Origin of the sequence: Roseburia sp. 1XD42-69 (genome assembly GCF_003612565.1) — a bacterium.
Classification (GTDB): Bacteria; Bacillota; Clostridia; order Lachnospirales; family Lachnospiraceae; genus Roseburia_B.
In genome coordinates, this window is sequence record NZ_RAZG01000011.1 from 1 (window position 1) to 57,671 (window position 57,671).

Annotated in this window: 49 protein-coding genes and 1 other annotated feature (1 of these 50 running past the window's edge); of the genes, 7 read left to right on the forward strand and 42 right to left on the reverse strand. The window is 39.8% G+C overall.

Annotated features, from left to right (window positions below):
- Positions 1–74 precede the first annotated feature (74 nt).
- Entirely contained in the window at positions 75–269 is a 195-nt protein-coding gene (locus tag D7Y06_RS07480; protein WP_016284770.1) for an HTH domain-containing protein, read from the reverse strand.
- Between the two features lie 246 nt (positions 270–515).
- On the opposite strand from D7Y06_RS07480, the gene D7Y06_RS07485 reads away from it, so the two are divergent.
- Positions 516–998 (forward strand): helix-turn-helix domain-containing protein, encoded by a 483-nt coding sequence (locus tag D7Y06_RS07485; protein ID WP_016306478.1) that lies wholly within the window; start codon positions 516–518, stop codon positions 996–998.
- A 455-nt stretch (positions 999–1,453) separates the two neighbouring features.
- Here D7Y06_RS07485 and D7Y06_RS07490 read toward each other — a convergent pair whose 3' ends face one another.
- From D7Y06_RS07490 to D7Y06_RS07515, 6 genes are all read right to left on the reverse strand, one after another.
- On the reverse strand, positions 1,454–1,831 hold the full coding sequence (locus D7Y06_RS07490) for an SdpI family protein (RefSeq protein WP_120407189.1): 378 nt from the start codon (positions 1,829–1,831) through the stop codon (positions 1,454–1,456).
- Positions 1,832–1,936: 105 nt separating this feature from the next.
- On the reverse strand, positions 1,937–2,251 hold the full coding sequence (locus D7Y06_RS07495; protein WP_199714663.1) for a hypothetical protein: 315 nt from the start codon (positions 2,249–2,251) through the stop codon (positions 1,937–1,939).
- 22 nt (positions 2,252–2,273) lie between these two features.
- The gene (locus tag D7Y06_RS07500; protein WP_120407190.1) at positions 2,274–3,623 is read right to left on the reverse strand and encodes a plasmid recombination protein; all 1,350 of its coding nucleotides are present in this window, start codon (positions 3,621–3,623) and stop codon (positions 2,274–2,276) included.
- A gap of 271 nt (positions 3,624–3,894) precedes the next feature.
- A complete protein-coding gene (locus tag D7Y06_RS07505; RefSeq protein WP_120407191.1) occupies positions 3,895–4,863 on the reverse strand; it encodes an AAA family ATPase in 969 nt (322 codons plus the stop codon).
- A 109-nt stretch (positions 4,864–4,972) separates the two neighbouring features.
- A complete protein-coding gene (locus tag D7Y06_RS07510) occupies positions 4,973–6,046 on the reverse strand; it encodes a site-specific integrase (protein WP_120407192.1) in 1,074 nt (357 codons plus the stop codon).
- Positions 6,047–6,060: 14 nt separating this feature from the next.
- Positions 6,061–6,261: a helix-turn-helix domain-containing protein gene (locus tag D7Y06_RS07515; protein WP_120407193.1), complete on the reverse strand. Its 201-nt coding sequence runs from the start codon at positions 6,259–6,261 to the stop codon at positions 6,061–6,063.
- A 171-nt stretch (positions 6,262–6,432) separates the two neighbouring features.
- Between D7Y06_RS07515 and D7Y06_RS07520 the strand changes: the two genes are divergently transcribed.
- The gene (locus D7Y06_RS07520; RefSeq protein ID WP_120407194.1) at positions 6,433–7,056 is read left to right on the forward strand and encodes a helix-turn-helix domain-containing protein; all 624 of its coding nucleotides are present in this window, start codon (positions 6,433–6,435) and stop codon (positions 7,054–7,056) included.
- A 514-nt stretch (positions 7,057–7,570) separates the two neighbouring features.
- On the opposite strand, the gene D7Y06_RS07525 is transcribed toward D7Y06_RS07520, so the two are convergent.
- The 16 genes from D7Y06_RS07525 to D7Y06_RS07600 all read right to left on the reverse strand — a co-directional run bounded on the left by D7Y06_RS07525 (position 7,571) and on the right by D7Y06_RS07600 (position 27,899).
- Entirely contained in the window at positions 7,571–9,031 is a 1,461-nt protein-coding gene (locus D7Y06_RS07525) for an ATP-binding protein (RefSeq protein WP_120407195.1), read from the reverse strand.
- A gap of 61 nt (positions 9,032–9,092) precedes the next feature.
- A complete protein-coding gene (locus tag D7Y06_RS07530) occupies positions 9,093–9,356 on the reverse strand; it encodes a DUF6429 family protein (protein ID WP_120407196.1) in 264 nt (87 codons plus the stop codon).
- A gap of 81 nt (positions 9,357–9,437) precedes the next feature.
- A complete protein-coding gene (locus D7Y06_RS07535; RefSeq protein ID WP_120407197.1) occupies positions 9,438–9,872 on the reverse strand; it encodes a hypothetical protein in 435 nt (144 codons plus the stop codon).
- 20 nt (positions 9,873–9,892) lie between these two features.
- A complete protein-coding gene (locus D7Y06_RS07540) occupies positions 9,893–12,628 on the reverse strand; it encodes an ATP-dependent DNA helicase (RefSeq protein ID WP_120407198.1) in 2,736 nt (911 codons plus the stop codon).
- A gap of 150 nt (positions 12,629–12,778) precedes the next feature.
- Entirely contained in the window at positions 12,779–16,489 is a 3,711-nt protein-coding gene (locus D7Y06_RS07545) for a KAP family P-loop NTPase fold protein (RefSeq protein WP_120407199.1), read from the reverse strand.
- A 75-nt stretch (positions 16,490–16,564) separates the two neighbouring features.
- A complete protein-coding gene (locus tag D7Y06_RS07550; protein WP_120407200.1) occupies positions 16,565–17,998 on the reverse strand; it encodes a restriction endonuclease subunit S in 1,434 nt (477 codons plus the stop codon).
- Positions 17,995–19,410: a type I restriction-modification system subunit M gene (locus tag D7Y06_RS07555; RefSeq protein WP_120407201.1), complete on the reverse strand. Its 1,416-nt coding sequence runs from the start codon at positions 19,408–19,410 to the stop codon at positions 17,995–17,997. Before D7Y06_RS07555 ends, D7Y06_RS07550 begins: the two co-directional genes overlap by 4 nt.
- 1 nt (position 19,411) lies before the next feature.
- Positions 19,412–22,162, reverse strand: a complete 2,751-nt coding sequence (locus D7Y06_RS07560; protein ID WP_120407202.1) for a type I restriction endonuclease subunit R — start codon at positions 22,160–22,162, stop codon at positions 19,412–19,414.
- Positions 22,163–22,208: 46 nt separating this feature from the next.
- On the reverse strand, positions 22,209–22,394 hold the full coding sequence (locus tag D7Y06_RS07565; RefSeq protein WP_016299148.1) for a hypothetical protein: 186 nt from the start codon (positions 22,392–22,394) through the stop codon (positions 22,209–22,211).
- Positions 22,395–22,505: 111 nt separating this feature from the next.
- Entirely contained in the window at positions 22,506–22,859 is a 354-nt protein-coding gene (locus D7Y06_RS07570; RefSeq protein ID WP_120407203.1) for a TnpV protein, read from the reverse strand.
- A gap of 16 nt (positions 22,860–22,875) precedes the next feature.
- Positions 22,876–24,270, reverse strand: a complete 1,395-nt coding sequence (locus D7Y06_RS07575; protein ID WP_120407204.1) for a relaxase/mobilization nuclease domain-containing protein — start codon at positions 24,268–24,270, stop codon at positions 22,876–22,878.
- A complete protein-coding gene (locus D7Y06_RS07580) occupies positions 24,219–24,560 on the reverse strand; it encodes a plasmid mobilization protein (RefSeq protein WP_120407205.1) in 342 nt (113 codons plus the stop codon). The genes D7Y06_RS07575 and D7Y06_RS07580 overlap by 52 nt, the downstream gene beginning before the upstream one ends.
- A 389-nt stretch (positions 24,561–24,949) precedes the next feature.
- Positions 24,950–25,351 (reverse strand): hypothetical protein, encoded by a 402-nt coding sequence (locus tag D7Y06_RS07585; RefSeq protein ID WP_120407206.1) that lies wholly within the window; start codon positions 25,349–25,351, stop codon positions 24,950–24,952.
- Positions 25,352–25,411: 60 nt separating this feature from the next.
- The gene (locus tag D7Y06_RS07590) at positions 25,412–26,329 is read right to left on the reverse strand and encodes a ParM/StbA family protein (protein WP_120407207.1); all 918 of its coding nucleotides are present in this window, start codon (positions 26,327–26,329) and stop codon (positions 25,412–25,414) included.
- Between the two features lie 136 nt (positions 26,330–26,465).
- Positions 26,466–27,575: a site-specific integrase gene (locus tag D7Y06_RS07595; protein ID WP_120407208.1), complete on the reverse strand. Its 1,110-nt coding sequence runs from the start codon at positions 27,573–27,575 to the stop codon at positions 26,466–26,468.
- 126 nt (positions 27,576–27,701) lie between these two features.
- Positions 27,702–27,899 (reverse strand): DNA-binding protein, encoded by a 198-nt coding sequence (locus tag D7Y06_RS07600; RefSeq protein WP_120407209.1) that lies wholly within the window; start codon positions 27,897–27,899, stop codon positions 27,702–27,704.
- 223 nt (positions 27,900–28,122) lie between these two features.
- Between D7Y06_RS07600 and D7Y06_RS07605 the strand changes: the two genes are divergently transcribed.
- Positions 28,123–29,334, forward strand: coding sequence for a DUF6076 domain-containing protein (locus D7Y06_RS07605; RefSeq protein ID WP_120407210.1), 1,212 nt, complete (start codon positions 28,123–28,125; stop codon positions 29,332–29,334).
- A gap of 108 nt (positions 29,335–29,442) precedes the next feature.
- Here the strand turns inward: D7Y06_RS07605 and tuf are convergent, their stop codons facing one another.
- The 4 genes from tuf to rpsL all read right to left on the reverse strand — a co-directional run bounded on the left by tuf (position 29,443) and on the right by rpsL (position 34,153).
- Positions 29,443–30,630 carry an elongation factor Tu gene (gene tuf, locus D7Y06_RS07610; RefSeq protein WP_120407211.1) on the reverse strand — a complete coding sequence of 396 codons (1,188 nt, stop codon included), beginning with the start codon at positions 30,628–30,630 and terminating at the stop codon, positions 29,443–29,445.
- 161 nt (positions 30,631–30,791) lie between these two features.
- Entirely contained in the window at positions 30,792–32,909 is a 2,118-nt protein-coding gene (gene fusA, locus D7Y06_RS07615; protein WP_120407212.1) for an elongation factor G, read from the reverse strand.
- Positions 32,910–33,099: 190 nt separating this feature from the next.
- Positions 33,100–33,570, reverse strand: a complete 471-nt coding sequence (gene rpsG, locus D7Y06_RS07620; RefSeq protein ID WP_207667350.1) for a 30S ribosomal protein S7 — start codon at positions 33,568–33,570, stop codon at positions 33,100–33,102.
- A gap of 160 nt (positions 33,571–33,730) precedes the next feature.
- Positions 33,731–34,153, reverse strand: coding sequence for a 30S ribosomal protein S12 (gene rpsL / locus D7Y06_RS07625; protein WP_120407214.1), 423 nt, complete (start codon positions 34,151–34,153; stop codon positions 33,731–33,733).
- Positions 34,154–34,372: 219 nt separating this feature from the next.
- On the opposite strand from rpsL, the gene D7Y06_RS07630 reads away from it, so the two are divergent.
- On the forward strand, positions 34,373–35,572 hold the full coding sequence (locus D7Y06_RS07630; RefSeq protein WP_120407215.1) for an AAA family ATPase: 1,200 nt from the start codon (positions 34,373–34,375) through the stop codon (positions 35,570–35,572).
- Between the two features lie 95 nt (positions 35,573–35,667).
- Here the strand turns inward: D7Y06_RS07630 and D7Y06_RS07635 are convergent, their stop codons facing one another.
- The 4 genes from D7Y06_RS07635 to D7Y06_RS07645 form a co-directional block, all read right to left on the reverse strand.
- Positions 35,668–38,100: a zinc-ribbon domain-containing protein gene (locus D7Y06_RS07635; protein WP_158591310.1), complete on the reverse strand. Its 2,433-nt coding sequence runs from the start codon at positions 38,098–38,100 to the stop codon at positions 35,668–35,670.
- A gap of 19 nt (positions 38,101–38,119) precedes the next feature.
- Positions 38,120–40,378: a YARHG domain-containing protein gene (locus D7Y06_RS07640; RefSeq protein WP_120407217.1), complete on the reverse strand. Its 2,259-nt coding sequence runs from the start codon at positions 40,376–40,378 to the stop codon at positions 38,120–38,122.
- Between the two features lie 107 nt (positions 40,379–40,485).
- Positions 40,486–40,644: a hypothetical protein gene (locus tag D7Y06_RS25900; RefSeq protein ID WP_158591312.1), complete on the reverse strand. Its 159-nt coding sequence runs from the start codon at positions 40,642–40,644 to the stop codon at positions 40,486–40,488.
- A gap of 9 nt (positions 40,645–40,653) precedes the next feature.
- Positions 40,654–42,408, reverse strand: coding sequence for an Ig-like domain-containing protein (locus tag D7Y06_RS07645; RefSeq protein ID WP_120407218.1), 1,755 nt, complete (start codon positions 42,406–42,408; stop codon positions 40,654–40,656).
- 169 nt (positions 42,409–42,577) lie between these two features.
- On the opposite strand from D7Y06_RS07645, the gene D7Y06_RS07650 reads away from it, so the two are divergent.
- Entirely contained in the window at positions 42,578–42,907 is a 330-nt protein-coding gene (locus D7Y06_RS07650; protein ID WP_120407219.1) for a helix-turn-helix domain-containing protein, read from the forward strand.
- 93 nt (positions 42,908–43,000) lie between these two features.
- Here D7Y06_RS07650 and D7Y06_RS07655 read toward each other — a convergent pair whose 3' ends face one another.
- Complete coding sequence (locus D7Y06_RS07655) at positions 43,001–44,149, reverse strand: serine/threonine protein kinase (protein WP_120407220.1); 1,149 nt, start codon at positions 44,147–44,149, stop codon at positions 43,001–43,003.
- Positions 44,150–44,236: 87 nt separating this feature from the next.
- Here D7Y06_RS07655 and D7Y06_RS07660 point away from each other — a divergent pair, with 87 nt between their 5' ends.
- Both D7Y06_RS07660 and D7Y06_RS07665 read left to right on the forward strand, forming a co-directional pair.
- Positions 44,237–44,662: a helix-turn-helix domain-containing protein gene (locus tag D7Y06_RS07660; protein ID WP_120407221.1), complete on the forward strand. Its 426-nt coding sequence runs from the start codon at positions 44,237–44,239 to the stop codon at positions 44,660–44,662.
- Positions 44,663–44,824: 162 nt separating this feature from the next.
- The gene (locus D7Y06_RS07665) at positions 44,825–45,355 is read left to right on the forward strand and encodes a hypothetical protein (RefSeq protein WP_243119160.1); all 531 of its coding nucleotides are present in this window, start codon (positions 44,825–44,827) and stop codon (positions 45,353–45,355) included.
- Positions 45,356–45,441: 86 nt separating this feature from the next.
- Here D7Y06_RS07665 and rpoC read toward each other — a convergent pair whose 3' ends face one another.
- From rpoC to D7Y06_RS07715, 10 genes are all read right to left on the reverse strand, one after another.
- Positions 45,442–49,206 carry a DNA-directed RNA polymerase subunit beta' gene (gene rpoC / locus D7Y06_RS07670; RefSeq protein ID WP_120407222.1) on the reverse strand — a complete coding sequence of 1,255 codons (3,765 nt, stop codon included), beginning with the start codon at positions 49,204–49,206 and terminating at the stop codon, positions 45,442–45,444.
- Positions 49,207–49,225: 19 nt separating this feature from the next.
- Complete coding sequence (rpoB, locus tag D7Y06_RS07675) at positions 49,226–53,086, reverse strand: DNA-directed RNA polymerase subunit beta (RefSeq protein ID WP_120407223.1); 3,861 nt, start codon at positions 53,084–53,086, stop codon at positions 49,226–49,228.
- A 315-nt stretch (positions 53,087–53,401) separates the two neighbouring features.
- Positions 53,402–53,776, reverse strand: a complete 375-nt coding sequence (gene rplL, locus D7Y06_RS07680; protein WP_120407224.1) for a 50S ribosomal protein L7/L12 — start codon at positions 53,774–53,776, stop codon at positions 53,402–53,404.
- A gap of 148 nt (positions 53,777–53,924) precedes the next feature.
- Complete coding sequence (gene rplJ / locus D7Y06_RS07685; RefSeq protein WP_120407275.1) at positions 53,925–54,446, reverse strand: 50S ribosomal protein L10; 522 nt, start codon at positions 54,444–54,446, stop codon at positions 53,925–53,927.
- A gap of 63 nt (positions 54,447–54,509) precedes the next feature.
- Positions 54,510–54,646: a sequence feature (ribosomal protein L10 leader region), on the reverse strand.
- 34 nt (positions 54,647–54,680) lie between these two features.
- Positions 54,681–55,376: a 50S ribosomal protein L1 gene (gene rplA / locus D7Y06_RS07690; protein ID WP_120407225.1), complete on the reverse strand. Its 696-nt coding sequence runs from the start codon at positions 55,374–55,376 to the stop codon at positions 54,681–54,683.
- 196 nt (positions 55,377–55,572) lie between these two features.
- Positions 55,573–55,998 carry a 50S ribosomal protein L11 gene (gene rplK / locus D7Y06_RS07695; protein ID WP_120407226.1) on the reverse strand — a complete coding sequence of 142 codons (426 nt, stop codon included), beginning with the start codon at positions 55,996–55,998 and terminating at the stop codon, positions 55,573–55,575.
- A gap of 15 nt (positions 55,999–56,013) precedes the next feature.
- Positions 56,014–56,532 (reverse strand): transcription termination/antitermination protein NusG, encoded by a 519-nt coding sequence (gene nusG / locus D7Y06_RS07700; protein WP_120407227.1) that lies wholly within the window; start codon positions 56,530–56,532, stop codon positions 56,014–56,016.
- 12 nt (positions 56,533–56,544) lie between these two features.
- Positions 56,545–56,760: a preprotein translocase subunit SecE gene (gene secE, locus D7Y06_RS07705; RefSeq protein WP_120407228.1), complete on the reverse strand. Its 216-nt coding sequence runs from the start codon at positions 56,758–56,760 to the stop codon at positions 56,545–56,547.
- Between the two features lie 18 nt (positions 56,761–56,778).
- Positions 56,779–56,943, reverse strand: coding sequence for a 50S ribosomal protein L33 (gene rpmG / locus D7Y06_RS07710; protein ID WP_330566410.1), 165 nt, complete (start codon positions 56,941–56,943; stop codon positions 56,779–56,781).
- Between the two features lie 240 nt (positions 56,944–57,183).
- Positions 57,184–57,671 carry the 3' portion of a flagellin gene (locus tag D7Y06_RS07715; protein WP_120407229.1) on the reverse strand. Its footprint extends 283 nt past the window's final position, so only the last 488 of its 771 coding nucleotides appear in the window; its start codon lies off the right edge, out of view; its stop codon occupies positions 57,184–57,186.

Below are 57,671 nucleotides of genomic sequence, written 5' to 3' on the forward strand. Positions count from 1 at the left end.
AGGTCTATTAAGGTTACCCTTTTCCATGAAAATCTTTTTCATTTTCCTCTTGACATATTACCAAATTGCTTTCCTTAGCTTATTGATAACTCATAACCGTACATTTTCTTTGCCCAAAATGCCCTCGGAATACGTCCTGCCATTGTAATATACCCCTGTCCTGCAAGTTCCTTGTTCAGTTCTTTTACAATCTTGTAGGCATGAGATTTTGAACAATTTAACTCTTTGGCTATATCTTCCGCACTCAACATATAACGGTAGTTTGCCACACGTTTGTCCTCCTTTCCCCTTTTAGAAATTCATTACACTATTTGTATTTCTTTGTTGTACGAATTTCGTATATTTATATTAGCACCTTATCCAAACAATGTCAACACTTCGTAAAAATACTTTTACGAACTTCGTATTTACATTTTTCTTATTTTACTCTTTTATGTTTTTCGTATATGTGGTATGATGATAAATAGGATTTATGCTTTTCGTAATTATTCAACATAAGAAAATAGGAGGTCACTATGGGCGATGGAAAGAAACTGAAAGAAATACTTGACAGTAAGAACACAAATGTCCGTCAGATTGCAAAGGCTACTGGAATTAGTGCTACAACACTATATTCTATTATTCAAAAGGATTCCAATATCCGATTTGACTTTGCCTTGCGATTGGCAAACGAATTAGAAATTGATGTGAATGAGATATGCGCCGCCAGTCCATTCTCCGGCGCTATTACCGAAGAAGAAATATATCCCACGCTCCCCGATGGACTGAATGGCGCTCTTGACGGAAACAGGGTAAAAGTATATCTGAAAAATTCCCTATATCCGCTTATGTACCTGTTTGGGAAAAACAGTATGCCCGATGTGGATAACCTGTTGACTTCATTTTATCAGTTAGATGATGAAGCAAGAAAGGAAGTAGTGGAAACGATACAGTTCAAGTTACAGTATCACAAAGACAAAGAACGGGCAGAACAGGTAAAGCAAATAAAAGGTTGGTAAAAAGACAAACTCCGATGAAACTTGGCACCACTTTCATCGGAGTTCTTTTTTATGGCACCGTTTTGGCACCGCTTTACATATTTTCACTGTTGCAAAGTTTCAAAAAGGGCTTCCCGATTTCTCGGAAAGCCCCATAAAATCTAGCTTTTTACCAATTACTCAATAATCGTAGCCACACGACCAGACCCAACAGTCCTACCACCCTCACGAGCTCTCGGAAATGAAATCTGAATGTTTTTCCTTGTTTTTGCTACTTATTATTCATCATATTATCTGATTTGACACTATATTTTTACTGTTCTGAAAAATTTTAGAGCCAAAATAGAGCCAGCAGCAAAATACCGATTTTCTCCTTATCCATCCTTATTACATGGTGCTAGCACCATGTATAAATAACATTAACAAGGAAAATATCAATTCGTTATCCTCCACCACTCTAATCAACAAACCGGAAGTTATCTACGTGTTCCGTTATCATTGAAATGCTTTTGCAAAGCTTTCTCTGTCGGATAAATTGATACAATCAAAATAATACATTGAATTGTTACAAGAATTCCCCCTGCAACCCCAATCGTACTTTCATCACTATGATATAACGGAATATGTATCAAAGCAGATGGTATCATCATTAACCATCCTATTTTCCACCAAAGTTTTCCACAATAGTCGTGAGCAAATTTCCATGTATCCATATTTTTCATCGAACGAGTTGTTCTGTATCCTAACATACCATTTATATGTTTTGGACAATGTTTCCACATCATTCTTCCACCTACAACCATAACAATTGGAGTTAATAAATCACATATTAACATAAACCACCAAAACCACATAAAATCCACCTCCCAAAATTCCGATTTGTCCATTTCATTATATCACTTCCGTTCCTCATTTACCACAAAAATATAGGGCGCAGCAACCACCGCGCCCCACATTTATTATCGTTCTAACGATTTCTCTATTTTCCACTTCTGCCCTTTCAAATCGGTTTGCTTCTCATACAGATTATTGCGCTCTTTGCAAAGTTCTTTCATGCGCTCCAACTGCGCCCGCACTCCCTCCCGGCAGTCCGGCTCTATCTTCTTATATTCCCCGGTCAGATTGCGGATTGTATTATTGTTTTCCTTTATCTGCTCCGAAAGGCATACCCAGTCTATCAGATTTTGCACTTCCTTGTCCGTTTCATAAAGGTCTGTTTCTGCTACGATTTTAGCACACAGCCGTATCATTACTTTCTTTTCCATATCCGTCATAATCCTATCAATCCTCACTTTCCTATCGGCTCATTTCAAACACACGTTTCGGGCGTTTATTTGCCTTTTCTATCTGTTCTAATGCCTTTGACCGTTCCAATATCAACTGTACCTGTTCTCTACCTAAATGACACTCCAAACGCCTCAAATCAGACGCTTTTTCCTGCAATCGGTCTATGGTGTCGCTCTGCTCCATGACCTTATCTGTCAAGCGACTAATCTGTATTTGTTGCTCGTCCACTTTGGCGGCAAATTTCTTGCTTTGCTCTGTAAGCTGTACGCATTTGATAGTCAGATTTTTTACCACCTCTTTTAATTTCTCCACAAGCGGTAAAGCCTTTTTGTCCCGGTATGCCTTTGCGCTCATCAATGCCCCCGGCTCTGACAACTGCCATTTTTCATCTTCATCATAGGCGTGTATATTGCGCTCCATGACTTCCTTTGACTGTACCATCTTGTTAAGTTCCTGCTGTAACTTTTTCTGCTGTTTTTCCAATTTCTCATTTTCAGACAGCAGCTTTTCCTTATCTTCCGTCAGTGTTTCCGTCTGCTCTTTCAAAAGAAGATTTGTTGCGGAAAGTTCCGATACTTCCTGCCGGATCGCTTCTCCCTCTTTCCGTATCTGCTCCGTTTCCTGTCCTGCCGCTATCTGCTGATGAAGAATAGAGGATAATTGCTCTTTACTGCCGGAGATTGTCTGTTCCAGTTCTGCAACCTCTTTCTGCCGCTCCTGCTTCTCAAAGTCGAGTACAGACAAATGCTTCTCATGTGTTCCCTTTTTCTCCCACTCAATATCATGCTTTAGCATAATCTCCGCAAGCTGTTCTTTCTCTGCCGCTACCCACTGGTTACGTTCCGTTTCGCTCCTTGTGCCGCCTTTGAAGCCGAGTTCTGCCAGTGCCTTTTTCAATGATACTCTTGTTTCAAGCCCTCTTTTGCTTCCAATCGTATAAGGTATGAAATCTATATGCAGATGTGGTGTTGCTTCGTCCATATGGAGATGTGCCGAAAACACTCTCAATGTGGGATTGCGCCGCTGAAAATCCTGCATATATTCATCAAGTATTTTTGCCGCAAGCTGTCCGTCCTCTGTCTTTGCCCCCATATCGTCCTTGTTGCCTATCTGTAAAATAATTTCATGGAATGGCTTCTCCTGCTTGCCGGAACAGATTTTCTCATAATAATCATCAATCCGGCGGTCACTTCTAGTCTGCTTCTCATTGTACCGGTCAAGTGCTTCATCAAATAATTCGTGGTAAACATCTTTGATATTTTCGTTGCAGTATTCCACATTCAGACAGCTCCGCTCCGGGTCAGTGTTCTTTGCGTGAAATTTTCTGCTATTGTGGTTGACAGAGCCTTTCCCTGTCATAACGCTGATAGTCCGCTTCAATCAATTTCCCTTTCTCCCTATCGGGTAATGAGCGCCGGAAACGGCGCATAGCCTTTGTTACTTTCTGCGAAAGTAACGCAAAAGCACTTTCGACACGCTCCGCTTTATCAAAAGTGCCTTTGCGCCCTGCCGGGGGCTTTCCGTCCTTACGGACGGTGCGGCTTTTCGCCGCCTTATTGCCGCCACGCTTCTAATCAAGGTGGCAAGATTACCCTATCTTTAGAAAAGGTAATCTTGCTATCTTCCTTTGTTACAAAGTCCAGTACCATTGATTGCCTACTTTCACGCTATCAATGTTCATTTCCTTTTTGGCGTTCCACAGCGTTTTCTTCTTAATACCCCTCTCCCTTGCCGCTTCTGTAATCTCATTACAGGACAACTGCCCCTCTGCCAAAATCTCCGCAAGAAATGATTTTGCGTCCTTTGTTTTCTGCCCTCTGCTTTCGCCGGAAAGTAATTCCTCAACCGTAATATCATAAACACCCTCCCAAGTAAAACCGTTGTCCTTATCCATGCGAAACGCTATTGAAGTTCCCTCCGGCGCAAGACTGCTCTTATCATGCGCTATCACACGCAAAGTCTTATCGTCCTTTATTCTGCCGACTACCAACACGCTCCGAGCAGTAGCTTGAAAATCTATTGAACCCAATCCCCGGTAAGTAGATTTACTTCCGCTTGCCTTATTCATGTGACCGATAAGGACAATCGCACACCCGTATTCTTCCGCAATATTTCCCAACTGCTTCAGCACTGGTCTGATTTCGTTTGCCCGGTGCATATCCACATCTGCGCCCAAATAGGCTTGTATCGGGTCTAACACAACCATTTTTGCCCCGGTTTCCTTGATTGCCCGGACTAGCCTTTCATCTGTCATACTCAAACAATCAATACTTTCATCAATTACCAACACCCGGTTACAGTCTGCTCCTGCTTCTAACAATCGGGGCTTTATGGTATCTTCCAAACTGTCCTCAGCGTTCTGATAAATTACATTGACTGGCTCTCTACCCTCTGCTGTTTCCTCACAGGGAAGTGCTTCGCCTTTTGTGAGAAGTGCCGCAAGGTGCAAAATAAAAGTGGTCTTTCCCTCCCCCGGATCGCCCTGCACAATCGTCAGCTTTCCATAGGGAATGTAAGGATACCACAACCAATTTACTTCTCTTGCTTCTACATCTTCCATGTTGATTAAACGATAATTTTTCTCTCTTTTTTCTTCCATTTGCGTCCTCCACTGAAATAATTCGATTGAGTTTCGGCAGAGCCTTTGTTATACTATATTTGCGAGATATAAATACAACAGGCTCTGCCTTTGTAGTGAAATGTCCTTGTCAATCGGCAGGGGCATTTTCATTTCTTGCGGCATTTAACATATCTGCCACTTTCTTTTGCTGATTAGGATATAAATGCCCGTAAGTATTCAGTGTGATTTTAATATCCCTATGCCCTAACCGTTCTTTTATAATCAAAGGTTGTACGCCTTGATTGATAAGATATGCTACATGGCTATGGCGTAAATCATGTACCCTAATCGGCTTTACTCCCGATTTCACACACTCACGTTTTAGCTTGTGCTGTACCGCTTCTGCCACAATCGGGAACAGTCTTTCATTATCCGGCAGACCATAACAACGGTTCACATACATTTCAATCTCTTTTGTTAAAAATTGCGGAATGTCAATCACTCTAACCGACTGTTCCGTTTTCGGCGTTGTAATAATATCCCTGCGTTCCGTTCTGTAATAAGTCTTAGTAATGCTGATTTGGTTGTTCTCAAAATCAACATCTTCTTTTGTTAAAGCCAACATTTCCCCCTCTCTGCACCCCGTCCAAAAAAGAATTTCAAATATCACATAATATTTGCTTTCCCGGTCAATGCCGCTGATGAAACAATCGTATTCGTCTTTCGTCCAAAAGTTCAGCTTGTCAGCGTCAGACTTCCCCATTTTCTTAACCTTTTTACATGGGTTATTGTGGAGATTGTAAATGTTACTTGCATGAGTAAACAATGCTGTAATCTGATTTTGCACCATACGCAAATAAGTCTGCGAATACCCTTTTGCTCTAATAGCGTTCTGCCACTGGATAATATCAGAGGGGCTTATTTCGTTCATTTGCTTATTCTCGAAATAAGGTAATACATGGGCTTCTATCATATACCGCTTGTTTTTTATCGTGCGCTCCTTTAGTTCTCCTGCCTTATCCCGGAAATACACATCAACAAATGCGCCTAACATCATATCCATATTGGCAGATGTACTTTTCAGAAATTCTCTTTCCCACTCCAACGCTTCTTTTTTCGTGGCAAAACCACGTTTCTTTTTGTGCTTCTTCTCCCCTTTCCAGTTTTCGTAATAGCATTGAGCAGTCCATTTCCCGGTCTTTTCATCTCTTGAAGCAGACATTCCTTATCCCCCTTTCATGCGGTTTGGTTCGGCTGATTGTAACCGTAAAACTTTGTTTCCCAAAATGCCTTTGGCACTTTCCCGGCAACAACAAGATAGCCTTTGCTCTGTAATTCTTCATTTAATTCTCTTATCAGTTTGTAAGCGTGTCCTTTGGAAACACCCAATGTTTCCGCAACTTCTCCGGCAGTCAATAAGTAGTTCTGTCCGTTCATGCAATCTCTCCTTATCATTTATTCCACTATTTATTAGCGTTAATGATATTCTAGCACCCTCTATCATTTATGTCAATAATTTTTATTTGCATTTTTTATATTTATTATTGTTGTCAATATTTATTGGAAGTGCTATACTATAAGAAAGCAAAAAAGAAAAGAGGTAACGGCATGGATAATACAATTCAGATAGCAGAACGGATAAAACAACTCCGTAAAAATCTAGGTTTGAACCAAAGTGAATTTTGCAAAAAGCTAGGCATAAAGCAATCCACCCTATCCAGTTATGAAAACGGAACGGTATCTCCGTCCAACGAGGTACTTTATGCCATAGCAAAACAATACCACGTTTCTTTGGATTGGCTTTTTGGCATTTCAGACAATGAATTTTCTTTATCGTCTATGGGCGATATTATCAGTTTTCTTTTAGAATTGAACGAATTAAAAGAATTGCGCTATGAACTGGAAATCAACGATAAATTTTTCAATGACATAGAAACCGAAGATAACCGTTGGTATGCAAACATTAAATTCTATGGGAACGAAAAAGGACATTTATATAATGCAGATATGTGTCAATTCCTTGCTTCATTGAATGAGAGCCGGGAAAGTTTTGAAGCCTACTTTACGCCAAAGGATATGTTTGATATATGGAAAAAACAGAAAATTGCTGATTACTCCACCTTGCCAGTGACAAAGAAAGTGTATGAAAATATAGACAGTGCTACAAGAATGAAACTCCGAAATGAACATTTGGAGCGGCAATTTAAGAAGAATCAGAGTGACAGCGAATAAAAATAGAGCCATTTTAGAGCCACAAGCCATTTTCAATGAAATTTCGGCAAGTGGCTTTTCCTTTTGTTCGCTATTATTTTTAGGCATTAAGAAACCGCAACCCCTTGATTTTTCAAAGGATTGCGGTGCTTATTTTTATTATTTGGCTCTAATTACAAGATTACTCAATGATTGTAGCAACCCTACCAGAACCTACTGTTCTACCACCCTCACGGTTTTCTGTGGTGGAAATCAGGGTGATTTTGTGTGATTTTCAGGGCTTTTTCGGCGGTTTTTTCTTTGATATGCACCCTGTATCTGAGGTTTTTGGATTTTTTGTTATCATGGTGTTATCACGGAGCGAATTGTGTCTCGCAGCATTGCACCCTTTTGCCACTTGCCAGACCAACTGCGAACTACTGCGAATTTACTGCGAAATCTTTTTCCTAAGCTGCATCCACGAAAAAAACCAAAAAATCATATAATTAAAGATTTTGCCTTATCTAACTGCGAACAACTGCGAATTTACTGCGGACTATATGTTCAGCGAATATGTCAATGCCGGATCATGTTTATTACCATTCATTTTTACTACCCCGATTTCCAATAAATTACTAAGCTTTTTATTAATAGTCCTTCTCGTTTTACTTACCATCACAGATAATTCCGTAGCGGTAATACAGCTTCTGCTTCCCATAATTGTAACAATGTCCTTTTCAACTGCATCCAGCTTGTTCCAATATTCCGCCATTTTCTTTTCAGCAGTCTCAGTTTGTCTTGCCGTTCTTGCAATAATATTGTTCCTTAAAACCAATTTTACCGTCTGTCCGCTAGGCTCTGAATACTCCGGTGCTTCAAGAAAATAGTTTTCCATATCTGAGTATATACGTTTTACTCCCTCATTTAGTTCTTTCACAATGCCAAAATCTGCTAATACACGAGCCATGCGAGGATTTCTCGAAAAATTTGTAGTCCTAATATTGTCAACAGTCACAATATTAGGCAATTTGCCGGGACTCTCAATTTCCAGTCTGTCATCATACATAGTAACTTTAATGTATTTTCCTTCCATAGCATATTCACGATGGGCAACAGCATTTACAATGCCTTCTGCCCATGCAAACGGCGGATACTCTTCTACAGTTTTAAAATTACCCGTTTCTGAATCTAACGAAGTAAACTCTCTTAATTGTGCGGCAATAAACCTTTTTGCTTCTTCTACAATTTTCAATATCGGATATTCAATGTTGGTATCTTTAATCATATTCATCTGCGTACCAACACCCGCCGATGTTCCGTCATAACGTATAAAACGGATCCTGCAATTTGGATAAAATTGATATACATTTTTCGCAAATAATAATACAGCCGCATTTGTCAAATACTTTTTTCCATTTTGCTCTTTATAAAAACCTCTTGAAGATAGTAATTGCTCTGCCAAAATATCCGGACTTCCAAGAATTTCTTTATATTGCTTTATTAATTCCTCATCCAAATCAGAAATCTTTACATCATGATTCAATTCATCTTCATAATGTCTGGCTCCTTTGCTATACTCTAACTTTCGCAAATCATCGCCCTTTAACTCCCGTTTTCTGTCACCGATACGCAAAAATACAGAACCGTTAGCGGTGCTGATTACTCTATCGACACTTGGATATATATGCAGCAACAATAGTCTGTCCGGTTGTCCTTCCGCATTTTCTATATCAAGAAATTCCTCTTGATATTCCGGTGTAGGATTACAGCAATCCATAGGAGCATTAATAAAATTATTAATTTTTTCCGCCCCTACAGCATTGATTCCTTCCAATCGGCGCGTTTTATCACTGATACCAAATACTATTGTCCCTCCATCTGCATTTGCATATGCAGATATCTCATCAGCAATATCTGACGGTTTCAATTGTGCGGATTTTCGATCAAAAATTTTATTTTCATCCTCATGAATCATATAATCTAATGTAAGAACCGGATTTATTGAAGATTTTATCATACATCTACTTCCTTTATATAGTTTTTAATAGTGATATCTTTGCATTCTTAAGCATTACATCTTACCAATCTTCTACACCATACTTCTCCATAAGCTTTTTTGCCTTCTCCTCGCCTTCTTTTGTAATATACATGGATTTTGACCGATGGGAACCCTGCCTTATGTAATCTTTTTCATCAAGCCGGTTCAGAACCTCAAAATCATAACCCTTCCATGCATATTTACTATTTGGGTCTGCCATCCTGTCTCTTTCCGTAAAATGAGATAAGTAAATCAACAGCATTGTCAATTCTTCCATTGCTGTTTTTGCATCTGTTTTGTCCATACTAATCCCCCTTCTAATGTTTTTCGAGTTTATACTCGATTGAACTCGAATAAAAACTCAATCATAACAAATACATCTCTTCTATAAAAGCAATACTTCAATTTCATGCTCACTAAATACACCTGATTGCTTTAATAACTTCTTAAAACACGCCTTTATTGTCTCTTTTGCCACACAATGCTTTGCTTCATTCAGATATATAAGCCCTATCACAATTTCCAATTGCCTTGCCACATCTTTTTCTGATACATTTCTATAAAAATCTTCATCTACCCGTCTAAGCTGCACGCCATTAGCCATTGTAAACAATTCTGGATGTTTATGTATGTATTCCTGCAACACATTCCACATTGTCTGCTTGTCCTTCGTTTGCAGCGCATCCTTTATCTTACGTGATTTTAATTTAGATTGCGCGGCAACATCACGTGTTTTTTCAACTGCCTTAATAATGTTTTTACAGTATGTGATTACTTTTTCTTCATCTGTACACATTATATTTTGCGCATATTGTTCCATGTTCCTATCCTCATTATAGATTAAACTACCCGCCTCTTAATAATTTTTAATCCTGTCCGTGCCGAAAAAATCTTTGCATCGTATGATGTTTCATCATTTATAAAACTATCCAAAATTTTTTTCTGCGACTCTGGTGTCCAATACACCTTCAAATTTTCCCTTGCTCGCGTAATTGCCGTATAGAAAATATTATGTGTAATCATTTCATCTACTTCTTTCGTAATAACAATTTTGACTGAATTGTACTCTAACCCTTGCGCTTTATGAATGGATACCGCATAAGCAATTTGGAATGGTACATTAGTTTCTGCATCTTCATCATCGTTATCATCATCTCCGGCATTTTTCTTTTTTACTGCAAGTCTTACAACTGACTTACCCGGATTTAATTTTGGCATAAGTTCAAGTTCTGTTCCTGAAACATGGATGCTATTTAACACCTTGTCAATCTCAATGGAAAAGAGCACCCTGTTCTCCTCTTCCTCAATATTTACTATTTTTCCTCCAAGATTATTATATAGTATAGGATCATATTTTGAGGAATCACTAAATAAAATCGGATCACCTATTTTATATGTCCAAACTCCTAACACAAATGCTTTGTTCGGATTATCACTTTGCAAAAATCTGTTAATATTATTGATTCCATATAAACCATCATAATTAAGGCACAGAACAATTTCACTTTCTGATGTCCGCTCAAATATTGACTCATCTAACTTTGTCGTATATCCACAATGTCCCATCCATTCAGTAATATTATCTTGATAATTGCGCACCCTACTCCACAGTTCTTGTAATTGCTTGTTTTCTGTCCTATAGAGTTCTGTTAACTCATATTGTGCTTTTACAGGAACAAAATATCTTGCCAAATTAAACCAATTTCCGAACTGAATTGATTCTATCTGATAAATATCCCCCACCAAAACTAGCAATTTAAAATTCTTTTTTCTAAGAACTTCTATCATATCGCGATTGCTAACCATACTACATTCGTCTATAAATAATATATCCACGGTTTTGTCAGCCGGATATGAATAAATAAACTTCTTAATGGTTAAATATTCACCGCTATTGTCTTTAACCCTTCTTCGCAGGTTCTCTACTGCAGGATGGGTATTTGCTATATAGACCTTAGAACCGTCATTCCAAAACTGTGAAATATGTTTTATCAAAGTTGATTTGCCCGTTCCTGCTGCCCCATAAATCATTGCAAGGCTTGAGTTCTCAAACATTCTAAGCAGGATAGCCCTCTTTTCGTCACTATCTATCACATTCGGATTCTCTATAAGCCAATCTTCCACAGAGGCATTATAATCAACCACTCCTTCTTCTGTTAAAGAAATCAGGTTTTGAATTATTTCTTTTGTATCATCCTCATAGCCTTTCACAAAAAGATTTTTACCCATAATTTCCAGTCTTCTATTTTGATGCTTTCTGTATAGACTATCATTATAAATCTTTACCAATTCATCAATATTCTCAAATTTTGCCAGTTCATCTGTTTTTGTATATAACTTCGCATATGTATCTGCATTAATATTGATACGGCGAGCTAGTAATTCGTGTTCTCTTCCTTCTGATTTTATGCATGAAAACAAATCATATATTGATGGGTTATGGTTGCAAAGGCTTGAATTGAATGGCATTTCCTCAAATGGGAGAACTTTAATATCTAAATAAAGTCCCTTCATTCTATAATTTTCTTCCTTCGACAACTGCGCTTTTATTATTTTGTTATTAAGACCGTATAACAAATAGCGGACACTATTACTTCCTAACCTATTTGTTCTTATCCAATCTCTGGCTCTATCAAAAATATCACATAGAACAATTTTTTGTGCCTTTTCCGTAATTCTTTCTTTAAATGCCTGATACCTTCTATCTGAAAATTCCAGAATTTCAACTAAATTAAGCCCTGTTCTTGATATATAATTCATTAATCCAATATATTCCGAAAGATCGCTACGCACCTCAATATTATATCCAAATATTTTTGCAAAATTTTTCAACTCACATGGTCTTATAGATACGCTCCATGCAGTTACAATCTTAATCGGCATAAATTTTCCAGATATTTCGATGATATCATCATCCAAATCTACCTTTATCGCATAATTAGCCGGAATCTTAAAGGCTGAGAATACCACCAGCTTATTAAATTTACTTGACTCATCATTTGTTGGAATTAAGGTATTTTCGTAATAAACATGATGATTCACAAAAAATGGTTTTGATTTTTGCACATAAAATCGTTCACTATATGTCTCATGAGCTCTCTGATAATGAACTTTATCCAATTTCTCCACAATTTTTTCATAATACTGTTGCAGTGTATCATCCAAATCAATCGGAAACTTGTCTATATTGGAAAGAATCTGTATCTGATATCTTCTATAAACAAAATCTTTAATCTGTAGTAAGTATTCATAATATTTTAAAAGCAACCGTTCTGCCCCATCATTATCCGGCGTATAATGAGAACGCGATTCCTGCAACAGTTGATGGAACTTCCTAAGAAAATAAAATTCATTGCTTGTCTTTAAAAATTCAACAGCCTTCGGTATTGTATCATAATCTACAAAAGCATTTTCGTGTTGCTCCGCATACACCCTGACTGCAATATGTTCCACAAGGTTACGAAAATAACTCAGCATATTCTGTGCAACCTTATCTCTTGTCTTATACTCTAAATCGTCTATATTCTCACATATTGCCTTATCATCTGTTTTTATGTATTCATCTATTGTTTTCATATCGTCATCTGCTTTCTACTCCAATATTTTTAATTGCACTTCCTTTATCTTTTTCTTATGCCACTTTCTATGGCAATAGTCAAATACCTCGCAACAAGTTACAGGTTATTTACTGAAATCATGAAAACATCGCATTGACGTATAAATATTCTACGATAAATATGACCTATATTCCTTCAACTCGCTTTCATCTAATTTGCCTTTCATCTTCCTGCCAAATCCTTTGTCCTTAATAATAACAGCACACTTTCTTTTATTTTCTTCACTAGACGATTTTTGAAAAATTTCAGTAAGTATCATACATAAATTTTCTCGTTGTTTAGCAATTACTATATGCGTCAAATTACTAATTTGCACAAGAATTTGAGTACATATATCTTTTTCAAAATAATTTTCTAACAAATATCTCATAATATTTACAAGTGATTCAATATTGTTTTCTGTTACATCACTTTCACAAAATTCCAATAAGGAAATTAAATCATTTTTGCTTATACTTTCCTTATTTTCATTAATACGATAAAGCAACGCTTGAACAGAATATTTCTCTGACTTTGACAAGATTTTTACAAGCTTTTCTTTGTGTATATCGTCTTTTCCCCATTCATCAGAAATAATCTTTATAATAACACTCACTTCACAATTATCAATAAACTTTGTCAGTTTAGTGCTTGCATTATCTTCATCATATTCAATGTTCATCAACTTATGAACCAATTGCGCAACTTTTCCTATTTTTGAAAACTGTGCATTTAATATATTAATCACATCATCTGGATTAGTTGATAAGTCTATGTAATCAACCAAAAAATCAACCAATTGAGTTAAATTATCATTTTCCTTATTAAACAACTCTATTCGCCCAGTTATGATATCATAAATAACAGCATATGTTCCTTTTGTAACATACCCTAATACAGTGCCTATATTTTTACACCAAAACTCTTTACTATTTAACTTATTTACTACTCTATAAGCATTAAGTGCGTTATCCGTATCAGTAGCAATAACTTTCAAAAGTACAGTACTATACTTATCAAGAACACTTTGCGAAATCTTATCTTTATATGCGCTTACTACTTGAATAGCAAACAGTAAATAATTATCTTGGTTATAATAGTTTGCCGCTCCAGATATAATATCTTTTTCAATAACATTTATTGCTTCTTTATCATAATGATCATCCTTTGATAAATCTACTATTAAATCACTTATTATTTTATACTCCCTGCCAGACGAGTATCGGCACAAATTATCTAAGTTATTCCAGAATGTATCCGTCTGCTCTTTCGTATATCGTTTTAAAAGTCTTCTAACGTCAGATGCATATCCCTCTTCTTCAAAAGCGTACTCATTTAATCTACCAATTGTTTGCGGCAGCATATCTAAAGTATTATTATTTGAAAATGTTTCAATCATATCTGAAAATTCTATCTCTCCTACAGTATCCGAAAAAAATACATCCATATTCTTTCCTTCCTCAGCATTAACTGTATATGATAATTTTGATAGAATTCTGTACCCATAAATTCCTTTAAGATTTTTTACCCCCACTGAAGCTATCTTGATTGCAATATCTTTTGCATTCTGAATTTCCTTATATTCCATTTCACTAATTGATGCATCCAACATCTTATGCAGTATTGGATACTCATAACATGGTTCAAGTACATCTGCAATTTCCATAATAGAGTTATTCTCTAAAAAAGCACTGAGAACATTTCCAAACTGCTTAATCATTGTATCATCAAAATCATCATTATCTGTGATATGCTTTGCAATTTTTTTCACGTACTCTTTCCCATATACGTTAGCAAAATAATTGATTTCCTCACCTGCCGCATAATCTATGACATCTTGCACTCCTGACTCATCTGATATCATCCATTCTTTGGTATAAATTTCAAATTTGTTTAATACCTCTTCTGACAGTTCATATTTAATTCGAGAAATTTTATTGATTAAGATAACCCTATTTTTATAATTTCCATCCTGCTGATTCCTGTTTAATGCGCATTCAACCAAACCGTTATATCCATCATCATTTACCTTGTGACATACCGCTACCAAATTTTTTTCATTTATTAAATCATATCTAAAATCACATAACGAACTTGAAAGCTCTGGAATTCTTTCCGAAATGGAAAATGCCAGTTTCTCCCTATCATCTTCAGATATAGCATCATAACAGTCAATTGCAGATAATACAATATTCCCCATCATCGGTGACTCATTATATCTTAATTGTTCAATAAATAAAGAAATCAAAATTGGTGTTTCACCTATCAACTGCTTTACGGAAACAAAATTACAGCTTTCAATTGCAGCCATAAAGTCTTGCTGTTTCTGATCTCCGACCAATACCCCTTCTTTGGTCTGTGACATATACAAATACGGGGTAATATTGTTATGCCCTAAATTCTCAGTAAATATCAAATAATTAACCAACGGCTCATACTTTTTCTTAAGCACATTCTTATCATCAAAATAATTTTTTAATAATTCCGATGATTCTTTCTCGCCATTACTTCGGTGAACTTCAAGTATCTCATTAATAACATTTGCATCTTTAAAAAGTAAATCATAAAATTCATTATAATCTGACTGCAAAACTGATATTTTGGCAATCGTCTGTAAACCTATTTTTTCAGCAGCAAATCCTTCCGCTACTTTTTCCGCCTGTTCCCGATCTCTGGCAATCATTACATTTTCAACAAATGCGTTAATTATTTTTTTCACTTGTCTTGGAGTTGAAACACCACTATGTATTAGTATTTTCCCGACTATTTCTTCAAAGAGTTCATAATTATCATTACAATACTCTCTAATGAAATCACTGCAATCATTTTTGCAAATTTCAAAAGCATAATTCCTCATATCATATTTAATCAACTGTGGCAAATACATTTTATATTGAAAAATTTTATCTAAAACCATTTCGCCGTCATACTCATTGCCAAATGTACTAATTCCATTTATTCTTTTTGTCTTTAAAGCATTTTTAAGTATTTCATCATCAAAAGGTACAATAAATATAAACCTATCATATTCCATAAATAATTTTAATGCATCTAATGCCTCTACGATTTTTTCTGCACTAAGCCTATCCAAATCATCTATTACAACAATTATCCTTTTTTCTGGATTTATTTTATAATATTCCTGCAGTAAGTTTTTTAAATACATTTCATAGTCCGCTTGTGTCTGTAGCGGAAAACTTATTTCATAATTTTTATAAGCAGGTTCATTAAGCTTATCCATAAATAACTTACCAAGCCAAACAACTAACGGTATAATCAATATGCTTCCCATATTTTTACAATACCTCAAAAATGTTGATACCCAAAACTGTGTTCCTTGAAAGGCAACTCCATAAAAGCCATTACTAAAATAGCAATAGATTATAAATGCAATTATTGAAAGTACAATTGCTATAACAACAAATTTCAAAAACTTAAGAATTCCTGCATTTTTTCTTGAAGTGCTATTTGCATCCTTCAACATTTCTTTTACTGTATCACTGTAATCTTTATGGAAAAAATTAAAGCTTAATACTTTTCGTTCACTGATACCTTCCCATAATTCTTTTAAAAATGCTTTTCCTATTTCATCTTTCTCATATTTCCATGCATTAATATCACATATAAGAAATTCTTTATTCCTATCCTTTTTTCTCAAAGGCGCAAGTGCCATATTAACTATGGAAGATTTCCCCAATCCCCATTTCCCGATAACAGCTATATTAAAAGGAACTTCATTATGTTCTATAAGCTTTCGCAAATTGTTTGCAAAATCCTGATATCTAAATAAATCATCATCAATATTATTAAGTGATTTGTCTTTCAAAAAATATTTTTTCATTATGTATAAATCCCTTCGTACTGTTCTAAAACTAATAATTCATTCAAACATCTAAACTGTTTAAATTAAATTCAGTCACATTGCAGCAAATGCTAATATTTTATTCAATTTTGATACAATTCTTTGTTGTTCTTCTAACGGTGGCAAGGGTATCAGCATATTTTTACATCTGCCAGCACTAAATCCATCTTTATCGCCTACTGTATTTCCTTTTATATACTTCTGAATATATGGACTGCAAATGCAGGTATGAACATAAAATCTCAATCTTGGATCAATCATTCTAACAATTAGGATATGTTGGTTAATACTCCCCTTTGTAAAATCATCTGGAACCAAAGCACATCTACCAATAGAGCCACCCGTAATGTTAAGAAGAATATCCATTGGCATAACAGTACTGTTTTCTCTTGTTTTAAGCAATTCCTCTGTTATATAAACCAACCCTTCTTCATGAATTCCATCATTATAGATATTTTGTTCTCTAAAAAAGCTATATCCTTTCTCCACATAGACATTTGATTTATTTCCACCTGCTGGAGTATTACCAGATGATATTTTCACAGAAATGTCTCCCAAACGTACCCATTTCCAATTTGGTGGAATGTCAAATGGTATCTCAGTCTCCGCTATTTCAGGTAAGACTTTTTCTTTCTTGGCTTTACCTTCTTGCATTAACACAGTCTTTTCTGCTTGCAACTTTGTATATAACTCCTCTGCTGTTCCATCTTCTAGGCGCTGTTCCGATAACTTGCCCTGAATAGCTGCGTCAAATAATTTATTTCTTAATGTCTCTACATTAAATAAATATTGAGATTGATATTCATCAATAGTATCTAATACACTAAATATTTCCTCAATTTTATCTACAATGCGATTTTGTTCATTTTGAGGTGGTAATGGAATCAAAGCATTTTTTAATATTTTCTGTGTAATTTGATTAATTTGCTTTGTATCATCACTATTAAAATATCTTCTAAATAATTGAGTATTTAGATAATGATAAACATACCTATAGCACGGTGTTCTGAATATTGCCATAAATGCTCCAAAAGCCACCTTTCTTGATGTTTCTTTGAATATAGCACATTTTCCAACAAGCGCTTTGCTTCCGTTCCTAACGCAAATGACGATATCATTTCTATTTAAATATTGATTTTTGCGAATTGGACAATTTACTTTAACTAAATCTGTATAGTCTATTTCGCCATTTATGATATTACTGGAACGAATTACAATTATTCCATCTTTAACAATATCCTGTGGGTGATATGTTAATCCTATATTTGTATATCCAATATCCGACAATCTACACCAACTCCAATTAGTCGGAATTTCAAATGGAATTTCATCTTTCTTCCAAGTCTCCGCATGAATCTGACCATGTAAATCTTCATTAATTCTTGAAATCAAAATATCTGCTGATTCCTCTGTAAAATCTTGTTTTACAAGTTTTCCGTTTACTGCTAAGGATAATACTTTATCTCTAATCACATTCGTATCTATCAAAAAGCTACCCCTCCTAATATCTGCTTAAGCAAAGCAACCGACTCGGCAATTCCATCCGCTTCTATCTGCATATCAGTAAGCACTTCTGGAATCGTTCTCTCATCCTTCTCTTCCAAATCAATCCACTTAAAATCAAGATTATCTGCACCTTTAACTTCTTCCTCGGAAAAACACCGCCACCGTCCATTCGGATTATCAATACTATAAGTAGCAACCCTGTCATGTTCATGACCAACACAATAGCAATCCACAAATTCCTGAAGATGCGCTCTCGTCATGGGTTTTGCTGCTAACGTATGTTTAATACCCGTTCTATAATCATAAACCCAAATTTCCTTAGTTGCTTTCCCCTTCTCAAAGAAAAGCACATTTGTTTTTACACCATTCGCATAAAATATACCAGTGGGAAGTCTGAGAATGGTATGAAGGTTAAAATTTTTCAGAAGCTTTTCCCTTACTTTCTCCGTAGCTCCCATATCCGTAAGAACGCTATCTGGAAGCACCACTCCAACACGCCCGTCTTTCTTTACAATAGACATAATATGCTGTAAAAAATTGACCTGATTATCAGATGTCTTTACAAACTCAGGTCTATTGACTGCAACCTCCACGCTGCCCTGCGGTCTGGTTCCAAAAGGCGGATTTGCCAGTATTACATCAAACATTCTGTCAGATGTATCTATCAAAGAATCCTGATATGCAATAGGACTCTTATTGATGCCAATATCGTGCAGATATAAATTCATAGAAGCAAGCGTTACAACTAAAGATGTATTATCCGCTCCAAAGAGCGCATTGTTCTTCAAAAACTGCTGCTTTTCTATATCCTTGCTTTGACTCTTCATGTGTTCATAAGCCGCAAGCAGAAAACCTCCAGTACCACAGGCGGGATCTGCAACTGTTTCTGTAATTTTAGGATTGACTACCTCAACAATAGCCTGAATCAATGCTCTCGGCGTAAAATACTGACCTGCTCCGCTTTTCTTGTCCTGTCCGTTTTTTTCAAGAATTGATTCATAGACGGCACCTTTAAAATCTCCTTCCATCATATACCAGTTCTCTTCACTTACCATTTCTATGACTTTAGCAAGCATAACCGGACGGTCAATCTTATTCGTTGCCCTTGTAAAAATAGTTCCGATTAATCCTTCATCCTTTGAAAGCTCCCTCAATATTTCTTCATATTTTTCAACAAGATCCGTTCCATTAAGACCAGCTAAATCCTTCCACTTATATCCCTCGGGAACAGTACTGTTAAGCCCAAGTTCTTCTTTCTCCTCATCCATTTTTAGAAAAAGAATATATGTAAGCTGTGTGATATAGTCTGTAAATCCGACACCTGCCGCTGCCAAAACATTCGCTATATCCCATACCTTTTTCAATAAAGCTGCTTCATTTTTTTGATTTGCCATTTTAAGCCACCTTTAATATAATTTTTGATAAAGCTGACATTTCCTCTTTTAGCGTTGATACACCGAAAATTGTTACAGCTTTTCGCCATAAATCCGTATCTGCCTCATTCAATTCTGCCACAGAAATTGCCCCGCCATCTATCACATATCCTGCAATCTGTCTCATAATCTGCTCCTGCTCAATTGTTAAAATACGTTGATTCTGTCCACAATACAGATTAAATCTCTGCCCATATCCTGTAAAGAGGCTTGTAAGTTTCTGATTTCTCTTATACGCATAACGCACTATCTGAATTAAATGTGTTAGTGCATTTATATTTGTTTTAATATCAAGTTCTTCAACCTTACCTTCCGAATCAAGAAACTTATAATTTTTCCATATCTGATAGATACCATACTGTTTGTTTTCTGCAAGAAGCCTATCTCTTAGTTCTACAAGCATAGTATGCGTAATTATGATGTCCTCCGAATTATAAAGAATCCTAAGTGCCTCGATGCTATCACGATTCTCATTCAAATATTTCTCAAAATTTTCAATATAAGTCTTGGCAGATTCTTTTGAAAAGCCGGCATAGATTACTTTATCTTTATCACTTGCTATTGCATAATATCCCCGCTGCATTTCAAGCAGTTTCTTTCTTGCTGGAATATTACTAATCAATCTATAGATAAGCCTCATTCTCATAGAATTATCTCGTGAAGGACTAATATACTCTACCATAATTCCTTCTGAAAATGCGTTATTGATATCATTCGCCACTGTCCTTGGTGCAAAACCATAGGTTGTTATAAAATAATCAAGATGTCTTCCAAATAATACATCATTTTCATAACGCCTGTTAATTGTTGCACAATAATCTCTAAGAAGCATTAAGTTCTCATCACTGACTTCATTATGTGCCAAATGTTCAAGAAGCTGTTCCAAACTCAATGTCCTCTTTCCGCCTCCAGAAGTCGCTATTGGATGGGGTATATTTTTCTCATGTTCTGTCACTCCGACAGCATCTACAATGTAATAACATTCTTTCGTATCGGCATTGGGTGTCACTTCTTTCAACTTATCGTCGCTGATTATGCGACACCCTCGTCCCTTCATCTGTGTATAGAGCACATCGGAGTTTACGTCTTTCATAAAAAATACAACTTCCAATGGCTTCACATCTGTTCCCGTAGCAACTAATGTGACTGTTACAGCGATACGAAAATCTTTCTCTGTTCTTAAATCTCGAATAAGTCCATTGGAATCTACTGATGAATAAGTAATTTTTTGCACAAAATTCTCCGGAACTTTCCCATTTTCAAACTCGTTCTGAAAAACTTCTTTTGTCATATCGACAATTTCTGTAGCATGGTTATCATCCTTGGCAAAAATCAATGTCTTGGGTATGTATTCCCATTTTTGTTCCCGTTCCGGATATAATTCTGTATAGATAGCATTTTTATAAGCCATCAATACCTTTCTTATCTGATCCCGATTAATAACTGACCTGTCCAACTGTATAGGCGTATATTCTATTGGCTGTGTCGCTGTATATGTGACAGGCTCATCCCTGCGACGTGGCGTTTCTATAATTTCTGTTCCAGCCTCAATTATTCCCCCATGCTCAGTAACATCTGTCATTATTCTATAGGTTCTTGCTGGTACGTTTACGCCATCAACAACAGAATCATCATATGTATACATTTTGATAATGTTATTATTAAAGAAGCTGTATGCTTCTGGCGTGGGTGTAGCAGTAAGACCAAGTATTTTCGCATCTGAAAAGTAATCAAGCACTGCTTTCCACTTTCCATAAATAGATCTGTGACATTCATCCACAATAATTAATTGGAAATAATCTGCTGGAAGCTTCAAATCATTACCAAGCTGAATGCTTTCTGCTGATTCCTGTTCTTCCTCTTTCTTTATGTTCTCATCTTCAACATCCTCATTACTTTCTTCCAGCGCTTGTCCTGTCAAGACTGAAAAAAGCTTCTGGATTGTTGAGATAATAATATCTCCTTTGATATCCTTTTCCTTTTTTAAACGCCTTATCTGATATAACGAACTCATAGTCTGACGATTTTCCGTCTTGTCAAACAGGCTAAACTCCGACTCAGTTTGTCTTGCAAGGTTGTTTCTATCGACAAGAAACAAAATCCTCTTTACCGATGTATAATTCAACAGGCGATAGGATGCCAAACACGCCAAATATGTCTTGCCGGCGCCTGTAGCCAGTATCGCCAAATTCTTTTTATTGCCAGCCTTAATTGATTTTTCAAATTCTATTTCAGCATCATATTGACAGTCACGAAGTCCTCTTTTCTCAAGCCTTGGCAAAGCGCCATACTCAGATACCTTGTTTATAATCTGCAACATTTTCTTAGGAGAATGCATTTCAGTCAGTTCTTCATATTCACTGTCCGAAATGAGCATATTTTTATAGCAAATCTTGTTTCCATTTGCCATATACACAAGTGGGATTAGGCCTTCAAACCACAAGCCATACCATGACTGCAGATGAACTGCATATCTTTCGGCTTGTTTCTCTACTTCTTTTCCTAATGGATCAGATTCCTTCTTTGCTTCTACAACAGCTATCGCTTTATCTTCCACAAAAAGCAGATAGTCACTTTCTGTATTTCCCTGCATTAATGCTTCCTTAACCGCTGATGCACTATTTGGGATATATTCATGTCTGGAAACAACATCCCACCCAGCATTGACAAGCTGATTGTCTATTTTTATGCGTGCTCTTTCTTCTGGCAACATAGTAATTGCACCTTTCATATTCTAATTCAAACTGTATATTTTATAATTATCGCTTCATATATTTTTTAGTCTTAATCCTCTTATCCGCTGGTTTCTCGGCGTCTTTCGGAATAGCCCAAGCATGACCAAATTTTATAGTGCCTTGTATCATACCCTCATTACATATAGTCTGTACTCGCCTTACTGAAAGATTCCATTTTTCTGCAGCTTCTTTAATTGTAATGTATTCCATACTTTCGCTCCCCCAAAAAGCAAAATATTCCATTAATATTATAAGCGCAAAAACGCCGGATATCAACAAAAATATATACAAACATGGAGCAGATTTCTCTGCTCCGAAATTTTACAGACAGTATATAATTTCTTCCCTCACAATCTCCTCTGCCCTCGCCCGAATATTATTCATTCTCCGCACCCAAAGCATCTGATTCTGCGCTTTTAACTGCTCCGTTACTCCCTCCTGTTTTGCCATCTGCTCTATCAGCAAATCGAACCTTTCCTCCGCCTGTTCTTGTATCATCAGCAGATGCTCTTTCAATTTACCCGATAACAATAACCCCGAATAAATACCTCTCCTATGATTCTCTACATAAGATTTCCGCATCAATTCAAACTTTCTCACCTCTCCCGCCGGCTCCGGATCAGGAATTAAGTTCGGTATCAGATAGTCTCCACATTTTTCATAAGTCAAATTCATAAACTTTTCCTCTCTCCTATAAACTCATATCTTGCTTTTTGTGCTGCTTTGTCGCTTCCTGTTTGTCTTTCTCAATCCCTAAATACTGCCTTATGTTCTTCAACTGCTTATCCGCTTCCATCGCCTCCTTTTCTGCTGTCTGATATGTTTTCTTCAGTTTTGCCTTTTGCGCTGTCATTGCATCATATTCCACCTGCATCTTTTCCACATCTAAAGATGCCATCTTTACTCCGTACCTCTTCAACATATTTTCAGCGCCACCAAATAGAATAATCTGTGTTTCATGGCTTCGGAAATAAGCATCCTGATCCTTCGCTTTCTCATATCCTCTCTGGTATTTCCTGTTTGCCATATACTGTTTTGCGTATTTTAGGATTTCCGCTTTAGCTTTCATCTCATGCTCCAAATCCACAATCGCACTTCGTGCCTCTTTTGCCACAGCACTTCTCTCTAATATTTTCTGTTTTAGTTCCTCTACGGAACCACCCTCTGCATAACTCGCCGCAGCAATCTTTAAATTCTGTATATCCGCCCAATGCTTTAACGCACCATTCTCTTGAAACTTCTCCTTGTCTGTATCAATCAAAGTCCGCTTTGCATCCGGTCGCTTTGGAAAGGGAAATTTCTTTTTTACAGGGAATTTTTCCTGTGCCCTTATACGTTTTTCGATCCTTTCTCTGATTGATTCTTTCGTGTATCCCACACCGAAATTCTTTTCACTGACACGTGTAAAACGTGTCTGCCCCGAAGCAGAAAAAGATAAATATTTCAGCGCATTATCTCCAAAAGTTTCCCCTTTTACCTCATATCCTTTTGTCTGCATCTGGCTGATAAAATCTTCATAGCTGTGCGCATCACGAATGGCATTGTCCATATCAGATTTCATCTGCGCTTTCCACGAAGTTCCCGCCTCTGCCATCTGCCACTCATAATGTGTCTTTCCTTTTTGTCCTGATAGAATAATGACCGACAATCCATGTTCCCTGCATAGTTCGTCTGACAAATTCCGTATCTGCCTGTATGTACGCTTACAGTCATTGTATTTTTTATGTTCCACATTATCAACCGCACAGAAAATGATATGGTTATGACAATGCTCCTTGTCGATATGCGTTGCAATAACGTAACTGTATTTATTTTCTAACAACTTATCCGCAAGCTCCATTCCCACCTGATGAGCCATATCGAAATCCACTTCCCCCGGCGCAAAGGATTGGATCAGGTGGAATGCCTGCTTATTTCCAACACCGGAAGATTTTGACAATGCATCCATGAAATCATAATGCGCTGTCTCTATCCCACAGGCAAAGGAATCTATCAAAATCTGTCCATCAGTTTTCTCTGGATTGCAGATATATTTTAATGCTTTCTGTACGGTTGCTTTGACAGCATGGATTCGTGTGTACGCCATACCTGTTTCATCAGCTCCTTTACTTCTTCCATATCTTCCCGATAAATATTACCTGTAGAAATTATCCTTGTCGCTATCTGGTTCAGGCTTTTGCTGATTCTGCTTAGATTGACATTGTAGTCGTGCAGTTCCGAGTAATCTACAAAGTAAGTATATCCATACAATATCAAATGCCGGAGATAATCGTTTTTGTTCCTGTACTCTGCATTTTTACATTTGGCATCTAAAATATACTTCTCATCATCACTCAGGCGTAAAATAAGCTGATTCTTTCGATTTCGTTTTTCCATTTTCAACCTCCATCGTTCCATAGATTGACTAAAAATTGATACCATTGTTTTCTTGCTCTGCATTCCGTTCTTTATGTATTTCATAAGGGGTTAGGGGATTTTTCCCCTACAAGCAGCAAGCGGATTGGATATCCAATTTGCAAATGTGTAAACGTTGCAAAATCGCTATTTGGATATCCGAATCCAGTGCTTGATATTCTACTTTTTAGCAAATTTTCCAAGGGTCATTATTGCATATTTTCTATCTCTGCGCCCGCGCTTCATTTTTTGTAAACAGAAAAGCTTCTGCCATCCTGCTCCTAATACGGTTCCTAATTGGCACCCAAAATCACTTTACCCCATTAATCGGGTGCCAACTCGGTACCATTTACACTCTATTCTTTTGCAAGCTACTCTCCCATTGAAAAAGCAAAATCCAACATATCTTCTGCAATCTCCTCTTCCGGCTCCGGTTTGGATACTTGCGTTTCATCAAGTCTTTGTTTTGTACCTTGAAAAACAGCTTTGTCGGCAAAATAATCGGTTATACCTTCTAACACCACCTCCGCAACTTTATTTGCAAACTCCTTAATCTCGTCTCCTGAGTCTTCACACTGTTTACCTGAAAACCGTTTCCTCATCGCATTTTGCAAATTACTTTGACTGCCTATCACTGCAATAAGCGCATCTGCAAGCACTTTTCCATAAGAACCATCCCTACGGTTCAACCCATGCAGATATTCCCATGCCCTGCGCTGGTTCTCATCTTCCATGCAGAATTTTACATTGGTACAGCGATATGTTCCTCTCATAAAATTTATTCCTTTCCCACAAATCAATCTATATCTTATCGGATATAGAAACAATGCAATCTATCTGCGCAATTTCTTCTCTGCCAAAATTTCATATCCCTTTGCATTGGCACAAATATCCGTAATAAAAGTCACTCCTGCCTTCTCTCCTAAATCCGAATAATTCTGAAGCAGACAGCCGCCTCCGCCAATCACATACAGGTGTACCAGTTCTTCCTTATATCCATAGTCTGTCAAACGCTTTCTGATATTTTCCGTATACTTTTTTGCAATATACTCTACTTTCTTAGCGATATTATCTGTTCTTCCCTGCAAACCTTTCCGCAGAAGCGGTTCAATCAACATTTCGGGAATATCCTCACCGCTTTCCTTTGACAATTCTTTCTGTATCTCTTTCATACAGATACCTGCGCCGAATTTATCCGTTACAAGACTTTTTTTCAACGGTTTGTTGTCAATAATCTGCATCACGTTCATGGTTCCGTTCCCAATATCCGCCAGCATATTCATTCCCAACATCGCACCTAAATTGACAACAGCCGCAAATCCCTGTGGAAATATTTCTACGCCGCACAAATGCACATGATATCTCTCTTTTCGGAACTCAAAATGCAGTTCCTGTTCTTTCATCAGATAGCGCTTAAAGTCTGCGCCCTGACTTTTCATCCATGCAAGTGGAAGTCCAGCCGCCAATGTCACATTTGCTTCATGCAGCCCTCTGAACTTCAATTCCTCTGCCAATGCCGCAAGTGTCAGAATATAAAAATCCTCAGAATCCGTTTTATTGCCCTGATATACCAAGTGCGACTCCCCAATCACATAAAATTTGTCCTTATATTTCACGAAATTTTTACTGACAATCGGTTCGTCCTCCATACATTCCACGCCTGCCCGAAATACTCTGTGTGCGGTTTTCATGTTTCCATATCCATGATCCACGCCGATAATTATTCTTGTGTTGCTTTTAAATTTCTGCATAATAAATGCCCTCCTGATTTCATGTTTATCTCTAAAACTTCTTTTCATCAGGACAAGCCTCTGCTATAATAAATTTGCAAGATTTTCATAGAAGGGCTTGTCCTTTTTATGTCACGGATTAAATTGTTCCACCAATTCAATCTGTACCTGAAATGTCCCTGTTACCAGCAGGGGCATTTTCACTTGATGCTTCATTCCGCTTTCGGTTCAGCATATCCGCAACTTTTTTCTGTTCGTTAGGATATAAATGCCCATATGTATTCAAGGTAATCTTAATATCCTTATGTCCCATGCGTTCCTTAATAACCATAGGCGCCACTCCCTGATGCGCAAGATACGCACATGCTGAATGTCTTAAGTCGTGTACCCTAATCTTTTTTACCCCAGCCCTTTGAATATGCCGTACCATCTTATGCTGCACAGCTTCTCCTACGATTGGAAACAATCTTTCGCTATCAGGAAACTCATATAGTTTATTACAATATTCCTTTATCTCCTGTGTTAAAAATTCCGGTATGTCTATTGTTCTGACCGACTGTTCCGTCTTAGGCGTTGTGATGACATCTTTTCCTTCAGCCCGGTAATAGGTTTTTGAAATGGATATTTTGTTCTCCTGAAAATTAACGTCACTTTTAAACAACGCAAGTAATTCTCCGATGCGCATCCCCGTCCAAAATAGAATCTCAAACAGCACATAATATCTGCTTCCCACCTCAATCGTATTAATGAACTGCTGATACTCCTCATAAGTCCAGAAATCCATTTTATCCGCATCTGACTTCCCCATTTTCTTTACTTTCTTGCAGGGATTGTTTGTCAGATTGTAGATGTTGGAAGCGTGAGTAAATAATGCTGTCATCTGATTCTGAAGCATCCGCAGGTATGTCTGCGAATATCCTGCCTCCCGCATTTTGTTCTGCCACTGGATAATGTCTGCCGGTGTAATTTCATTCATAGACTTTTGTTCAAAATACGGAAGAATATGCCGTTCAATCATATATCTCTTATTTTTGATTGACCGTTCCTTCAATTCACCCTGCTTATCCCTGAAATAAGTCTCAACAAAAGCCCCAACCTTCATATTCATATCTGCTTCTGTTGTGTGCATAAACTGTTCTTCATACTCTTTTGCTTCTCTTTTTGTTTTAAAACCTCTTTTGCATTTTTGTTTCTGTCTGCCCGTCCAATCGTTGTAACGAAACATACAATACCATGTTCCCCTCTGCTCATCTTTATAGACTGACATAAAATCTCCTTTCTTCTCGGGGCAGTCTGTGGTTTGTCATATAATCAATCCCGCAGAACTGCCTTTAAATTCGCATTTCATTTTATCCGCATATCCTATCTATCTGAATGATATGCCGACTTCCTGTTACGCTGTTGTCACTCCACTTTGATACCCGTAAAACTTCTTGTCCCAATATGCTCTGGGAATCTTGCCTGACACGACAATATAGCCGCTATCTTCCAGTTCTTTGTTCAACTGTCTGATAATCTTATATGCGTGTCCCTTAGAAACTCCGAGCATTTCAACAACATCCTGTGCCGTTACCATATAATTGTTATTCATCTACCTCCCTCCTCCTGCACTAACGCTGTATATTGTCAAGTTTTAATTTTATGTTTTATATTTATCTTGACTTACTTCATATGATAAATCAACGCCGAATATTTGTCAAGATAATTTTATTGAATTTATATTTATCTTGTGATAATATTGTATCTATAAGAAAAGAAATGCATTTAAAAGAGGCTATTTTACACCGTTCATCTGATAGAAAGGAATTTTAAGTATGAATTTATATTCGCCGAACATCATCAAAAATGATTTTCACTTTAATGTTGCAACCTACAGTATTAACCGCCATACTCACGAAGAAACTCTTTCTACCATTTATGATGATGAGAATACTCACAAAAGCGGGACTGCCAGCTTTATAAAAAAAGCGGCTATCCACACCGGCATCATGGAAATTCTCGATTATGATATGCCGGAAAAAGAATCCGCTGTTGTGACATTTCAGAAATTGAAGTCTGTTTTGCCGTTACTTGGCATTAACTGCACCTTTGACGAAGAAGCCTTCAATGTATATTGCTGCGAACACACACTAAAAGATATCGAAGCTTCTACCGAGCAAATCATGCCAATATTACAGTCCTGCTTTGAAAAACACCCGGCACTGTCTTATCTGTATCCTTTATTTCATATGGTAATGCGCACTTGCTATCAGCAAGCCGGAAAACCAGCCGATACGGAGCTACTTCAAGCCGCCAAACTATTATCCAAAGAAGTTGGCAGTCTTGAGACTTTATGTACACAAGCAAGAGATTATTTAGATGCGGTTATCATAGCGCCGTCAAAACAAGATGTACAACTGCCTAGCAGTACAATAGCTGAAATATACCATTCTTATTGCCTGTATGCCAGTAAGCAGGATTTTCAATCGGATGCATTATCCACTATGGAACTGAAAAACAATTTTCTATCTGACATCCGTGCCCAAAAAGACAGTTGCAATACGCAAAATTGGACAGAATATCTAAATCATGCCTCCAATCTTATTACAGATAATGCAATCGGGAAATACCCCATTACGTCATTCAAACAGTTCTTATGTATAGGCATCCGGCTGTTTCTTGAAGATGAACTCGTTATCAAAAAATGCAGACTATGTAATGGATATTTTCGTGTGAAGTATACTTCCAACCAAGAATACTGTACAAGAATATACAGAGACACTTCCACTACCTGTAATGAGTACGCCAGCCGAAAATCCTATAAGGAAAAATTATTCAGCCATCCGATTCATACGGAATTCACAAAATCATATAACAGGCTATATGCCCGTATCCGCAGAGGGAAACTGCCTGCTGACACGCCACTTATGGATCAGCTAAAAGCGCTCCATGACGAGTATACCGAAAAATATGAGAACACACATCAGAAAGACCGAGAAGCTATATGGAAAGAATATATAGAAAGAAATAAGGAACTGCTCAATTAGCGAACTTTTGTTATCATTCTGTTATCACGACTTACCAATCCCACCAAACATCGAAAAAGGACTTTCCGAGAAACCTCGGAAAGTCCCATAAATTCAATGAATTTTCAATTACTCAATAATCGTAGCCACACGACCAGAACCTACTGTACGTCCACCCTCACGAATAGCGAATGTAAGACCCTGCTCCATAGCTACCGGATGAATCAGTTCAATAGTCATCTCTACATTGTCACCAGGCATACACATCTCTGTTCCTCCCGGTAATTCGCAGACACCAGTAACGTCAGTTGTTCTGAAATAGAACTGTGGACGATAATTGTTAAAGAAAGGTGTATGACGTCCACCCTCGTCCTTTGTCAGAACGTATACCTGAGCGGTAAATTTCTGATGACAGGTAACTGTTCCGGGTTTTGCAAGAACCTGTCCACGAACGATCTGGTCACGGTTGATACCACGAAGCAATGCACCAATGTTATCACCAGCCTGTGCCTCATCCAACTGCTTACGGAACATCTCAATACCGGTAACAACAGTCTTCTGAACTTCCTCTTTTACGCCGAGAATCTCAAGTTCCTCGTTCAGGTGCAGTGTACCACGCTCTACTCTACCAGTAGCAACGGTTCCACGTCCTGTAATGGTAAATACGTCCTCTACAGGCATAAGGAAAGGCTTATCTGTATCACGCTGAGGATCAGGAATATACTCGTCAACAGTGCTCATTAATTCCATAATCTTATCGCCCCACTCGCCCTGAGGATCTTCCAGAGCTTTTAAAGCGGAACCTTTGATAATCGGGCAGCCTTCAAATCCATACTCCTCTAACTGCTCGGTTACTTCCATCTCAACTAACTCGATTAACTCTTCGTCGTCTACCATATCGCATTTGTTTAAGAAAACAACAATATAAGGTACGCCTACCTGACGTGATAATAAGATGTGCTCTTTTGTCTGAGCCATAACACCGTCAGTAGCTGCAACTACAAGGATAGCGCCGTCCATCTGAGCAGCACCGGTAATCATGTTCTTAACGTAGTCAGCATGACCTGGGCAGTCAACGTGTGCGTAATGTCTGTTGTCTGTCTCGTATTCAACGTGAGCAGTAGAGATAGTGATACCTCTTTCTCTCTCTTCGGGAGCTTTATCGATGTTCTCGAAATCTGTTGCTGTGTTACCTGCAACTCTCTCAGATAAAACTTTTGTGATAGCTGCTGTTAAAGTTGTTTTACCATGGTCAACGTGACCGATGGTTCCGATATTACAATGTGGTTTTGTTCTTTCAAATTTAGCCTTTGCCATTTCTAAACGTCCTCCTTAATTTTATGCCCTTTGGGGCTGTCTTAATTGTTTTTTCATTCAATATCTAAAAGTTACCCGGCTACCTCTGATTATATCGGAGATTGCCAGGTTTTTCAAGCTATTTTTCTTTTATAACCAAAAAATTCTAAAGAAAGCCTGTACTATTTCTCCTTGCTTGCAAGGACTTTTTCCTGTACGTTCTTTGGTACCGGTTCATACTTCTCAAAGAACATGGAATAATTGCCTCGGCCCTGTGTTTTAGAACGCAGGTCTGTGGAATACCCAAACATTTCTGCAAGGGGTACATATCCCCGGACAATCTTTCCGCCGCCTAAGTCATCCATACCTTCGATACGTCCACGACGGGAATTGATATCACCGATAACATCTCCCATATACTCTTCCGGCATAGTGACTTCCACTTTCATAATCGGCTCTAATAATACCGGTGTGGCTTTCTTCATAGCCTCTTTAAAAGCCATGGAGCCGGCAATATGGAAAGCCATCTCAGAAGAATCGACTTCATGGTAGGAACCGTCATAAACAGTAGCATGAACGCCTACCACCGGGAATCCGCCTAAAAGTCCGGCTTTTGTTGCCTCCTCGATACCTTCTCCCACAGCAGGAATATATTCCTTAGGAATGGCACCGCCCACAACTTCACTGTCAAATTTGAACAGTTCTTCGCCGTTGGCATCCATGGGCTCAAAGCGTACTTTACAATGTCCGTACTGTCCACGTCCACCAGACTGTTTTGCGTATTTGTATTCCTGGTCAACAGGTTTGGTAAATGTCTCTTTGTAGGCAACCTGAGGTGCTCCCACGTTTGCCTCTACTTTGTACTCACGAAGCAGACGGTCAACGATAATCTCCAGATGCAGCTCACCCATACCAGCGATAATAGTCTGGCCTGTCTCCGGATTTGTATGAGCACGGAAAGTAGGATCTTCCTCTGCAAGTTTTGCGAGGGCCTCACCCATCTTGCCCTGGCCGGCCTTGGTCTTAGGCTCGATTGCCAGCTCGATAACCGGTTCCGGGAATTCCATAGACTCTAAGATTACCGGATGCTGCTCGTCACAGATGGTATCACCTGTGGTGGTAAATTTAAATCCAACTGCGGCTGCAATATCACCGGAATACACTACGTCCAATTCCTGTCTCTTATTGGCATGCATCTGAAGGATACGGCCTACACGCTCTTTCTTATCCTTTGTTGCATTTAACACATAAGAGCCGGATTTCATAGTTCCGGAATACACACGGAAGAATGCAAGTTTTCCCACGAAAGGATCTGCCATAATTTTAAATGCCAGTGCGGAGAAAGGCTCCTCATCCGAGGAATGTCTCTCTACTTCATTTCCGTCTAAGTCAGTTCCTTTGATATCTGCAATATCAGTAGGAGCCGGCATATATTCCAAAACGGCATCCAACAACTTCTGAACACCTTTATTTCTGTATGCAGAACCGCAGCAAACGGGAACTGCTGTACACTCACAGGTTCCTTTTCTAAGTGCCACTTTCATATCTGCAACGGAAGGCTCTTCCCCCTCCAAATACTGCATCATCAAATCATCGTCTAATTCACAGCATTTCTCAATCAACTCTGTGTGATAGAGTTCCGCATCATCTTTCATATCATCGGGAATATCCGTGATGGTGATATCTTCGCCCTTATCATCATTATAAATATATGCTTTCATCTCAAACAAATCGATAATTCCTTTGAAATCATCTTCTTTGCCGATAGGAAGCTGTAAAATAACTGCATTTTTTCCTAACCTGGTACGAATCTGGTCCACAGCTCCGTAGAAGTTAGCTCCCAAAATGTCCATTTTGTTAATAAATGCCATTCTGGGTACGTTGTAAGTGTCAGCCTGACGCCATACATTTTCTGACTGAGGCTCAACTCCGCCCTTTGCGCAGAAAACACCTACTGCGCCGTCTAATACACGAAGTGAACGCTCTACTTCAACAGTAAAGTCAACGTGTCCTGGCGTATCAATAATATTGATACGGTGCTCCAATGCGCCTTCCTTTGGTTTGCAGTTCTCCTCCAAAGTCCAGTGACATGTTGTAGCGGCTGAAGTAATGGTAATACCTCTTTCCTGCTCCTGCTCCATCCAGTCCATAGTAGCAGTTCCTTCATGAGTATCACCAATTTTATAGTTTACACCAGTATAGTAAAGAATACGCTCTGTCAATGTAGTTTTACCCGCATCGATATGAGCCATAATACCAATGTTCCTGGTTCTCTCTAATGGATATTCTCTTCCAGCCAAGGGTTTTCCTCCTTATTTATTTGCCCACACAGTGTGGCATATGTGTGCCCCGTGGGTGCCTCCTTATTTTCTGCCCACGCAGTGCGACATACATGTGCTCTGTGGATACTCCTTAACATTGCCCACAAAGCATTGCATATTCCCCTGCGGGTACTCTTCATTTCGTCAAATTGCACAAGCACTAGAAATCCTAGAATCTGTAGTGGGCAAATGCCTTGTTTGCCTCTGCCATTTTGTGCATATCTTCTTTTTTCTTTACAGAAGCGCCTGTATTGTTTGCGGCATCCATAATCTCATTTGCCAACCTATCCTTCATGGTCTTTTCGCCCCTCTTACGGGAATAGGTGACAAGCCAACGAAGCGCTAAAGCCTGACGTCTGTCCGGTCTTACTTCGATTGGAACCTGATAGGTTGCACCGCCGATACGTCTTGCTTTTACTTCCAAAGCAGGCATAACGTTGTTCATGCACTCCTCAAATACCTCAAGAGCTGGCTTTTCTGTTTTCTCTTCTACTTTAGCAAATGCGCCGTAAACAATTTTCTGGGCAACACCTTTCTTACCATCTAACATAATATTATTGATAAGTTTAGTCACCACTTTGTTATTGTACAATGGATCTGCTAAAACGTCTCTTTTCTGAGTATGTCCTTTACGTGGCACGTTACTTCCCTCCTTAATCATCTTATTTCGATGTTTCGATTAATTCAACGGTACTCACATGTCTCTCTAATGTGTTCGTGCAGTATTTATTTCTTCAAAGTGAAATATAATCCCAACACTAACCTTTAGATTTGTCTGTGATACTATTGGCTGCTAGTTCCTATTTTTTAGCTTCTTTTGGTCTCTTTGCGCCATATTTGGAACGAGCCTGTTTTCTGTTAGCAACTCCGGCTGTATCAAGAGTACCCCTGATTACGTGGTATCTTGTACCTGGCAGGTCTTTTACCCTTCCGCCACGGATAAGAACAACGCTGTGCTCCTGTAAGTTATGTCCCTCTCCTGGGATATAGCTTGTCACTTCGATTCCGTTAGACAGACGTACTCTGGCAATTTTACGAAGCGCTGAGTTCGGCTTTTTCGGAGTAGCTGTCTTAACTGCTGTACACACGCCTCTCTTCTGAGGTGCCGCAGTGTCGATAGATTTCTTCTTCAGGGAATTGTATCCTTTCTGAAGCGCAGGTGCTGTAGACTTCTTAACAGATGTCTGACGTCCTTTTCTGACTAATTGGTTAAATGTTGGCATTAGTTTCACCTCCTGGGATCTATTTTATACTTTGCATGTGCCTTTTACGCACACTTAAATAGTATAAATACAAAAAACGGCTTTGTCAAGCCGCTTTTTTCATAAATTTTATGCGTCTCAATTATATTAGGATACAATTTCCCCCACCTTGCATAAGCTGCAAAAAATAGTTATACTATTAAAATAAGAAAAACACGAATGCCAGGGGAGGAAACCGCTATGTTTGGAAATGTTGCAATCGGCCTGCAAAGCTTTGAAAAAATCCGCACACGAAAAGCCTTTTATGCGGACAAAACAAATTTCATAAAAGAATGGTGGGAAAGCAACGATGATGCAACATTAATTACCCGTCCCAGGCGTTTTGGGAAAACTTTAAACTTGAGCATGACAGAATGTTTCTTCTCAAATAAGTATGCCGGCAGAGCAGATTTGTTCCAGGGCTGTGCCATATGGGAAAAAGAAAGCTATCGGCAGTTACAGGGCACATATCCTGTAATATTTATAAGTTTTGCAAAAGTAAAAGCCACCAATTATAAAGATATGACCTATTCTATTACTAAGATATTTTCTGATATTTACGGGCAAAACCGCTTTTTAATAGAAGGTGAACTTCTCAGTGAAAACGAAAAAAACTATTTTAATGGCATTGTTCCGGGGATGAAAAGTTCCATAGCTGCAGACGCCATCCATACATTGACAAATTTTTTAAGCAGATTTTACGGCAAAAATGTAATTATTTTACTTGATGAATACGACACCCCCATGCAGGAGGCTTGGCTTTCCGGCTACTGGGACGAAACTGCCATCTGGAGCCTGCCCCTTGCCACCGGATATCCCAAAGTGGAACATCTGGAACGGAAAGGTCGGCTGTTAAATAAAATTTATACTCTAAAACTTACAAACCTTGAAGTTGAAAGTATGTTTACCAAAATGATCCGGGGCTGGTTTAAAAATACCGCCGAGGCATACAACGGATTTATTCAGGCGCTTCTAACGGATGATGTGGATGCTATGAATGCGTTTATGAATAGAATTGCCCTGAAAAGCTTTTCCTCTTTTGACACTGCAAAAAATGCATCCTGTGAAGATGCCCCGGAACGTTTTTATCACGGCTTTGTTTTAGGACTTATGGTCGGCCTTGAAGAACGCTTTGCCATTACATCCAACAGGGAAAGCGGCTTTGGACGATATGATGTAATGCTCAGCCCGGTGAACAAAAAGAAAGACAAGGCATACATTATTGAATTTAAAGTTTTCAATCCCAAAAAGGAAAAGAATCTGGAAGAGACCGTTGCAAACGCCCTTGCTCAGATAGAGGATAAGAAATATGAGACGGAATTAACATCAAAGAGCATCCCACGGGAAAATATCAGAAAATATGGGTTTGCTTTTGCGGGGAAAAAGTGTCTGATTGGATAAGAATCATTGATTTTTGCATGGCCTTTTCTTTAGTTACGAAAACAAATACCTGGGCTGAAAGGCCCAGGCTTTTGTTTTTCAATCTTAACTTTTTACTATGAAACAAAATGTTCCAAACAATTTAATCTTGTCCCCTGTTCCACATCAAATCCGTTCACACTGTCAACAACTAAGGCGCCGTTATAGCGAAGCACCATCCAGGCTCCATTTTCAGCTTCACAAATTACAAAAATCTCCTTATCCGATTTTCCCAAAAGATAAATCGTCCCTTTGTCATCCCCGCATGTCCAATTTGCAATTTCCTGATATGCCTGGCCATATTCCCAATCCGAATAAACACTGATGCTGATGTCCCTCTTTCCATCATTCCACCGTCCCGAAAGATTTGATACATCCTCCCAGTTTGCAGATGTACTAAGCTGAGAAACTCCGTTGGTATCGTGTTCCTTCGCCATCCAGTCCATGACAAATAAAAACTGGTCATAACTGAGCAATCCTTCATACCACATATCATTTGGCGCATCCCATCTTGTAGGAAGCGTTATTTCATTCTTGCATAAACTGGGGGACGCATACATCGTTGTCCCGTCATCCACACAGCTTGCAAGCATTTCACTGTAACTTCCACTTCGCAGCATATCCCCGCTTTCTTCCTGTATCATCACCGGACAGGGGGAATACTCCAGGTATCCCTGAAACAAAATGGGAAAATCTAATGATGATGTGCCTGCAGCCGACTTTCCGTCGGTTTGTGGCGTAAGGACTATTCCACTTTCTCCTCCAGTCGTTTTCTTCGTTTCCGTTTCATCATATTCACAAATATATCCTGTTTTCCCGGGGTAATATATGGAAATATCCTCTGGCACATCATTCATCACCCACGCATTCTGATAATAAACCAGACTCATGTACTGTTCCGTATCACCATCAGAACTGTAACTGGGCTCATTTTTCATCCAAAGGCCCGCTGCCCAGGAATCTTTCCCCGGATTCAGGCTGTCGCCTTCAAATTCATTCTGGCTGTTTATCCAGTAGTAGTCTCTCCCAGCCCTACTCCGTCTGCCTCCCAGATAAAAATGAACATCCTGCATTGCCGCCCCATTAATCTGCTGGATAATATGCTGGTATTCTTCAAAGGAATTAATCTGTACCAGATAACCCCCTCTGCTGATACAGTCGTTGTAAGCCTGCGTCCATGTCATATCATTCAGGAGCAGTTCATAACGGTGTATCTGGCTGTCGTTTTTTTCTTTCTGCGACGTTTCTTTCTCTGTTTCCTTGTCAGGCGTTCCCCTGCCTGCTCCTTCTGGTTCCTGTTCGTTAATACCATCCGGTAAATCTTCTTCCAGTTCTAATGTATTGGTATCCGCACCAGAACCATAATCATTAAATATCTTTGTCAGAAGTATAGCCTGTACCAGTTCCGGCTGAATCTCGTCATTCAGGGACATGGTATAAAGTTCCCCTTTTCCCTCGTCATAGGATACCAAAAACTGGGCTTTCACTTCTGCGGTTTCATCCTCATACATACAGTTTCCGCTAAATTCCACCACATCCTGATTCTCTTCCGATTTGAAATATTCCCATTTACAGTCTCCAAAGAAGTCATCAAACGCATCCCCATAAGAAATATCCGGATATGCTTCCGGACAAGCCTCTTTTACAAAACGGACGTATTTCTGTCCGCCAAATACGCCTTGCCACCACAAGCCATACCAGACAAGAAAAATGCCAAATATAACGGCCAGAATCCCTAAAATGCTTTTGAAAACAGACAGCATGGAATTTATTCTCTCATTTTCAAATGCATTTATTGGTGCTTCCGGTTCAAGAAACTTCAAAAGATTGCCTGCAATGGTTTCCTGTTCCAGAACAGTTTTGTAATTACTTTTCTTAGCATTCAAAACCGGAATCTTATTATCAATTGTAATTACATATGCAGACTTTCTGCCTTTGATACAAATATTTCTGTTCTCATCCTGGTAGACACTTTTTATGGCAGAAGAATGTAACTGGTTAAAAATCTGCATAAACGCCTGCTCATCATTTACCCGTATTAAATTTAAATATCTATCAGCTTTCACCGACTTTTTCATTAATGCAAAAGGCATGATTACTTCAAATAATGTATAGAATATTCCACATGCGAAAAGTCCCAGGGCTGACATGGCTTCAAGCCACATCATTAACCCGTCTTTGCCCGACAGCATATCATCTATATGCATGACAGTTCCTCTTACCATCAGAACTAAAACGGCAAGAAGCAGCAGCGCTCCGGTTACTTTCCATACCCACAGGCTTTTTTTCGCCTTTTGCGTATCCTTACTGATATCATCAAAGTCTTTTTCTACCCATATAGCGGGCTGAGATTCTTCCATTTCTTGTGTATTTGTCTCTTTTACCTCTGTTTCTTCTACATCCCATTTTTGATATGTACTATTATTGTCTTCTTTTGATACGGGCTTTCCACATGTAGGACAAAAGAGTGTGCCCTCTTCCAGTTTACTGCCGCAATTTGTACAAAACATACTTTGCCTCCATCCCTTTTTACTTATATCCCATCTCAGATTCATAATTTGAAATTAAATCAAGATTGGCTTTCTCATAATCGTTTAATACAGAATCATCAAATTCATCTGCCCCATACATTCCCTCATACCAGCTAAACTGCTCAAAGTATTCCTGCAACTCGTCATCCTGAAAAATTCTTCCATGCCTGGCATAAATCTCATTTCTGGCAATGCGGCATTCTTCCGCAGACAATTCCTGCAAATCAGTCTGATCCAGATAGACGCTGTCACTACCTGGCAAAATGTATTCTTCCCAGTAATCGTTCTCATTTTCTTCATCCTCATTTTCAAAAAAAACCAATTCATCATTGGTACTTTCGTCAAAAATCAACTGGTTTTTTTCAAAAACTTTCTGTACTCCAGCTTCTTCAAATTTTTCACAAAGCATAGAATAGATTCCCATCTCTTCTAACTCTTCATATTCACTATTTATTTCTTCATTATCAAAATTTCCTTTCTTTCTCACCGTGCCATCTTCGTTATAAAGCGTACCCTTTCCATTCATTTTATCCCTTTTAAACTCTCCTTCATATTCAGGAATTCCCGCAAGCGCATAGTAAAGGGTTCCTTTCCCATGAAATTGGCCACTTTTAAATTCTCCCCGATACCACAATGTGCCATATCCCCCATAAAGCGCTCCCTTCCCGGAAAAATTATCTTTTTTATACTCTCCTTCATAAGAAATAATCGGCTCAATCACTGCATAATTTGTACGAACATAAAATGCATCTTCCAAATTTATTGCTTCATAACATTTTGCTATATATATCAACTCTGCAGCCTTATCTTTTTCGAATAAATTTTCAATTACCTGATTTTTTTCATCTTTGTTATAATACTGAAAATACTGTTCCTCATACTCAATCCAGCTATTCCCATATAGTTCCAAAATGTTATGTATGTCTGCACAATTGTACATGACACACTTGCCTGATTTTACGCCATTTTCATAACTCCCCATTTCAAAAACTATTGAAGCCGGAGAAGTCACAGAAAAAAGTACTCCTTTTCCATTCATCCGCCCTTCTTTAAATCCACCTGCATACAGCAATCTCATTCCTGTGTCCCGGATGCAAAAAAATGCGCCCTCTCCATCCGGCTTATTGTCTTTCACATCCCCCAAATAGTAGACAATCGTTGTAATATCCTCAACCTCTAAATCATCCTTTGCTTTAGATGATACCTCATAATATTGTCCTTTAGAAAAAAATATTTTTTTATCTTTTTTTAATTCCATCCGTCGAAAATCGGAATCTGCCAAAACGTTTTTTCCCTCTGATGACGCTACTTTTTTACGCAAACGTTTGGAAACTCCTGCTTCCTTTAAAACATCATCCAACATTCGGATTTCCGCCTTCTGACCCGATTTTGCCGTATCATAAAACTCATTGATTCCACTGACAAAGGATTTTACGCCTTCCATATAGTACGGATTTTCGTTGTAGGCATATTTTTTCAATGAATTCTCTATTGCCTCTACATTATGAGAAAGAATAGTTTCAGTTGCATTCTCCCTTTGTGCACTTTTATCCAATTCAACGTTTTCTTTAACTTTATTTGCATCAATATTTTCTAATGGTTGGGATGTATCCTCATCTTCCGTTTCTTCCTTTTGCTCCGTCACATCAATAAAATTTTCTGTTTCTGCTGCTTCTGTAGCCAACTCTGATTTTTCCGATTTTGTATCAGCAGAGGATATTTGTGATGTATTATTATCTGCACCTGAAGGCATCGAACCCAAAATAAACAGAGCAATTGTAGCAAACAATGTAATCCATGTGTTACGAATTTTCTTTTTTCTGTTTACAATATCTTTGTTTTTACACAAAAAACTGCATCTCATGATAAATAAGACAATGCCAGGTATTGTACACAAAAACAACCCAAATAAAATTGCGGGAACGGATAGATACCATTTCAATTTCTCTTGTTCCCCATTTGCTTTATTCATATTCTGCATTTCTCTTACATTTTGTGTTTCATCATTTTTTTGCATTTTCTGTTCTTCTTTTTTTGCTTCTCTATTGCTAACGCCATCCTTGATTCCCTTATCATACTCTCTGCGACGTACCGGATCTGACAATATTTCAAATGCCACATTAATTTCCTGCATTTTTTCCAAATCTCCTGATTCCGCATTATCTGGATGATATTTTGCAACTTGAACCTTATAGGCAGCCTTAATCACTTCACTCGAAGCATTCTCTGCAATTTCCAATAATTCATAATAAGTCATAACATTCTCCCAAGATTTTACCTGCTTAGAATTTTCTAAAATAAAAACTGACAGAAAATACGACAAACATTTTCCATCAGTTTTTTAGAAATCTTAAACTTGATGTTCTATCCTATAATTGCACCTATAATAACAGCCGCAATTGCAAAACAAATAAACCATTCTGTCAGTACCGCAACAAAGCCAAAATACATCACAGGAACAATTTTATGATACAATCTATTAATCACTATTGTCACCACTACTAATAATATTAATAAAAACATAATTCCCTCCTAACCTTTTTTGATTTTGACAGTACTTTTCTGTCCTTTGTTTCTAAACAGTTTTTTATATTTTGACAGTTTAGACGAAGGAACTTTTATCACTGCCTTTGCATGTATATTTTTCAATGCATTCTTTCCAACTTTGTTCAGTTTCTTAGTCTGAATAGTAATTGTTTTTAACTTTTTGCTATTATAAAACGCTTCATTTCCAATTGTTTTCACATTTGTTCCCACAGTAATTTTGTTCATTTTTTTCAGATTTGCAAAAGTTCTTTTTCCAATTTCTGTAACTTTATAGGAATAACCGTCAATCTTGACTGTATTGGGGACTTTATAAACAGACTGGTTTTTATTACTCACCCCATAAACAGCTACTGTTCCCCCTCCATAGGAATCCGATGTGACTTTATATTTCAGTTTATTTATGGTCTTTTTCTCTCCCGCAAAATGGGACTCTGTCAATATCACCGTACAGGACTGTGTCAGATTACTACCGTCATTTGTCCGACATGTAATAATTGCCGTTCCAGCCTTATAAGGTGTCAGCTTACAGGTTGCTGGCTCTACGGAAATTACTGCTGGGTTACTGCTTGTGAAAGTAACGCTGCAATTATCCGCATCTTTTGGAAAAACAGTTGCAGTTATCTTACAGCCATCATACTCATCGTCCCAAGAATTTTCTTCCAACTCTGCAATATCCCACGTTTTGGATTGCTTGTCCAGTTCCAGCCGCGTTACATAAGCAGGCAGAACACTAACCTGACAGAATGCCTGTATTCCACTGCCGTCGTTTGCTGTTGCCGATATCATTGCAGTTCCACCCATTAAGGCAGTGACAAGTCCTTCTTCCGACACAATGGCTACAGACGGATTAGAACTGGTATATGTAACAGTTTTATCAACTGCCAAATCCGGTGAAACTGATGCTGTGAGCAATACCTGTCCGCCTTTATTTAACGTTAAATTGTTCTCATTCAAGGTAATACTTGAAACCCTGGTATTAGAAACAAGAAAAGAAGCAATTACCTTTGAAGTACTTCCATATTCCGGATTCGCAGATACATATAAATGATATGTCATCCCCTGCTCCAAATAATATAGATTACTGTTTAAATTGTTATCATCAAATAATTCCTGAACATCTGTCCCGTCTTTATATGTAAGCCGATATTTTGCTGTTCCATTTATACAATCTGTAATTATTCTATATTTTCCCGTATTGGGCGCTACAAATTTATTGGCACTTCCATTATAAATATAATACGAATCTGTATAATATTTATTTAACTCAATCATCCTCTTATTTCCAGATACATCTTTTGTTTCACATATAAACCTAAATGTGCAAACATCTGTTTTTTCTGAATTAATAAAAAAATAGTAATCATTATTTCCCCCAATGTGAAAATCCCAAAAAAATGTCTGTTGGCCCAATTTCACCTGATTTTCATTAGAACCATAACCGTGTCCTTGCAATTCCTTATCTAAAACTTTAATAGAACCATTTATTTCATAATATCCTTCAATTTGAGTATACTTATCAAATCCAGCTCCAATACACACTGTATTCGCGGGTACATGAAGCTTCACCCATCCTTCTGCCGTAGTAGTTGTATATTCTTTTTCCAATTCCACATCTACAGCCAAAGACCAACGCTCTCCTCCTGTAACAGTTTCCCCTGCCTTTACAATCTTGGGAAAAAACAGACACACTATAACACAAATAGCCATTACTCCCAGTTCTTTCATTATTCGTTTTAACATTCCCTAACTCCTCCTTGAATTATTTATTCTTCCCAAATTCTTTAAATCATTATAACTTATTCTTTGTTTATTTACAACTAAAAGTTATTATTATTACACCCTTTAGTTAGTTAATAATTTTCCTCAAATTGTTTAAAATAAAAACATCAACGGGAAAGGCAGGTTCCATATGGACAGAAAAGCACTAGGAAAAAGAATCCGCACAGAGCGTTCCAAAAGGAATCTCACCCAGGAGCAACTGGCAGAAGCTGTGGGTGTTTCCACCACATATATTGGCTTTGTAGAACGGGGAGAACGGACTGTCACTCTGGAAAAGTTAATTGACATAGCAAATGTCCTTCACGTCTCTATTGACTTTCTTATTGAGGATTCCATAAACGCCCCTCCCAACACTGATTTTTTACTCCTTGAAACCTTCTGGATGAAGGCTTCCCCAAAAGAACAGTCCATGATTCTTGACCTGATAAGCACTCTATTGCGCCATTCACAAAACAACTAAGGCTTACCGAATCCACTCCGATAAGCCTTAGTATATACAATTCTTTATTCTTTTTGGTATGCTGCCAGCATACATAATTACAAATTTTTCCAATTACTGTATCAGAGTATGAATCATACACTCTTCCACATAAGATTCTATTCCAATTCCCATACAAAACAAGAAAAACCAGATAAAAACTACAATGATAACTTTTTTTATTAAACCAATTTTCCGGACAAAGGGCAAAGTCTCCACCCAATCCAGAAAAAAGAATGCCGCAAACACAGATACCCATACCCCTAAAACCATTGCCGCCAATTCTAATACGGCTGTCTGAAAAGTCTGGGAATGTTTCATTACACTTTCCACGCTAAAAATAAATCCCGCAAAGTAATAGTAAATCGCCACCGCTTTTTTCCAAGTTTTTCCTGTACGAAATCCCGGTATGACAGAAAGCACTTTTGTTAAGGGCTTTTCCTCTATATGAATAGACTGCAGTTCCTTCAAAAGTTCTTCCGCCGACTGATACCTTAATTCCGGCTCCATGCGGGTACATTTCTGTATTACTTTCCCCGGCTTTCCTTCCTTAAAACACTGCTCATAGGGAAGTTTCCCAGTCAGCATCACATTTAAAACCACCCCAAAACTATAAATATCCGTTCTTGCGTCACTTTGTGAAAAGCCAAACTGCTCCGGAGCCGCATAGCCTGCCGTCCCCAAAAATTCCGTATCACGCCCCTGTTTTTCCTTATAAATTCTTCCAATGTCAAAATCTATAACCTTAACCACGCCATCCGACGATATTAAAATATTACCGGGGTTTAAATCCCTGTGTACCAGATTTAACCCGTGTACAGTACATAGCCCCTCTGCAAGCTGCTTTGAAAATCCCAACGCTTCTTTTCCGGTAAGATTTGTTTTTTCCTCAATGTAATCTTCCAAAGTTTTCCCGCTGATATACTCCATCACAACAAGAGCGTCTTTTTTCCCTTCTGCAACATAAAAAATATGTACCAGATTTCTGTGCTCCACATCCAAGAGACGCTCATACACAGAAGCTCTCTCTTTTGATATATGTTTTAAAACCACAAGCTCCCCTGTAACAATATCCTTTGACAGATAAGTAGATCCTTTCTCAGAGTCTCCCAGCACATCCAATGTTTGAAACCGTACCTCCAGATATTCATACTCCATCTCTCCCCTTCTTTCCGTACCGTCTGTTTTGGCAGTACCACATTCCTCTCCAAAAACTTGACCCATTTAACTTTCCAATTTATAATGAGTGTATCATTTTTTCCAAAATATGGCAAATACTGCTAGAAATCTGATAACAGAAAAGAGGCCCCCATGAAAAAGAACACCCAGGAATTATTAGAAATCCTAAACTCCACAGATAAAATCGAAACCTACCTGTCAAATTTCCCGGAAGTCGTCCCCCAGGAACCGCTTCCCATTGCCCTGGAAAAACTGCTGTCCGAAAAAAATCTGAAAAAAAGCCAGTGCATAAAAACTTCCGGACTGCCCCGTACATACGCATACCAGATATTCTCCGGGGAACGCACCCCTTCCCGGGACAAGCTGCTTGCCCTGTGCCTTGCCATGCATCTGACGCCAACGGAAGTCCATACCCTCTTTTGCGCCACCGGATACCCGGACCTTTACGCCAAAAATCAGAGGGACAGTGTTTATATATTTGCATTTAACAAACACCTTTCTCCTATTGAAACAAATGAATTACTGATGGAATTAAAAATGGATTTGATGGAAATCTGACTTTAATTGGCAAACTTTTTCCATCCATTTTTCTAAATTACTATAGACTTTTATTCCCGGATATGCTATATTATAGCTGTAAATTAATTTATGTGCATAAGAAAATACACTAATAAAAAACAATAAGCAAAAAAGTGTCACCATTAAGGAGGGGAATCTATCATGACAGATAGCGAAAAACTTGATCTCATCCTATCCAACATGCAATATATGAACAACGATATTTCCGATTTAAAATCTGACATGCAGGGTGTCAAAAGCGAAATCTCTGATTTAAAATCTGACATGCAGGGTGTCAAAAGTGAAATCTCTGATTTGAAATCCGACATGCAGGGCGTCAAAAGCGAAATCTCTGATTTGAAGTCTGACATGCAGGGCGTCAAAAGCGAAATCTCTGATTTGAAATCCGACATGCAGGGCGTCAAAAGCGAAATCTCTGATTTGAAGTCCGACATGCAGGATATCAAACAGCAAACTTCAAAAATTGACAACAAACTGACTCAGACCAATTTAACCCTCGAAAACGAAATCCGCACCAATATTAAGCGTGTGGCGGAAGGGCATCTGGATTTATCCAGGAATCTGCATCTGGCCATTGAACGTGACAGTGAAAAAGAAATGTTGGCTATTCGTGTCAGCGTTCTTGAAAGTGAAATGCGCCAAATAAAAGACCGCTTAGATCAAACAGCCTGAATTTCTCCACAAAAAAGGATTTTCAACCACCGACATGGATTGAAAATCCTTTTTTCATTTAAATATTTTTACTATTCTGTTACCATTTATGCTTCTGTTGTCTCTAAAACCTCTTCCAATTCTAAATCCATCTCCGCCTCGGCAACCATTTCATCTTCAGATTCCGCTCCGGCCTCTGTTTCGTCTTCAGCTAAAGCATCAGCATCCGCTTCACCTTCGGCCTCCTCGTCCATTTCCTCATCGAAATCCTCAAAGTCCTCAAAATCATCCATAAAATCCAGATAATCATCTTCATTAATATCGGAATCCAATGTCAAATCACGGTAACGTCTCATACCTGTTCCTGCAGGAATCAGTTTACCGATAATAACATTTTCTTTCAGTCCGATTAAGGGGTCAACCTTCCCTTTAATGGCCGCTTCCGTAAGCACCTTGGTTGTTTCCTGGAAGGACGCTGCGGAGAGGAAGGAATTGGTTGCCAGGGACGCCTTTGTGATACCAAGGAGCACCTGTTTGCCCTCTGCGGGCTCTAATCCTTCTTTTTCCAGCATTTCGTTGGTATCCTCAAACTCAAGAATATCCACCAGAGTACCCGGTAAAAATTCCGAATCCCCGTTATTTTCAATGCGGACTTTCTTAAGCATCTGGCGCACAATCACCTCAATATGCTTATCACTGATTTCCACGCCCTGGAGACGGTATACACGCTGAACCTCTTTCAGCATATAATCCTGCACCGCACGGACACCTTTTATCTTTAAGATATCGTGGGGATTTACAGAACCTTCCGTAAGTTCATCTCCGGCCTCCAACTCAGCGCCGTCCATAATCTTAATTCGTGAGCCATAGGGAATTAAATATGTCTTTGCCTCCCCTGTCTCACTGTTGGTAACAACAATCTCCCGTTTCTTCTTTGTATCACGGATTTCCGCTTTTCCGGCAAACTCCGTAATAATTGCAAGTCCTTTCGGTTTCCTTGCCTCAAAAATCTCCTCCACACGGGGAAGACCCTGGGTAATATCGTCACCTGCCACACCGCCGGTATGGAAGGTACGCATGGTAAGCTGTGTACCCGGCTCACCGATAGACTGGGCTGCAATAATACCTACCGCCTCACCTACCTGCACCGCCTGGCCTGTCGCCATATTTGCACCGTAGCACTTTGCACAGATACCGTTGTGGGAACGACAGGTAAGAATGGTACGGATTTTCACTCTGTCAATAGGATTGCCCTTCTCGTTTACCCCTTTTGACATAATCTCTGCGGCGCGCCTTGGGGTAATCATATGGTTTGCCTTTACAATCACATTGCCTTCGGCATCACAGATGGTATTGCAGGAAAAACGCCCGGTAATCCTCTCCTGGAGATTTTCGATTTCTTCCTTGCCATCCATAAATGCTGACACCCACATACCTGGGATTTCTTTCCCTGTGCCTTCCGTACAGTCTGACTCACGGACAATCAGCTCCTGGGAAACGTCAACCATCCTTCTGGTAAGATAACCGGAGTCTGCGGTACGGAGGGCCGTATCGGAAAGTCCTTTCCGGGCTCCATGGGCAGACATAAAGTACTCCAAAACATCCAAACCTTCACGGAAATTGGACTTAATGGGCAGCTCAATGGTACGTCCTGTGGTGTCCGCCATCAATCCGCGCATACCTGCAAGCTGTTTAATCTGCTTATCAGAACCACGGGCACCGGAATCCGCCATCATAAAGATGTTGTTATAAGTGTCCAGTCCTCCAAGGAGGGCTGCCGTCAGCTCATCGTCCGTCTCTTTCCAGGTCTCTACAACCTCTTTGTAACGCTCCTCGTCCGTAATCAAGCCCCTCTTATACTGGCGCATAATTTTATCTACCGTATTCTGGGCATCCTCAATCATCTGAGGTTTCTGAGGGGGCACAGTCATATCGGATATGGATACGGTCATAGCCGCCCTGGTGGAATATTTGTAACCAATAGATTTAATATCGTCCAAAACTTCCGCTGTGGTTGTGGCGCCGTGGACATTAATAACCTTTTCCAGCACTTTCTTAAGCTGCTTCTTTCCCACATGGAAATCCACTTCTATTTTAAATTCGTTTTCCGGATCGCTTCTGTCCACAAATCCCAAATCCTGGGGAATGATTTCATTAAATAAAAATCTTCCTAAGGTAGACTCTGTGATACCGTATTTTGTTGTGCCGTCAGGCATCTTCTTTTCCATTCTCACTTTAATTTTGGAATGGAGGGTGAGAGATTTATTCTCATAGGCCAAAATCGCCTCGTTTACACTCTTAAAATATTTTCCCTCTCCTAAAGCTCCCGGCCTCTCCTGGGTCAGATAATAAATACCCAAAACCATATCCTGGGAGGGAACTGCCACAGGGCCGCCGTCGGAAGGCTTTAACAGGTTGTTTGGTGAGAGCAGCATAAAGCGGCACTCCGCCTGGGCTTCCACCGACAGGGGAAGATGCACAGCCATCTGGTCACCGTCAAAGTCCGCATTGTAAGCTGTACACACAAGGGGATGCAGCTTAATGGCCTTGCCTTCCACCAAGATAGGCTCAAATGCCTGAATACCAAGCCTGTGCAGTGTGGGGGCACGGTTTAACATAACCGGATGCTCTTTGATCACTTCTTCCAGCACATCCCATACCTCAGGCTGTAAGCGCTCCACTTTCTTTTTTGCGCTCTTGATATTGTGGGCTGTGCCGTTTGCCACAAGCTCCTTCATAACAAAAGGCTTAAACAGCTCGATTGCCATCTCTTTCGGCAGGCCGCACTGGTAAATTTTAAGTTCCGGCCCAACCACGATAACGGATCGCCCGGAATAATCCACACGTTTTCCCAAAAGGTTCTGACGGAAACGCCCGGATTTTCCCTTTAACATATCGGAAAGGGATTTTAAAGCCCTGTTTCCAGGCCCGGTCACTGGTCTTCCCCTGCGCCCGTTGTCTATAAGTGCGTCCACCGCCTCCTGGAGCATACGCTTTTCATTCCGCACAATAATATCCGGCGCACCCAGCTCCAAAAGACGTCTCAGACGGTTATTTCTGTTAATAATCCTTCTGTACAAATCATTTAAATCAGATGTAGCAAAACGGCCGCCGTCCAACTGCACCATGGGACGAAGATCCGGAGGAATTACCGGAACCACTGTCATAATCATCCACTCCGGCCTATTTCCGGACTCCCGGAATGCCTCTACCACTTCCAGCCTCTTAATGATTCTGGCACGTTTCTGCCCCGTGGCATCCCGCAGTTCCGCTTTTAACTCTGCGGCGTCTTTTTCCAAATCAATAGACTGCAAAAGCTCTAAAATTGACTCCGCCCCCATGCCGACACGGAAAGCATTTCCATACTGTTCCCTGGCTTCCTGGTACTCCGCCTCCGATAATACCTGCTTGTATGTGAGATTGGTATTTCCGGATTCCAACACAATATAGGATGCAAAATACAGCACCTTCTCCAGTGTTCTGGGAGATAAATCCAATATAAGGCCCATACGGCTTGGAATCCCTTTAAAATACCAGATATGGGATACCGGAGCGGCAAGTTCAATATGACCCATGCGCTCCCTGCGGACGCTTGCCTTTGTGATCTCAACCCCGCACCTGTCGCAGACTACACCTTTATAACGGATTTTCTTATATTTTCCACAATGACATTCCCAGTCTTTGCTGGGCCCAAAAATCTTCTCGCAAAACAGGCCGTCTTTTTCCGGTTTCAGCGTTCTGTAGTTTATGGTCTCAGGCTTTTTCACCTCACCTTTAGACCATTCCCTGATTTTTTCCGGGGACGCCAGGCCAATCTGAATGGCATCAAAAGCGATTGGCTGGTATGTCTCCTTCTTCATCGTCTCTGGCATTGCTGACACTCCCTTCTATCTACAAATTTTCGTCGAGAACTTCATCCATGAACTCATCTTCATCGAAATCTTCCTCTTCATCGTCCTCTTCTTCAATATCCACCAGCTCTTCGCTGTCCGCATTAAACTCCTGCTTTGTGAATCCCATTTTTCCAAAGGACTCGCTGTCCTCAAAGGCAAAATCCTTATCCCCTGCAATAATGGAATTTAAATCTGTATTTCCGTATTCGCTGGTTTCAATCAGCTCAACTTCATTCCGCTCCTCGTCAAGGACTTTCACATCAAGCCCCAGGGACTGAAGCTCTTTTAAAAGCACTTTGAAGGACTCCGGAATACCCGGCTCCGGAATATTATCTCCCTTAATAATCGCCTCGTAAGTCTTTACACGGCCCACAACGTCATCGGATTTCACCGTCAGAATCTCCTGGAGGGTGTAGGATGCGCCATAAGCCTCCAGGGCCCAAACCTCCATCTCACCGAAACGCTGTCCGCCGAACTGGGCTTTTCCACCCAAGGGCTGCTGTGTTACCAGAGAATAAGGGCCAGTGGAACGGGCATGGATTTTATCGTCTACTAAGTGGTGGAGTTTCAGGTAATGCATATGTCCAATGGTTACAGGACTGTCAAAATACTCCCCTGTCCTTCCGTCTCTTAAGCGGACTTTTCCGTCCCTGGAAAGAGGAACGCCCTTCCACACACTGCGGTGCTCCCTGTTTTCAGACAAGTACGTGAGCACCTCCGGTAAAAGTTCCTGTTTATATTTTGCCTCAAAATCCTCCCACTCCATATTTACATAGTCGTTGGCAAGATCTAAGGTATCCATAATATCATTTTCCTTCGCCCCGTCAAACACAGGTGTCTCAATATTAAACCCAAGGGCTTTTGCTGCAAGGCTCAAATGAATCTCCAGCACCTGCCCGATATTCATACGGGAAGGCACACCCAATGGATTTAATACAATATCCAAAGGACGTCCGTTTGGCAGAAACGGCATATCTTCCACGGGAAGCACACGGGAAACCACACCCTTGTTTCCGTGACGGCCTGCCATTTTATCTCCCACGGAAATCTTTCTCTTCTGGGCAATATAAATGCGCACCGCCTGGTTTACCCCGGGGGATAACTCGTCACCGTTTTCCCTGGTAAACACTTTTGCATCCACAATAATTCCATACTCACCGTGGGGCACCTTTAGAGAAGTATCCCTTACTTCCCTTGCTTTTTCCCCAAAGATTGCACGTAAGAGCCGCTCCTCAGCGGTAAGCTCTGTCTCTCCCTTTGGCGTAACTTTTCCCACAAGAATATCTCCGGCCCGAACTTCCGCACCGATGCGGATAATTCCTCTTTCATCCAAATCTTTTAAGGCATCATCGCCCACGCCGGGCACATCCCTGGTAATCTCCTCCGGCCCTAACTTGGTATCCCTTGCCTCCGCCTCATATTCCTCAATATGAACGGATGTATATACGTCATCCTGCACCAGTCTCTCGCTGAGGAGAACAGCGTCCTCATAGTTGTAACCCTCCCAGGTCATAAAGCCAATCAGCGGATTTTTTCCAAGGGCAAGCTCGCCGTTTGAGGTGGAAGGGCCGTCGGCAATCACTTCCCCTGCTTCCACACGGTCCCCTTTAAACACAATGGGCCGCTGATTATAACAGTTAGACTGGTTACTTCTGGAAAACTTAGTCAAACGGTAAGATTCCCTTGTACCGTCGTCATTTCTCACAATAATCTCATTGGAAACAGCGCTCTCCACCGTACCGGATTTTTTTGCAACCACACAGACACCGGAGTCCACGGCAGCCTTTGTCTCCATACCGGTTCCCACAACAGGGGCCTCGGTAGTTAAAAGGGGCACAGCCTGACGCTGCATGTTGGATCCCATAAGAGCACGATTGGCATCGTCGTTCTGCAAAAAGGGAATCAGGGCAGTAGCCACGGAAAATACCATTTTAGGGGATACGTCCATATAATCAAACATGGTTTTCTCGTATTCCTGTGTCTCGTCCAGATAACGGCCGGACACAGAATTACGCACAAAATGTCCTTCTTCGTCCAATGCCTCATTTGCCTGGGCCACATGGTAATTATCCTCTTCGTCCGCTGTCATATATACAACTTCATCTGTAACCCTGGGATTTTTCGGGTCAGTTTTATCTATCTTACGGTATGGGGCTTCCACAAAACCATACTCGTTAATTCTGGCGTAACATGCCAGAGAGTTAATCAGGCCGATATTGGGTCCCTCAGGGGTCTCAATAGGACACATTCTTCCATAATGGGAATAGTGTACGTCCCGGACCTCAAAACCTGCACGGTCCCTGGAAAGTCCTCCAGGCCCCAGTGCGGAAAGACGTCTCTTGTGGGTCAGCTCCCCCAGAGGATTGTTCTGGTCCATAAACTGGGACAGCTGGGAAGAACCGAAAAATTCTTTTACCGCAGCAGTCACCGGTTTAATATTTATCAGGCTCTGAGGTGAAATTCCCTCCAAATCCTGGGTGGTCATACGCTCACGTACCACACGCTCCAGCCTGGAGAGACCAATTCTGTACTGGTTCTGCAAAAGCTCTCCCACAGCACGGATACGTCGGTTTCCCAAATGATCAATATCATCGTCATGTCCAAGGGCATATTCCAAATGCATGTTATAGTTAATGGATGCAAAAATATCATCCTTGGTAATATGCTTGGGAATCAAATCGGAAATATTTTTCCGAATTGCCTCTTTGATATCTTCTATATCGCTGTTTTCCTCTAAAATCTGGGCGAGAATAGGATAGTATACAAGCTCCGTCACGCCAACTTCCTTTGGCACCACATCCACAAAGTTGGTGATATCCACCATCATATTAGAGAGAACCTTAATATTTCTTGTCTCACCCTGAATCCAAACGTAGGGAACCGCCGCATTCTGAATGTTATCCGCCAGTTCTCTGGTAACTTCCGTCCCTTTTTCTCCGATAATTTCCCCTGTGGAAACATCCACCACGTCCTCAGCCAGCACATGGCCGGTGATACGGTTTCTCAGGGCAAGCTTTTTGTTAAATTTATAACGCCCCACCTTTGCCAAATCATATCTTCTGGGGTCAAAAAACATTGCAGAAATAAGGCTCTCCGCACTTTCCACAGTCAACGGCTCGCCTGGACGGATTTTCTTATATAATTCTAATAAACCTTCTTCATAATTTGTGGCAACGTCTTTGCCAAAGCTGGCAACAATCTTTGGCTCTTCGCCGAACAAATCCACAATCTCCTGATTACTTCCGATTCCAAGGGCACGAATCAGCACAGTAATCGGCACTTTTCTTGTCCTATCCACACGGACATAAAATACATCGTTGGAATCTGTCTCATACTCCAGCCATGCCCCCCGGTTGGGAATTACCGTACAGGAAAACAGCCTCTTTCCCACTTTATCATGGGAAATGGCATAGTAAATGCCAGGAGAACGAACCAACTGGCTTACAATAACACGCTCCGCGCCATTGATTACGAAAGTTCCTGTCTCAGTCATAAGAGGAAGATCGCCCATGAAGATTTCGTGTTCGTTGATTTCATCTGTCTCCTTGTTGTAAAGTCTTACTTTTACTTTCAAAGGTGCGGCATATGTTGCATCTCTTTCTTTACATTCCGGAATGGAATACTTTACATCATCCCTGCACAATGTAAAATCCACAAATTCCAAACTTAAATGGCCGCTGTAATCGGCGATGGGGGAAATATCTGCAAACACTTCTTTTAGACCTTCGTCTAAAAACCACTGATATGAGTCTTTTTGTACCTCAATCAGGTTTGGCATTCCCAGAACTTCTTTCTGCCGTGAATAACTCATACGCAAACCTCTTCCAGCCTGGACCGGACGTATTCTGTTTTTCTCCATTGACGTTTCACCTCTCATTATAATTTTCAGTACTTTTTCTGCAGTTTTGCACAAAAAAATACAGTAAGCCTATGTCAACACAATAGTGCATCTTATATAATAGCACAGCTTGCTTTTATTCGTCAATAAAAACTTTTACTACTTTTCTGCTGTAAACAATACGGTTATCGAACAGCGAATCTCTCTTTCTCTGCCCGCTATGGGAACATACCGTGAAACGGCTCATTTCCATATGCACTCCTGTACAGAAAAAGCCCCGGATTCATTTGCCAAAATCCGGGGTCTTTTTCCGCTCTAAAAAATTAGAAAGCAGGATTATTTTAATGTAACTTTAGCGCCTTCAGCCTCAAGTTTAGCCTTGATATCATCAGCAGTTGCCTTGTCAGCAGCCTCTTTTAATACCTTCGGAGCGCTGTCAACTAAGTCTTTTGCTTCTTTTAAGCCTAAGCCGGTAGCTTCACGTACCACTTTGATAACCTTAACCTTGTTAGGTCCAACTTCTGTCAGCTCTACGTCAAACTCAGTCTTCTCCTCTGCTGCGCCTGCATCGCCGCCTGCTGCTGCAACTACAACGCCTGCTGCTGCAGATACACCAAACTCTTCTTCACATGCTTTTACTAAATCGTTTAATTCCAATACGCTTAACTCTTTGATAGCGTCAATAAATTCTGCTGTTGTTAATTTAGCCATTATTATTTACCTCCATTAATTTGTTTAATTTTTGTTTACTAAAGGATATTCTGTTCGCTAAGTTCAAGCTGCGCTTTCGGCTTGCTCTCACTAATCTCACAGAACGGCTTCGCAACACGCTCTGTCTTCGCCTGCGGCTTGCCAGTCGCTAGTTGCTTTCAGCCTCAGCGGGTGCAGCCTCTCCTGCGCCGCCCTTTTCTGCAATCTGATTAAGCACACGCGCCAGATTGGTAATGGGTGACTGGATGCTTCCAAGGAACTTGGAGAGCAATTCTTCTCTGGAAGGAACTGCTGCAATTGCTTTCATTCCATCTGCGTCATAGAATGTCCCTTCAATCACACCTGCTTTGATTTCCAAAGCGGGAGCCGTCTTTGCAAACTTAGCCAAAATTCTTGCGGGAGCTGTCGCATCTTCTTTGGAGATTGCGATTGCGCTGGGTCCTGCCAAAATAGGAGCCAGGCTCTCAAAATCAGTTCCCTTAAATGCAAAGTTCATCATGGTATTTTTATAAACCTTGTAAGAAATACCAGCTTCCCTGAGCTCTTTCCGCAGCTGGGTATCTTCTGCAACGGTAAGGCCGCGGTAGTCCACAACAACAACGGACTGAGCGTCTTTAATGCTCTCAGAAATCTCCTGAACGATAGGCTGTTTCATTTCTACTTTTGCCACGTTTTGTACCTCCTTTATTATTTTAGTGGGACAGGGAAATACCCTGCATAACATAAGGCCGTATCCACAAGATAAAAGCCCCCTTGTCCAAAGACAAAGGGGCAGAATTTCATTTAAAATAAATTCCATCATCTCCTCGGCAGGCTCATAAGATTACGCCTTTCGGCGCCTGCTGTCTTCGGCAATATGCTTTATTACAATAACACAATTTATTTGGGATGTCAATAACAAAACTTACTGAGTAACTTTTACAACATTTACTTTCACACCAGGTCCCATGGTGGGAGCAAGGCTGATGCTCTTAATATACTGTCCTTTTAAGCTGCTGGGTTTCGCTTTGTTTACGGCATCCATAAGGGTCTGGAAGTTGTCCGCTAACTGTTCCTCGGTAAAGGATGCTTTTCCAATTGGCACATGGATAATATTGCTCTTATCCAATCTGTACTCAATCTTACCGGCTTTGATATCAGCGATTGCCTTCGCAACGTCCATGGTAACTGTACCTGCCTTGGGGTTTGGCATTAAGCCTTTTGGTCCAAGTACACGTCCCAAACGTCCCACAACACCCATCATGTCAGGTGTGGCAACTACCACGTCAAAGTCAAGCCAGCCATCGTTCTGAATTTTCGGAATCAATTCCTCTCCACCGACGAAATCTGCGCCTGCTGCCTGTGCCTCGTCTAACTTAGTTCCCTTTGCAAAAACTAAGACCCGGACACTCTTTCCTGTTCCGTGGGGGAGCACAACTGCTCCACGAATCTGCTGCTCTGCGTGACGTCCGTCACAACCGGTTCTGATATGAGCTTCGATTGTCTCATCAAATTTCGCAACTGCTGCCTTTTTTGCCAGTGACACAGCCTCTTTCGGATCATAAGCATTTGCTCTGTCAATGGCTTTTGCAGCCTCTAAATATCTCTTTCCTCTTTTCATTCTAAAAAACCTCCTGTGGTAATATCGGGGGAGAAACTCCCTTCCACTAAATAATGTTTCAATTTGCTAAGGTAGTTCTTTTCGCTAAGTTCAAGCTGCGCCTGCGGCTTGCTTTCACTAATCTCACAGAACGGCCCCGCAACACGCTCTGTCTTCGCCTGCGGTTCGCCAATCGCTGGTTGCTTTCGGCCTCGGCCTACTCCTCAACAGTAACGCCCATAGATCTTGCAGTACCTGCAATCATGCTCATAGCCGCCTCTAAAGAAGCTGCGTTTAAGTCGGGCATTTTAAGTTCCGCAATCTCCTGTAATTTTGCCTTGGAAATAGTAGCAACTTTTGTCTTGTTCGGCACTGCTGAACCGGACTTAATGTTGCAAGCTTTTTTAATTAAAACAGGAGCAGGGGGAGTTTTGGTTACAAAACTGAAACTTCTGTCCGCATAAACCGTAATCACGACGGGGATAATTAAATCACCCTGATCTGCGGTTCTTGCATTGAACTGCTTTGTAAACTCAACAATATTTACACCGTGCTGTCCTAATGCAGGTCCCACTGGGGGAGCAGGTGTTGCCTTTCCAGCAGGAATCTGTAATTTGATATATCCTTCCACTTTCTTTGCCATTTGGAATTAACCTCCTTAGTTCATTTTCTTCACTTCTGCGAAACTTATCTCTACCGGCGTTTCGCGGCCGAACAATTCTACATTGATGGTGACAATCTGTTTTCCGTGGTTCATGGTCTGAATCACGCCGATGGTATCTTTCCATACCCCTCCGGTGACAACCACTGTATCCCCTTCCGCAAAATCCACCTCAACGTTTTCTTTTTTGATTCCCAGGGGCATCATCTCTTCCTCTGTAAGGGGCACAGGCTTTGAGCCGGGCCCTACGAATCCGGTAACGCCTCTTGTATTCCTGACCACATACCATGTGTCATCATTCATAATCATATTGATAAGGACATAGCCAGGAAACATTTTTTTGGAAACTTGCTTTTTCGCACCGTTTTTCATCTCAAAAACATCCTGCATTGGAACTCTGACCTCTAATATCTGATCCTCCAAATGCCTGTTTTCAATTGTCTTGTCAATGTTCGCTTTTACCTTATTCTCGTAGCCGGAATAAGTGTGAACAACATACCAGTGTGCTTTTTCCATAAAACGCCTCCATTAAAAATGTAAGTTTACCAGGAAATCAACGCCATATTGGATGAGTGCATCCATAATGGCAATCATCAGGCCAACCACCACTGAAACAGCTACAACGGCCACGGTCTGACGTCCAAGATCTTCTTTTGTGGGCCAAATAATTTTCTTAAATTCAGCCTTTAAGCCTTCCATCCAGCTCGTTTTGGGAGCTTTTTCAACATTTGCGTTTTCTGCCATATAAAACTCCTTTACAAACTATTTTGTTTCCTTGTGCAAAGTATGAGTTCTGCAGAATCTGCAATACTTCTTTGTTTCCATTCTGTCCGGATGAGCTTTTTTGTCTTTTGTCGTGTTGTAATTACGCTGTTTGCATTCCGTACATGCCAATGTTATCCTTGTGCGCACAACTTCCACCTCCATAATTTCGTGCAATTTTTCCCTCTGTAAAAGGGAGTGTTTCTTATCCCTAAAATTAGGCATAAAAAAAAGACCTACTTCCAAGCTGTTCTACTATAGCACAAACTTTTCCGCAAGTCAACTCTTTTCTTAAAAGCAGGCAAATGAAAGGTTCATCCAGACATTACAGAAGGTACGGCCACACACAGGCCATCTCCCACCCCCGCACAAAATGCAAGGGGCAGAAATTCTGCCCCCTATCTCTTATAATCTGGTAAATAACTGATTCATCCTGCCGTTTTCATCTTCCATCTTTTTTCTCTGCATCATAATGCTGTACTGAAAAAGCACCTCTTTCTTTTTCTGCTCTGTAACAGCTTTTCCAAAATCCAAATCCTCTATACGGCTCTGGGATGCCGTTGTGTTAAAGGCAGTGTAGCTGTTATTGTTCATAGCATAATCCAGACGATTGGAAAGAGCGCCCATTTCGCCTCTGGAAGTGCTTACCATCTCAATTGCATTGTCAATCGTGTCAAGGCTGAAATCCTTTGTAACATCAAAATCTGCAATTCCAAGCTTCTCCAAAGTGGACACCGGCATATTGACTTCCATGCCGCCTCCGTCTGCATTGATGGCTGCATGCCAAGGATTCTGTGAACCATCCAGGAGATTTTTCGTATTAAACTGAGTCTGGCTTGCCGTGTCTGAAATGTGCTGCTTCAACTGATCGATTTCTGACTGGATAGCCGCTT

What these genes read in the sequence shown, in the direction of transcription:
- D7Y06_RS07485 (WP_016306478.1), top strand. Translation starts at nt 516, where the DNA reads ATGGGCGATGGAAAGAAACTGAAAGAAATACTTGACAGTAAGAACACA.
- D7Y06_RS07490 (WP_120407189.1), bottom strand. Translation starts at nt 1,831, where the DNA reads ATGTGGTTTTGGTGGTTTATGTTAATATGTGATTTATTAACTCCAATT.
- D7Y06_RS07495 (WP_199714663.1), bottom strand. Translation starts at nt 2,251, where the DNA reads ATGACGGATATGGAAAAGAAAGTAATGATACGGCTGTGTGCTAAAATC.
- D7Y06_RS07500 (WP_120407190.1), bottom strand. Translation starts at nt 3,623, where the DNA reads ATGACAGGGAAAGGCTCTGTCAACCACAATAGCAGAAAATTTCACGCA.
- D7Y06_RS07505 (WP_120407191.1), bottom strand. Translation starts at nt 4,863, where the DNA reads ATGGAAGAAAAAAGAGAGAAAAATTATCGTTTAATCAACATGGAAGAT.
- D7Y06_RS07510 (WP_120407192.1), bottom strand. Translation starts at nt 6,046, where the DNA reads ATGTCTGCTTCAAGAGATGAAAAGACCGGGAAATGGACTGCTCAATGC.
- D7Y06_RS07515 (WP_120407193.1), bottom strand. Translation starts at nt 6,261, where the DNA reads ATGAACGGACAGAACTACTTATTGACTGCCGGAGAAGTTGCGGAAACA.
- D7Y06_RS07520 (WP_120407194.1), top strand. Translation starts at nt 6,433, where the DNA reads ATGGATAATACAATTCAGATAGCAGAACGGATAAAACAACTCCGTAAA.
- D7Y06_RS07525 (WP_120407195.1), bottom strand. Translation starts at nt 9,031, where the DNA reads ATGATAAAATCTTCAATAAATCCGGTTCTTACATTAGATTATATGATT.
- D7Y06_RS07530 (WP_120407196.1), bottom strand. Translation starts at nt 9,356, where the DNA reads ATGGACAAAACAGATGCAAAAACAGCAATGGAAGAATTGACAATGCTG.
- D7Y06_RS07535 (WP_120407197.1), bottom strand. Translation starts at nt 9,872, where the DNA reads ATGGAACAATATGCGCAAAATATAATGTGTACAGATGAAGAAAAAGTA.
- D7Y06_RS07540 (WP_120407198.1), bottom strand. Translation starts at nt 12,628, where the DNA reads ATGAAAACAATAGATGAATACATAAAAACAGATGATAAGGCAATATGT.
- D7Y06_RS07545 (WP_120407199.1), bottom strand. Translation starts at nt 16,489, where the DNA reads ATGAAAAAATATTTTTTGAAAGACAAATCACTTAATAATATTGATGAT.
- D7Y06_RS07555 (WP_120407201.1), bottom strand. Translation starts at nt 19,410, where the DNA reads ATGGCAAATCAAAAAAATGAAGCAGCTTTATTGAAAAAGGTATGGGAT.
- D7Y06_RS07560 (WP_120407202.1), bottom strand. Translation starts at nt 22,162, where the DNA reads ATGTTGCCAGAAGAAAGAGCACGCATAAAAATAGACAATCAGCTTGTC.
- D7Y06_RS07565 (WP_016299148.1), bottom strand. Translation starts at nt 22,394, where the DNA reads ATGGAATACATTACAATTAAAGAAGCTGCAGAAAAATGGAATCTTTCA.
- D7Y06_RS07570 (WP_120407203.1), bottom strand. Translation starts at nt 22,859, where the DNA reads ATGAATTTGACTTATGAAAAATGTGGAGACTATCTGATACCGAACTTA.
- D7Y06_RS07575 (WP_120407204.1), bottom strand. Translation starts at nt 24,270, where the DNA reads ATGGCGTACACACGAATCCATGCTGTCAAAGCAACCGTACAGAAAGCA.
- D7Y06_RS07580 (WP_120407205.1), bottom strand. Translation starts at nt 24,560, where the DNA reads ATGGAAAAACGAAATCGAAAGAATCAGCTTATTTTACGCCTGAGTGAT.
- D7Y06_RS07585 (WP_120407206.1), bottom strand. Translation starts at nt 25,351, where the DNA reads ATGAGAGGAACATATCGCTGTACCAATGTAAAATTCTGCATGGAAGAT.
- D7Y06_RS07590 (WP_120407207.1), bottom strand. Translation starts at nt 26,329, where the DNA reads ATGCAGAAATTTAAAAGCAACACAAGAATAATTATCGGCGTGGATCAT.
- D7Y06_RS07595 (WP_120407208.1), bottom strand. Translation starts at nt 27,575, where the DNA reads ATGTCAGTCTATAAAGATGAGCAGAGGGGAACATGGTATTGTATGTTT.
- D7Y06_RS07600 (WP_120407209.1), bottom strand. Translation starts at nt 27,899, where the DNA reads ATGAATAACAATTATATGGTAACGGCACAGGATGTTGTTGAAATGCTC.
- D7Y06_RS07605 (WP_120407210.1), top strand. Translation starts at nt 28,123, where the DNA reads ATGAATTTATATTCGCCGAACATCATCAAAAATGATTTTCACTTTAAT.
- tuf (WP_120407211.1), bottom strand. Translation starts at nt 30,630, where the DNA reads ATGGCAAAGGCTAAATTTGAAAGAACAAAACCACATTGTAATATCGGA.
- rpsL (WP_120407214.1), bottom strand. Translation starts at nt 34,153, where the DNA reads ATGCCAACATTTAACCAATTAGTCAGAAAAGGACGTCAGACATCTGTT.
- D7Y06_RS07630 (WP_120407215.1), top strand. Translation starts at nt 34,373, where the DNA reads ATGTTTGGAAATGTTGCAATCGGCCTGCAAAGCTTTGAAAAAATCCGC.
- D7Y06_RS07635 (WP_158591310.1), bottom strand. Translation starts at nt 38,100, where the DNA reads ATGTTTTGTACAAATTGCGGCAGTAAACTGGAAGAGGGCACACTCTTT.
- D7Y06_RS07640 (WP_120407217.1), bottom strand. Translation starts at nt 40,378, where the DNA reads ATGACTTATTATGAATTATTGGAAATTGCAGAGAATGCTTCGAGTGAA.
- D7Y06_RS25900 (WP_158591312.1), bottom strand. Translation starts at nt 40,644, where the DNA reads ATGTTTTTATTAATATTATTAGTAGTGGTGACAATAGTGATTAATAGA.
- D7Y06_RS07645 (WP_120407218.1), bottom strand. Translation starts at nt 42,408, where the DNA reads ATGTTAAAACGAATAATGAAAGAACTGGGAGTAATGGCTATTTGTGTT.
- D7Y06_RS07650 (WP_120407219.1), top strand. Translation starts at nt 42,578, where the DNA reads ATGGACAGAAAAGCACTAGGAAAAAGAATCCGCACAGAGCGTTCCAAA.
- D7Y06_RS07655 (WP_120407220.1), bottom strand. Translation starts at nt 44,149, where the DNA reads ATGGGTCAAGTTTTTGGAGAGGAATGTGGTACTGCCAAAACAGACGGT.
- D7Y06_RS07660 (WP_120407221.1), top strand. Translation starts at nt 44,237, where the DNA reads ATGAAAAAGAACACCCAGGAATTATTAGAAATCCTAAACTCCACAGAT.
- D7Y06_RS07665 (WP_243119160.1), top strand. Translation starts at nt 44,825, where the DNA reads ATGACAGATAGCGAAAAACTTGATCTCATCCTATCCAACATGCAATAT.
- rpoC (WP_120407222.1), bottom strand. Translation starts at nt 49,206, where the DNA reads ATGCCAGAGACGATGAAGAAGGAGACATACCAGCCAATCGCTTTTGAT.
- rpoB (WP_120407223.1), bottom strand. Translation starts at nt 53,086, where the DNA reads ATGGAGAAAAACAGAATACGTCCGGTCCAGGCTGGAAGAGGTTTGCGT.
- rplL (WP_120407224.1), bottom strand. Translation starts at nt 53,776, where the DNA reads ATGGCTAAATTAACAACAGCAGAATTTATTGACGCTATCAAAGAGTTA.
- rplA (WP_120407225.1), bottom strand. Translation starts at nt 55,376, where the DNA reads ATGAAAAGAGGAAAGAGATATTTAGAGGCTGCAAAAGCCATTGACAGA.
- rplK (WP_120407226.1), bottom strand. Translation starts at nt 55,998, where the DNA reads ATGGCAAAGAAAGTGGAAGGATATATCAAATTACAGATTCCTGCTGGA.
- nusG (WP_120407227.1), bottom strand. Translation starts at nt 56,532, where the DNA reads ATGGAAAAAGCACACTGGTATGTTGTTCACACTTATTCCGGCTACGAG.
- secE (WP_120407228.1), bottom strand. Translation starts at nt 56,760, where the DNA reads ATGGCAGAAAACGCAAATGTTGAAAAAGCTCCCAAAACGAGCTGGATG.
- rpmG (WP_330566410.1), bottom strand. Translation starts at nt 56,943, where the DNA reads ATGGAGGTGGAAGTTGTGCGCACAAGGATAACATTGGCATGTACGGAA.